The sequence below is a fragment of the Amycolatopsis japonica genome, assembly GCF_000732925.1.
Classification (GTDB): Bacteria; Actinomycetota; Actinomycetes; order Mycobacteriales; family Pseudonocardiaceae; genus Amycolatopsis; species Amycolatopsis japonica.
Genome location: NZ_CP008953.1, coordinates 3,686,412 through 3,741,712, shown reverse-complemented (window position 1 = coordinate 3,741,712; position 55,301 = coordinate 3,686,412). Strand labels below are relative to the sequence as shown.

The 55,301-nt window shown below is 68.1% G+C and carries 56 protein-coding genes and 1 pseudogene (2 of these 57 cut by a window edge); 21 read left to right on the top strand and 36 right to left on the bottom strand.

The genetic code is table 11. The annotated features are described in order from the left end of the window. The 7 genes from AJAP_RS17495 to AJAP_RS17465 form a co-directional block, all read right to left on the bottom strand. Positions 1–1,341, bottom strand: the 5' portion of a protein-coding gene (locus tag AJAP_RS17495; RefSeq protein WP_038512954.1) for an amidohydrolase family protein. It extends 135 nt beyond the left edge of the window; the window shows 1,341 of its 1,476 coding nt (coding positions 1–1,341); its start codon is at positions 1,339–1,341; the stop codon falls past the left edge of the window. Between the two features lie 209 nt (positions 1,342–1,550). Further along, positions 1,551–2,882 carry a GH1 family beta-glucosidase gene (locus AJAP_RS17490; RefSeq protein ID WP_038512951.1) on the bottom strand — a complete coding sequence of 444 codons (1,332 nt, stop codon included), beginning with the start codon at positions 2,880–2,882 and terminating at the stop codon, positions 1,551–1,553. Between the two features lie 32 nt (positions 2,883–2,914). Next, positions 2,915–3,754: a carbohydrate ABC transporter permease gene (locus AJAP_RS17485; RefSeq protein WP_038512949.1), complete on the bottom strand. Its 840-nt coding sequence runs from the start codon at positions 3,752–3,754 to the stop codon at positions 2,915–2,917. Further along, the gene (locus AJAP_RS17480) at positions 3,747–4,703 is read right to left on the bottom strand and encodes a carbohydrate ABC transporter permease (protein ID WP_038512946.1); all 957 of its coding nucleotides are present in this window, start codon (positions 4,701–4,703) and stop codon (positions 3,747–3,749) included. Before AJAP_RS17480 ends, AJAP_RS17485 begins: the two co-directional genes overlap by 8 nt. Continuing rightward, positions 4,703–6,016 carry an ABC transporter substrate-binding protein gene (locus AJAP_RS17475; RefSeq protein ID WP_038512943.1) on the bottom strand — a complete coding sequence of 438 codons (1,314 nt, stop codon included), beginning with the start codon at positions 6,014–6,016 and terminating at the stop codon, positions 4,703–4,705. Before AJAP_RS17475 ends, AJAP_RS17480 begins: the two co-directional genes overlap by 1 nt. 143 nt (positions 6,017–6,159) lie before the next feature. After that, positions 6,160–6,684, bottom strand: coding sequence for a hypothetical protein (locus AJAP_RS17470; RefSeq protein WP_228694969.1), 525 nt, complete (start codon positions 6,682–6,684; stop codon positions 6,160–6,162). Continuing rightward, the gene (locus tag AJAP_RS17465; RefSeq protein WP_038512940.1) at positions 6,681–7,337 is read right to left on the bottom strand and encodes a GntR family transcriptional regulator; all 657 of its coding nucleotides are present in this window, start codon (positions 7,335–7,337) and stop codon (positions 6,681–6,683) included. Before AJAP_RS17465 ends, AJAP_RS17470 begins: the two co-directional genes overlap by 4 nt. Before the next feature lie 102 nt (positions 7,338–7,439). On the opposite strand from AJAP_RS17465, the gene AJAP_RS17460 reads away from it, so the two are divergent. Next, positions 7,440–7,871: a VOC family protein gene (locus tag AJAP_RS17460; protein ID WP_038512937.1), complete on the top strand. Its 432-nt coding sequence runs from the start codon at positions 7,440–7,442 to the stop codon at positions 7,869–7,871. Positions 7,872–8,071: 200 nt separating this feature from the next. Further along, the gene (locus tag AJAP_RS17455; protein WP_037338568.1) at positions 8,072–8,551 is read left to right on the top strand and encodes a cupin domain-containing protein; all 480 of its coding nucleotides are present in this window, start codon (positions 8,072–8,074) and stop codon (positions 8,549–8,551) included. Between the two features lie 3 nt (positions 8,552–8,554). On the opposite strand, the gene AJAP_RS17450 is transcribed toward AJAP_RS17455, so the two are convergent. Continuing rightward, complete coding sequence (locus tag AJAP_RS17450) at positions 8,555–8,962, bottom strand: RidA family protein (protein WP_038512934.1); 408 nt, start codon at positions 8,960–8,962, stop codon at positions 8,555–8,557. 96 nt (positions 8,963–9,058) lie between these two features. On the opposite strand from AJAP_RS17450, the gene AJAP_RS17445 reads away from it, so the two are divergent. Then, the gene (locus tag AJAP_RS17445; RefSeq protein WP_016334585.1) at positions 9,059–9,442 is read left to right on the top strand and encodes a winged helix-turn-helix transcriptional regulator; all 384 of its coding nucleotides are present in this window, start codon (positions 9,059–9,061) and stop codon (positions 9,440–9,442) included. An 80-nt stretch (positions 9,443–9,522) separates the two neighbouring features. After that, positions 9,523–10,122, top strand: coding sequence for a DUF6506 family protein (locus tag AJAP_RS42500; RefSeq protein ID WP_148311525.1), 600 nt, complete (start codon positions 9,523–9,525; stop codon positions 10,120–10,122). Here AJAP_RS42500 and AJAP_RS17435 read toward each other — a convergent pair. Then, positions 10,119–10,613: a MarR family winged helix-turn-helix transcriptional regulator gene (locus AJAP_RS17435; RefSeq protein ID WP_038512931.1), complete on the bottom strand. Its 495-nt coding sequence runs from the start codon at positions 10,611–10,613 to the stop codon at positions 10,119–10,121. The two genes, AJAP_RS42500 and AJAP_RS17435, sit on opposite strands and share 4 nt — an antisense overlap. 21 nt (positions 10,614–10,634) lie before the next feature. Further along, positions 10,635–11,408, bottom strand: coding sequence for a maleylpyruvate isomerase N-terminal domain-containing protein (locus tag AJAP_RS17430; protein WP_084098213.1), 774 nt, complete (start codon positions 11,406–11,408; stop codon positions 10,635–10,637). A gap of 299 nt (positions 11,409–11,707) precedes the next feature. Here AJAP_RS17430 and AJAP_RS17425 point away from each other — a divergent pair, with 299 nt between their 5' ends. Next, entirely contained in the window at positions 11,708–13,156 is a 1,449-nt protein-coding gene (locus AJAP_RS17425; protein ID WP_038512928.1) for a DHA2 family efflux MFS transporter permease subunit, read from the top strand. Positions 13,157–13,165: 9 nt separating this feature from the next. On the opposite strand, the gene AJAP_RS17420 is transcribed toward AJAP_RS17425, so the two are convergent. The 8 genes from AJAP_RS17420 to AJAP_RS17385 all read right to left on the bottom strand — a co-directional run bounded on the left by AJAP_RS17420 (position 13,166) and on the right by AJAP_RS17385 (position 22,934). Further along, a complete protein-coding gene (locus AJAP_RS17420) occupies positions 13,166–14,293 on the bottom strand; it encodes an acyltransferase family protein (RefSeq protein ID WP_038512925.1) in 1,128 nt (375 codons plus the stop codon). A gap of 57 nt (positions 14,294–14,350) precedes the next feature. Then, positions 14,351–15,745, bottom strand: coding sequence for an ATP-binding protein (locus AJAP_RS17415; protein ID WP_038512922.1), 1,395 nt, complete (start codon positions 15,743–15,745; stop codon positions 14,351–14,353). After that, positions 15,738–16,415, bottom strand: coding sequence for a response regulator transcription factor (locus tag AJAP_RS17410; protein ID WP_038512919.1), 678 nt, complete (start codon positions 16,413–16,415; stop codon positions 15,738–15,740). The genes AJAP_RS17415 and AJAP_RS17410 overlap by 8 nt, the downstream gene beginning before the upstream one ends. A gap of 64 nt (positions 16,416–16,479) precedes the next feature. Continuing rightward, complete coding sequence (locus tag AJAP_RS17405; protein ID WP_038512916.1) at positions 16,480–18,243, bottom strand: glycoside hydrolase family 35 protein; 1,764 nt, start codon at positions 18,241–18,243, stop codon at positions 16,480–16,482. Then, complete coding sequence (locus AJAP_RS17400) at positions 18,236–19,780, bottom strand: alpha-N-arabinofuranosidase (RefSeq protein WP_038512913.1); 1,545 nt, start codon at positions 19,778–19,780, stop codon at positions 18,236–18,238. The genes AJAP_RS17405 and AJAP_RS17400 overlap by 8 nt, the downstream gene beginning before the upstream one ends. A 3-nt stretch (positions 19,781–19,783) precedes the next feature. Next, a complete protein-coding gene (locus AJAP_RS17395) occupies positions 19,784–21,118 on the bottom strand; it encodes an ABC transporter substrate-binding protein (RefSeq protein WP_038523288.1) in 1,335 nt (444 codons plus the stop codon). A 23-nt stretch (positions 21,119–21,141) separates the two neighbouring features. Then, complete coding sequence (locus AJAP_RS17390; RefSeq protein WP_038512910.1) at positions 21,142–22,005, bottom strand: carbohydrate ABC transporter permease; 864 nt, start codon at positions 22,003–22,005, stop codon at positions 21,142–21,144. Continuing rightward, positions 22,005–22,934 (bottom strand): carbohydrate ABC transporter permease, encoded by a 930-nt coding sequence (locus AJAP_RS17385; protein WP_084098211.1) that lies wholly within the window; start codon positions 22,932–22,934, stop codon positions 22,005–22,007. Before AJAP_RS17385 ends, AJAP_RS17390 begins: the two co-directional genes overlap by 1 nt. An 89-nt stretch (positions 22,935–23,023) precedes the next feature. On the opposite strand from AJAP_RS17385, the gene AJAP_RS17380 reads away from it, so the two are divergent. Next, complete coding sequence (locus AJAP_RS17380) at positions 23,024–24,034, top strand: LacI family DNA-binding transcriptional regulator (protein WP_051972496.1); 1,011 nt, start codon at positions 23,024–23,026, stop codon at positions 24,032–24,034. Between the two features lie 107 nt (positions 24,035–24,141). Here AJAP_RS17380 and AJAP_RS17375 read toward each other — a convergent pair whose 3' ends face one another. Further along, a complete protein-coding gene (locus AJAP_RS17375) occupies positions 24,142–25,614 on the bottom strand; it encodes an SDR family oxidoreductase (protein WP_038512904.1) in 1,473 nt (490 codons plus the stop codon). 12 nt (positions 25,615–25,626) lie between these two features. Continuing rightward, entirely contained in the window at positions 25,627–26,100 is a 474-nt protein-coding gene (locus AJAP_RS17370; protein WP_038512902.1) for a MarR family winged helix-turn-helix transcriptional regulator, read from the bottom strand. A 100-nt stretch (positions 26,101–26,200) separates the two neighbouring features. Here AJAP_RS17370 and AJAP_RS17365 point away from each other — a divergent pair, with 100 nt between their 5' ends. Further along, positions 26,201–28,231 (top strand): MMPL family transporter, encoded by a 2,031-nt coding sequence (locus tag AJAP_RS17365; protein ID WP_051972495.1) that lies wholly within the window; start codon positions 26,201–26,203, stop codon positions 28,229–28,231. Here the strand turns inward: AJAP_RS17365 and AJAP_RS43010 are convergent. Beyond that, positions 28,119–29,594, bottom strand: a pseudogene (locus tag AJAP_RS43010) (MFS transporter); the annotation flags it as partial. The gene AJAP_RS17365 and the pseudogene AJAP_RS43010 overlap by 113 nt on opposite strands. A 121-nt stretch (positions 29,595–29,715) precedes the next feature. Here AJAP_RS43010 and AJAP_RS17360 point away from each other — a divergent pair. Genes AJAP_RS17360 through AJAP_RS17335 form a run of 6 tightly spaced genes read left to right on the top strand, consistent with a single transcriptional unit; the run spans position 29,716 to position 34,372 of the window. Then, positions 29,716–30,924, top strand: a complete 1,209-nt coding sequence (locus AJAP_RS17360) for a cytochrome P450 (protein WP_038512899.1) — start codon at positions 29,716–29,718, stop codon at positions 30,922–30,924. 5 nt (positions 30,925–30,929) lie between these two features. Further along, the gene (locus tag AJAP_RS17355) at positions 30,930–31,604 is read left to right on the top strand and encodes a TetR/AcrR family transcriptional regulator (protein ID WP_038523281.1); all 675 of its coding nucleotides are present in this window, start codon (positions 30,930–30,932) and stop codon (positions 31,602–31,604) included. Next, positions 31,601–31,795: a ferredoxin gene (locus AJAP_RS17350; protein ID WP_038512896.1), complete on the top strand. Its 195-nt coding sequence runs from the start codon at positions 31,601–31,603 to the stop codon at positions 31,793–31,795. Before AJAP_RS17355 ends, AJAP_RS17350 begins: the two co-directional genes overlap by 4 nt. Further along, on the top strand, positions 31,792–32,961 hold the full coding sequence (locus AJAP_RS17345; RefSeq protein ID WP_148311524.1) for an NAD(P)/FAD-dependent oxidoreductase: 1,170 nt from the start codon (positions 31,792–31,794) through the stop codon (positions 32,959–32,961). Before AJAP_RS17350 ends, AJAP_RS17345 begins: the two co-directional genes overlap by 4 nt. Continuing rightward, the gene (locus AJAP_RS17340) at positions 32,958–34,148 is read left to right on the top strand and encodes a cytochrome P450 (RefSeq protein WP_038512893.1); all 1,191 of its coding nucleotides are present in this window, start codon (positions 32,958–32,960) and stop codon (positions 34,146–34,148) included. Before AJAP_RS17345 ends, AJAP_RS17340 begins: the two co-directional genes overlap by 4 nt. A 2-nt stretch (positions 34,149–34,150) precedes the next feature. After that, the gene (locus AJAP_RS17335) at positions 34,151–34,372 is read left to right on the top strand and encodes a hypothetical protein (RefSeq protein ID WP_038512890.1); all 222 of its coding nucleotides are present in this window, start codon (positions 34,151–34,153) and stop codon (positions 34,370–34,372) included. Here the strand turns inward: AJAP_RS17335 and AJAP_RS17330 are convergent. Beyond that, complete coding sequence (locus AJAP_RS17330; RefSeq protein ID WP_038512888.1) at positions 34,359–35,543, bottom strand: MFS transporter; 1,185 nt, start codon at positions 35,541–35,543, stop codon at positions 34,359–34,361. The genes AJAP_RS17335 and AJAP_RS17330 overlap by 14 nt on opposite strands. Before the next feature lie 66 nt (positions 35,544–35,609). Between AJAP_RS17330 and AJAP_RS17325 the strand changes: the two genes are divergently transcribed. Further along, positions 35,610–36,590, top strand: coding sequence for an ArsR/SmtB family transcription factor (locus AJAP_RS17325; RefSeq protein ID WP_228694968.1), 981 nt, complete (start codon positions 35,610–35,612; stop codon positions 36,588–36,590). Positions 36,591–36,893: 303 nt separating this feature from the next. Here the strand turns inward: AJAP_RS17325 and AJAP_RS17320 are convergent, their stop codons facing one another. Then, positions 36,894–37,196 carry a DUF1905 domain-containing protein gene (locus AJAP_RS17320; RefSeq protein ID WP_038512886.1) on the bottom strand — a complete coding sequence of 101 codons (303 nt, stop codon included), beginning with the start codon at positions 37,194–37,196 and terminating at the stop codon, positions 36,894–36,896. A gap of 69 nt (positions 37,197–37,265) precedes the next feature. Between AJAP_RS17320 and AJAP_RS17315 the strand changes: the two genes are divergently transcribed. Continuing rightward, positions 37,266–37,847, top strand: coding sequence for an AAA family ATPase (locus AJAP_RS17315; protein ID WP_038512884.1), 582 nt, complete (start codon positions 37,266–37,268; stop codon positions 37,845–37,847). On the opposite strand, the gene AJAP_RS17310 is transcribed toward AJAP_RS17315, so the two are convergent. The 4 genes from AJAP_RS17310 to AJAP_RS17295 are packed head-to-tail and all read right to left on the bottom strand — an operon-like array spanning position 37,821 to position 41,251. Further along, a complete protein-coding gene (locus AJAP_RS17310; protein WP_037338600.1) occupies positions 37,821–38,447 on the bottom strand; it encodes a TetR family transcriptional regulator in 627 nt (208 codons plus the stop codon). The genes AJAP_RS17315 and AJAP_RS17310 overlap by 27 nt on opposite strands. A 1-nt stretch (position 38,448) precedes the next feature. Next, on the bottom strand, positions 38,449–39,657 hold the full coding sequence (locus AJAP_RS17305; protein WP_038512880.1) for an NAD(P)/FAD-dependent oxidoreductase: 1,209 nt from the start codon (positions 39,655–39,657) through the stop codon (positions 38,449–38,451). A gap of 2 nt (positions 39,658–39,659) precedes the next feature. Next, the gene (locus AJAP_RS17300; RefSeq protein WP_037338602.1) at positions 39,660–39,854 is read right to left on the bottom strand and encodes a ferredoxin; all 195 of its coding nucleotides are present in this window, start codon (positions 39,852–39,854) and stop codon (positions 39,660–39,662) included. Then, the gene (locus AJAP_RS17295; RefSeq protein WP_038512877.1) at positions 39,851–41,251 is read right to left on the bottom strand and encodes a fatty acid desaturase; all 1,401 of its coding nucleotides are present in this window, start codon (positions 41,249–41,251) and stop codon (positions 39,851–39,853) included. Before AJAP_RS17295 ends, AJAP_RS17300 begins: the two co-directional genes overlap by 4 nt. A gap of 192 nt (positions 41,252–41,443) precedes the next feature. On the opposite strand from AJAP_RS17295, the gene AJAP_RS17290 reads away from it, so the two are divergent. From AJAP_RS17290 to AJAP_RS17280, 3 genes are read left to right on the top strand one after another with little or no spacing between them, the layout of a single operon-like run. Further along, a complete protein-coding gene (locus AJAP_RS17290; protein ID WP_038512875.1) occupies positions 41,444–42,454 on the top strand; it encodes an SdiA-regulated/phytase-like domain-containing protein in 1,011 nt (336 codons plus the stop codon). Between the two features lie 12 nt (positions 42,455–42,466). Continuing rightward, positions 42,467–43,363, top strand: a complete 897-nt coding sequence (locus tag AJAP_RS17285) for a hypothetical protein (RefSeq protein ID WP_038512873.1) — start codon at positions 42,467–42,469, stop codon at positions 43,361–43,363. Then, positions 43,360–43,815: an ester cyclase gene (locus AJAP_RS17280; protein WP_038512871.1), complete on the top strand. Its 456-nt coding sequence runs from the start codon at positions 43,360–43,362 to the stop codon at positions 43,813–43,815. Before AJAP_RS17285 ends, AJAP_RS17280 begins: the two co-directional genes overlap by 4 nt. 55 nt (positions 43,816–43,870) lie before the next feature. Here the strand turns inward: AJAP_RS17280 and katG are convergent, their stop codons facing one another. Together katG and AJAP_RS17270 are read right to left on the bottom strand one after the other, a co-directional pair. Then, positions 43,871–46,105, bottom strand: coding sequence for a catalase/peroxidase HPI (gene katG, locus AJAP_RS17275; RefSeq protein ID WP_038512868.1), 2,235 nt, complete (start codon positions 46,103–46,105; stop codon positions 43,871–43,873). A 32-nt stretch (positions 46,106–46,137) separates the two neighbouring features. Continuing rightward, positions 46,138–46,569: a Fur family transcriptional regulator gene (locus tag AJAP_RS17270; RefSeq protein WP_038523273.1), complete on the bottom strand. Its 432-nt coding sequence runs from the start codon at positions 46,567–46,569 to the stop codon at positions 46,138–46,140. Between the two features lie 618 nt (positions 46,570–47,187). Between AJAP_RS17270 and cmk the strand changes: the two genes are divergently transcribed. Further along, entirely contained in the window at positions 47,188–47,862 is a 675-nt protein-coding gene (gene cmk, locus AJAP_RS17265) for a (d)CMP kinase (protein WP_038512865.1), read from the top strand. A 102-nt stretch (positions 47,863–47,964) separates the two neighbouring features. Continuing rightward, a complete protein-coding gene (locus tag AJAP_RS17260; RefSeq protein ID WP_228694967.1) occupies positions 47,965–48,390 on the top strand; it encodes an HIT family protein in 426 nt (141 codons plus the stop codon). Here AJAP_RS17260 and AJAP_RS42495 read toward each other — a convergent pair. The 6 genes from AJAP_RS42495 to AJAP_RS17230 all read right to left on the bottom strand — a co-directional run bounded on the left by AJAP_RS42495 (position 48,352) and on the right by AJAP_RS17230 (position 53,834). Beyond that, entirely contained in the window at positions 48,352–49,017 is a 666-nt protein-coding gene (locus AJAP_RS42495; RefSeq protein WP_051972494.1) for a class I SAM-dependent methyltransferase, read from the bottom strand. The two genes, AJAP_RS17260 and AJAP_RS42495, sit on opposite strands and share 39 nt — an antisense overlap. Continuing rightward, a complete protein-coding gene (locus AJAP_RS44095) occupies positions 49,008–49,775 on the bottom strand; it encodes a hypothetical protein (RefSeq protein ID WP_038512860.1) in 768 nt (255 codons plus the stop codon). The genes AJAP_RS42495 and AJAP_RS44095 overlap by 10 nt, the downstream gene beginning before the upstream one ends. Further along, on the bottom strand, positions 49,772–50,827 hold the full coding sequence (gene thiL / locus AJAP_RS17245) for a thiamine-phosphate kinase (RefSeq protein ID WP_228694966.1): 1,056 nt from the start codon (positions 50,825–50,827) through the stop codon (positions 49,772–49,774). Before thiL ends, AJAP_RS44095 begins: the two co-directional genes overlap by 4 nt. Further along, the gene (locus tag AJAP_RS43635; RefSeq protein WP_148311523.1) at positions 50,820–51,521 is read right to left on the bottom strand and encodes a hypothetical protein; all 702 of its coding nucleotides are present in this window, start codon (positions 51,519–51,521) and stop codon (positions 50,820–50,822) included. Before AJAP_RS43635 ends, thiL begins: the two co-directional genes overlap by 8 nt. A gap of 288 nt (positions 51,522–51,809) precedes the next feature. Continuing rightward, positions 51,810–53,270 (bottom strand): 4-hydroxyphenylacetate 3-monooxygenase, oxygenase component, encoded by a 1,461-nt coding sequence (gene hpaB, locus AJAP_RS17235; RefSeq protein ID WP_038512851.1) that lies wholly within the window; start codon positions 53,268–53,270, stop codon positions 51,810–51,812. Positions 53,271–53,300: 30 nt separating this feature from the next. Continuing rightward, positions 53,301–53,834 carry a flavin reductase family protein gene (locus AJAP_RS17230; RefSeq protein WP_038512849.1) on the bottom strand — a complete coding sequence of 178 codons (534 nt, stop codon included), beginning with the start codon at positions 53,832–53,834 and terminating at the stop codon, positions 53,301–53,303. A gap of 59 nt (positions 53,835–53,893) precedes the next feature. On the opposite strand from AJAP_RS17230, the gene AJAP_RS17225 reads away from it, so the two are divergent. After that, positions 53,894–54,583, top strand: coding sequence for an IclR family transcriptional regulator (locus tag AJAP_RS17225; RefSeq protein WP_038512846.1), 690 nt, complete (start codon positions 53,894–53,896; stop codon positions 54,581–54,583). Between the two features lie 237 nt (positions 54,584–54,820). On the opposite strand, the gene AJAP_RS17220 is transcribed toward AJAP_RS17225, so the two are convergent. Beyond that, positions 54,821–55,301, bottom strand: partial view of an MFS transporter gene (locus AJAP_RS17220; RefSeq protein WP_051972493.1) — the 3' portion only. The gene runs 893 nt beyond the window's last position; only the last 481 of its 1,374 coding nucleotides appear in the window; its start codon lies beyond the right edge, outside the window; it ends in the stop codon at positions 54,821–54,823.

The following is a 55,301-nucleotide window of genomic DNA, read 5'->3' as shown; positions in this document are numbered from 1 at the left end:
CGCGTCGGTGATGGTTTCCGGGTCGAGGACGACGATGTCGGCGTCGGCTCCGACGTTCAGCCGTCCCTTCGCCACCGCGCCGGGAGCGACCTCGTCGAGCACCCGCGCGGGCAGGTAGGAGCAGCGCCGGAACGCCTCCAGCCACGTCCAGGCCTTGCTCTCCCGCACCATCAGCCGCAACGTCTTGCTGTACGTCCCGGACGTGCGCGGATGCGTCGCCCCGCCGGGCGGCAACGGCCATTCGGTGCTCTCGCTGGTGCCGTTCTTCCAGTACACGGGCAGCGCGTCGCTGGCGACGATGGCGTCCGGGAAGGCGAGCGCCTGGTGCAGCAGGCCGAGGTCGTGCGAGCTGCTCTCGTCGAGGAATTCCAGGATGCACGGCGCGCCTGGATCCTCGGCACGCACCTGGAGCAGACGGCCTTCGTCGGCGATCCGCTCCCCCGACTCCAGCATGATCACGCTGGACGGCGACAGACCTTTCATCTTCAGGCGTTCGGGTGAGAGGAACGCCGCGCCGATCCCCGTACTGCCCGCCCCGTACGGATAGGCCTCGACGGTCACCCGCGACCCGGCCGCGCGCCCGGCTTCGAGCGCCGCGAGCACTCGTTCGATCTGGTGACCGGAGGTGCTGTTCACGTGGCAGTGGTGCATCGCCGCGCCGGTCTCGGCCGCGACGATCGCGATCTCCGCAGAGCCGTCGATGGGCGTCTCCGGATTCACCTCGACCAGCTCACGGACGTGGGTGTAGGTCGGCGCCCCGGCCTCCTTGGCCAGCCGGGCCAGCGCGAGGAACTCACCGGGATCGGTGTCGGGCGCGTAGCCGAGGAGCACACCGACGCCGAGCGCGCCCGCGGCCAGCTCACCGTCCACAAGGGACAGCCACGCGGCGAGCTCCTTCGGTGACGACGTCCTTTGCCAGACGGGGTTTCCGAGGACCGCCAAGCCGCTGTCGATGTTCGCGTCCGGCTCGATCCCGGCGAGCACTTGCGCCCGCGCGGCGCCCCAGGACGCGGAGAACCCGTAGTGCAGCGGCCGTCCCGCCGCGGCCGCCTCGGCATACGCTCGCTCGATCGGCATCAAACCGGCTTCGAGGTCGAGTGCGGTCGTCACCCCGTCCATCGCCTGCAGCCGCTGGCCCGCGATGGTGTGCACGTGGCTGTGCAGGTCGATGAAACCCGGTCCGACGACGAGCCCGCGGACGTCGATCTCCACGTCGCCCGGCTCGGCGGTCAAACCCTCCCCGACGGCGGTGACCACCCCGTCGGATACCAGCACGTCGGCCGTACCGTCGAAGCCCGTCGCCGGATCGATGACACGACCGCCACGCAAGAGTGTCCGCATACTTCGCCTCCTAGGATCGCCTCGTTCATGGCGACCCTAGGAGGTTTCGGCGGACGTCCGTTCGTACCGCGCGACGAATCCGGACCCCTCGGTCCATCCGCCCGCACGAACCGCTTGCCGGCTCAGCCCCGGCGGGTCGGGTGTCATGAAAGGGTCGTTCAGGACGAAACATGTCCTGAACGACCCTTTCATGACATACCGAAACCCCGTCAGCGTTTCCGGTGTTCCGCGATGATCTCCGCGTACCGGTGACCGCTCGCCTTGACCGTGCGGACCTGAGTGTCGTAGTCGACCCGCACGAGCCCGAACCGTTTGCTCAGCCCGCTGTCCCATTCGAAGTTGTCGAGCAGAGACCAGGCGAAGTAGCCCTTCACCGGAGCCCCGGCTTCAGCGGCCCCGGCCACCGCGCCCAGGTGTTCCTCCAGGTAGGCGATGCGGTCGGCGTCGTGGATCGAACCGTCCTCACCGACCTTGTCGTCAAAGGCCGCGCCGCTCTCGGTGACGTAGATGGCGCGAGCGCCGTACTCGTTGGCGAGCCGGTGGATCAGGTCCGCGAGCCCCTGTCCGTGGATCTCCCAGCCCATCGCCGTGGTCGCCGCGCCCTCGACCGGCACCTGCCGGGCACGGGGCGCGGGACCGCCCGGATCGTCCTCGACGATCTGCCGGAAGTAGTAGTTCAGCCCGTGGAAGCCGACCGGCGTCGAGATCACCTCGAGGTCGTTCCCGACCACGGGTGGTTCGACGCCGTAGACCTCGATCATGTCCGCCGGGTAGCCGCGGCCGTTCGACGGGTCGAGCCACCAGCGGTTGACATGCCCGTCCATCCGCTTCGCCGCCTCGACGTCCGCGGCCGAGTCCGACGCGGGCTCGATCCCGCTGAGGTTGACGACCAGGCCGACGTTGGCGGCGCGCGCGGCGTTGGCTGTGATCGCCTGCACGCCGAGGCCGTGCGCGAGCAGGAGATGGTGCGACGCGTCGACGGCCTGTTTGAGGTCTTTGACGCCAGGGGCGAACCGGCCTTCGAGATAGCCGAGCCAAGCCGAGCACAGGGGTTCGTTGACGGTGTTCCAGTCCGCGACCCGGTCTCCCAGCCGAGCCGCGACGACGGCGGCGTAATCGGCGTACGCGTAGGCCGTGTCGCGCTCCGGCCAGCCGCCAGTCAGCGCCGAGGGCAGATCCCAGTGGAACAACGTGGCGAACGGCCGGATCCCGGCCTCGAGCAACGCGTCGACCAGCCGGTCGTAGAAGTCGAGACCGGCCGCGTTGACCGTGCCGCGACCGGTCGGGATCACCCGCGGCCAAGCGACGGAGAAGCGGTAGGCGTCGAGGCCCAGTTGCTTCATGATGGCGAGATCCTCCGGCCAGCGCCGGTAGTGGTCGCACGCGACGTCGGCGGTGTCGCCGTTCAGGACGGCACCCGGGACCCGGACGAAGTCGTCCCAGATGGACGGGAGACGGCCGTCGGCGTCGACGGCGCCTTCCACCTGGTACGCGGCGGTGGCCGCACCCCACAGGAAATCGGCGGGCAGGTGCAGTTTCAAGACGGACCTCTCTGTACGGAGCGACGGGCGGGTCATTTCACGGCACCGGCGGTGAGCCCGGCGACGAGATAACGCTGGAGCAGAAGGAATCCGGCGACGACCGGGACGGAGACGATCAGGGACGCGGCCATGACCTGGTTCCAGTACACCTGGACCTGGGTGGAGTACTCCTGGAGACCGACGGCGAGGGTCCGCGTGCCCGAGTCGGTCATCACAGACGCGAACAGGACCTCGCCCCAGGCCGTCATGAACGAGTAGATCCCCACCGCGACGATGCCCGGCATGGCCGCCGGGACGACCACGCGGATCAGCGCGCCGAACTGCCCGGTGCCGTCGACCATCGCGGCCTCGTCGAGCTCCTTGGGGATCGAGTCGATGTAGCCGGCGAGCATCCAGATGGCGAACGGCAGCGAAAAGGTCAGATACGTGATGATCAGCCCGAGCCGGGAGCCGTACAGGACGATGCCGGTGGTGTTGCCGATGTTGACGAAGATCAGGAACAGCGGCAGCAGGAACAGGATGCCCGGGAACATCTGCGTGGACAGCACGGTCATCTTGAAGAAGTTCTTGCCACGGAAGCGGAACCGGCTCAGCGCGTACGCCGCGAAGATCGCGATCACCACCGAGAGGATCGCCGCCGAACCGGAGATCACCAGGCTGTTCACGAAGTACTCGGCGAGCGGGATGGTCTCCCAGATGTCGAAGAACGGCTGGATGGTCAGCGTCGTCGGGATCCATTCCCAGGTGCCCTGCACGTCCCCGAGCGGCTTCAGCGACGAAGAAACCATCGCGTACAGCGGAATCAGGGTGAACAGGGCGAGGAAGCCGAGGACGAATCGGCGGGCCCACGGGACCCAGCGAGGCTCAGACAACGGCGTTCCTCCTGCGCGCGGTCAGTCCCAAGTAGACGGTACTGACGATCAGCAGGAACAGCAGCAGAAGCACCGACATCGCCGAGCCGAGGCCGAAGTTCCAGGTCACGAAGGAGCTCTGGTAGATGTGGATCGAGATCAGCGACGCCTCCTTCGGCGCGGACGCTCCGAAAAGGACATAAGGCGTGTTGAAATCGTTGAACGTCCACAGGAACAGCACCAGCAGCAGAACCTGGTTGACCGGGCGCAGCATCGGCTGGGTGATCGCCCGGAACTGGCGCCACCAGCTCGCGCCGTCGATGGCGGCCGCCTCGTACAGCTCGCCGGGGACGTTCTGCAGCCCGGCCATCACGATCAGGAACGCGAACGGCCAGTTGCGCCACACCGAGACGACCACCAGCGACCAGAAGCTGTTGTCCCCGATGAGCCAGAAGGAATCGGTGCCCAGCAGGTCGTTCACCAGGCCGGTGTCCTTCTGGAACATGAACGACCAGGTGATCACCGCGGCGTACATCGGCAGCGCGTACGGCACCAGGAACAGCGTCCGGAGCAGACCGCGTCCGCGGAAGTCCTTCTGCATCAGCACGGCCGCCGACGTCCCGAAGAGCCAGCAGAACCCGACCGAAAGGACGGTGTAGAGGATGCTGATCCAGAACGAGCCGAGCAGCGACTTCCCCGCCGCCGCGTTGAAGTCCAGGACGAACTTGTAGTTGTCCAGCCCCGCCGCCGGGGCCGACGAGAAGTCCCGGATGGAGAACTGGGTGAGCTTGAAGAAGCTCATCACGAGCCCGGCGACCATCGGGATGAGGTGGACGAGCAGTTCGAGCAGGATCGCGGGAAGCAGGAGCAGATACGGCAGCGCGACCCGGCGCCGCTTGCGCCGGACACCCTGGGGGCCGGGCGCCCCGGCCGCCTTCACGGCCGGGGCGTCGTCGAGCGCGGTCGGCATCAACTACCGGCCGAGATCTGCTGGTCCGCCTGGTTCAGCTGGTCGCGGATCTTGGCCCCGTCGACCGGCTTGCCCGCCGCGACGTCGGCGAACATCCCCTTCATCGCGGTGCCGATCAGGGTCTCGAACTGCGATTCCTGCGGAACCTGCGGCATCGGCTCGGCCGAATTCGCGAGCACGTTCTGGAACACCTTGACGTCTTCGGTCTGGAACGCCGCGTCGCTGTAGGCGTCCTGGACGGTCGGCAGCGAACCGTAGGTCTTGTTGAGCAGCGCCTGCTCCGGTGCCGAGACCATGAACTTGACGAAATCCAGGGCGGCGTCGGGGTTCTTGGTGTTCTTGAAGACCGACATGTTGATGCCCGCGACGAAACTGGTCACCTTCCGGCCGTTCGGCGGCGCGGTGGCGGGGAGCGGAATCGGCGCGACACCGAGGTTCGCCATGTCCATCCCGATGTTCTTGAACGACCCCGCGGAAGCCTGGTTCATGAACATCGCGGCCTTGCCGTCCGACAGGTCCTTGAGGGATTTGGCGGTGTCGGCGTACTCGGCGTTGGCCGGGTTGACGATCTTGTCCTTCTGCATCAGGTCGACGAACTGCTGCACGGCCGCGACCGACGGATCCGACGCGAGCTGCGGTTTGCCCTCGGCGGTGAAGAACTGCGCACCCTGCTGAGCGCCGAGGATCGCCGCGTGGTGACTGTTCTCCGTGACCTGGCCGGCTTGCAGCGACAGCCCCCACTGGCCCTTGTCGGGTTTGGTGAGCTTCTTGCCGTCTTCGACGAGCTCTTCCCAGGTGGCCGGCGGCTTGGTGATGCCGGCCTCGGCGAAGAGTTTCTTGTTGTAGTACAGGCCGTACGCCTGGCCGTAGAGCGGTACGCCGACCGGTGGCTGCCCGCTCGCCCCGGTGGCCGCCAGCGACGGGCCGAGGAACCGCGACTTCCCGCCGACCTTCTCCAGCGCGGCGTCGTCGAACGGCAGGAACGCCCCGGTCGCCTGCAACGAGGCAGACCAGGTGTTGCCGATGTTGAGCACGTCCGGCCCCTTGCCGGACGTGGTGGCCGCGAGGATCCGGTTGAGCAGATCCGTCCACGGGACGACCTCGAGCTTGACCTTGATCCCGGAGGCCTTCTCGAACTTGTCCAGTTCGGGCTGCAGGACGGCCTTGTCGTTGTCGAGACTGGTGCCCTGGTTGGACGCCCAGTACACGAGCTCTTTGGGAGCACTGGACGACGTGTCGCCGCCGCCGCACGCCGTCGTGGCGGCGGCCGCCAGCGCCAGGACGAGCGCGGGAGCGATCTTTCCGATTCGCATCGATGGTCCTCGGGGTGAGTGGCCAAGCCGCGTCCGGAGCCTGTGACCCGGGACACGCCTTATTTCAGGGCTTGAGTTAAGCCGTGGCCCACCTTGGCGTCAAGACCCAGGGCACCATTTCGTCCACCTCGCCGCCGTATCGGTCACCAGGGGGTTCCGCCCAGGGTCGCGGGACCGTGATCGACGGTGATCACCTTCTCCATACGATAGGCGTCCAGATCGTTGTGAAGCCAGGACTCCCCCGGCCGGGCACGGTGGAACCGGAACGTCCCGTTCGTACTGTTGGCGCCGACGACGCACCGGACGGGGACCGGCGCAGCCTTGGCGATCTCGAGCGCGAACCCGAGGCCGTGACGCAACATCAGGATCTGATCCGCTTCGGAGATCACCGGTTCGCCGTCGGGCAGGCTTCCCGCTTCGATCGGCAGGTGGTCTTCGAGATGGAAGCTGCTGACGAAGCACTCCCAGCCGGTCAGGTCGGCCTGCCTTCCCGGCGGCCGTCCCGCCCAAGCGGGGATGCCTCCGAGCGTGACCACTTCACCGGCAAGCTCGACCCCGTCGGCGATCATCTCCCGCAGCCCCGGCGCCAACCGGTCGAGCGGTAACGCATCCGCCGGGCCGAGTGCGGCGGCGGCCAGGTCGTTGAACCGGATATTGAGCACGGTCACTTACCGGTCAGCACGTCGAAGGCTTCCCCGCGGTGGACGGCGAAAAGTTCGAGCGCCTTCTCGCCATCACGGGCACGAAGCGCCGACGCCAGCCGACGATGCTCGGCCGGAATGCTCGTGAGGTAGCCGTCGGAGCTCACGCCGATCCGGGTCAGCAGGAACAGGTACACCTGGGAGCGGATCGCCTGCCACGCCTCGACGAGCCGCCGATGCCCGGACGCGGCATAGACCGCGTCGTGGAAGTCGATGTCGCAGCGGACCATCTCGTGCTCGTCACGCGCCCGGTCCATCCGGTCGACGACCTCGTCGATCGCGGCCAGATCCGCCTCCGGCGCGTTCGCGACCACGAGCCGGACGGCGAGCTGTTCCAGCGCCGAACGCAGGCTGTCGAGTTCCGCGACGTCCACATCGGACAGCGTCGTGACGATCGCGCCGCGATGCCATTCACTGCGGACCAGGCCCTCGCGCTCCAGTTTCAGCAACGCCTCGCGCACGGGACCGCGGCTGACGCCGAGCGCCGCCGAAAGCTCGACCTCGCGCAGCTGCGCGCCGGGCGGATAGGCGCCGCCGAAGATGGCGTCCCTGACCCTGTCGGCCACCTCGTCCGCCAGCCCGCGACGACGCGCCGGCACCACCCTGCCGGGTTCGCTCATCCTCATCCTTCCGCCGGAACGGCCGATCGTAGCGACCTCGCACTTTGTCCTAATGTTAACATTGCGACAAGTGCTTCGCCCCGCCGGAAAGGATCCCTCGAAATGACCGTCCTCGACTCCCCCATCCCGCGCTTCCACCTCGCCATGCCCGTCGACGACCTGGCCGCCGCGCGCACCTTCTACGGCGAAGTCCTCGGCCTCGAGCAGGGCCGCAGCTCCGACACGTGGATCGACTGGAACCTCCACGGCCACCAGTTCGTCACGCACCTCGCCCCGGAACGGCCGCAGCGGATCCACAACCCGGTCGACGGTCATGACGTGCCCGTCCCCCACTTCGGGCTGATCCTGACCGTGCCGGAGTTCAAGAAGCTCGCGGACCGGCTGCGCGCCACGGACACCTCGTTCGTCATCGAGCCCTACGTCCGCTTCGAGGGCCAGACCGGGGAGCAGTGGACGATGTTCCTGCTGGACCCGGCGGGCAACGCGCTGGAGTTCAAGGCTTTCGCCGACGACTCGCAGGTCTTCGCCGCCTGACCTAGGGGCGCGCAAGTCCGTGAAGGCCTCCTTGAGGGACCCAGAGTCCCTCAAGGAGGCCTTCACGGACAGTCCGCCGCATCGATAACTTCCGCATTATCGATCAGTGCGGGTTTCCGCGTTGATCACCTTCCGCCCCCGGGAGAGGCTGGGTTCTGTCAGCGAGCCTGCTGAACACGAAGAACCAAGGAGACGCCACCATGTTCGACCCCATCCTCCTCCGGGCCGCCGACGCCGAGATCGTCAGCGACGCGCCGGGCAGCGAGATCACGCTGCTGGCCGACTCGGACACCACCGACGGGGGCTTCACCGCGAACCGCGCGACCCTGAAGGACGGCGTCTTCGGCACCCCGGCCCACTTCCACACCCGCGCGACCGAGTTCTTCTTCGTGCTCGAAGGGAAACTCCAGGTCCTCGTCGAGGAAACCTTGCACACCCTGGAAAAGGGCGACTTCCTCGCCGTGCCGCCCAGGGTGCCGCACGCGTTCGGACCCGCCGCCGGATCGGACGCGGACGTCCTGGTCACCTTCACGCCGGGCATGGCCCGCTTCGACTACTACCGGCTCCTTGACCGGGTCGCGCGCGGCGAAGCGGACCCCTCGGAGATCGCCGCGTCCTCGAAGCAGTACGACAACCACTACGTCGACAGCCCCATCTGGCGCGCCGCGCGCGGTCAGTGAGCGTCAGTCGATGACCGCGGTCGCCTCGACCTCGACGAGGTGCTCGGGCACGTCGAGTGCCGCGACACCGATCAGCGTTCCCGGCGGGACCGGGGTGCCGCCCAGTTTCGCGGCGGCCCGGTCCACGCCTTCGAGGAACAGCGCGAGTTTGTCCGGCGTCCAGTCGACGACGTAGACGGTTATCTTCGCGACGTCGTCGAAGGTGGCGCCGGCCCCGGCGAGCGCGGTGCCGATGTTCAGGTAGCACTGCTCGACCTGGGCGGCGAGGTCCCCTTCGCCGACAAGGGCCCCGTCGGCGTCCCAGGAGACCTGCCCCGCGATGAAGACCAGCTTCGACCCGGTCGCGATCGACACCTGCCGGTAGGCGGGGATCTCCGGCAGTCCCGCGGGATTCACCAGGGTGATGCTCATCCGTACTCCCTCGTAGGTCACTTGTGGTTACCCAGGAACTGTAGGAGAGTGTGCGACGACCTGGAAGAACGCACTTTTTCGTGACTGGGGAACCTCATGGTGACCAAGCAGCTCAACGGTTCGGACGACGCCGATCTCCTGCGGGCGGACTCACTGGCGCGCGAGATCTTCTCCGACGTCGCCAACAAGTGGGCGCTCCTGATCATCGAAACGGTCGGCGACCGCACGCGGCGGTTCACCGAGTTACGCGACGACATCGAGGGCATCAGCCACAAGATGCTGACCCAGAACCTGCGCATGCTGGAGCGCAACGGCCTCCTTGAGCGAACCGTGCATCCGACGGTGCCGCCGCGCGTCGACTACACCCTCACCGAGGCGGGCCACGGTCTGCGCGCGACGGTCGACGGGATGTGCGACTGGACCCACCGGTTCCTCGGCCACATCGAGAACTCGCGGCGCCGGTTCGACGCTCCCGCCTGAGCTTTCCGGAATACACGGCGATCCCGCCCGGTTAACCTTGGTATCAAGTAGTTCAATACCAAGCTAACTGGGTGGGTGTCATGAGCGAGAACATCGATCTGTTCCTCTTTCTCGAGCCGGGTTCCGACCCCGGAACCGACCGGGTGACACAAGACCTCGGTGATGCGGAGGCCCTGCTCGTCTGGGTTCCGGACGGCGCCGCCGCCGCGAAGGTCGCGGCCGAGGCGGTGACCGACGGCGCCCGGCTCATGGAGCTGTACCGCGGTTTCGACCTCGCTTCGGCCGCTCAGGTCATCGAGGCCGTCGGCGGCCGGGCCGCGGTCGGCGTCGCGGGGTACGGGGCACCGGCTCCGCGGCCGATCCGCGATTCCGCCACCGTCTTCGTCGGGCATCCGAGCGCCGATCCGGCGAAACACCGCCTGGTCCGCGAGCACGCGGGCGGCGGCAGGACGACAGTGGTCTCGGTGCCGGACTCCCCCACCGCGGTCCGGATCGCCCTCGAGCTGGCCGACGCCGGGACCGAGGCGATCGAGATCTGCGGTGGCACCTCACTGACCATCGCCCGCGACGTCGCGGCGGCCGTCGGCGACCGGGTGCCGGTGAGCCTCGTGGCCTGGCCGGTCGACTCGATCGAGCGCGCGGCCGCGTACAAGGCGGAGTTCGAGGCGGAAAACGTCTAGCCCGCTTCGGCGTGCAGGAGGAGCTTCTTCAGCAGCGTGGCCAGCGTCCGCCGTTGCGCCGGGCTGAGCGGCGACAGGATGTCTTCGTCGGCGACGAGGACGGCGTCCAGTGCCTTCGCCGCGAGGTCGGCCCCGGCCTTGGTGAGCCGGATCCGGACCGCGCGGCGATCCTCGGGATCGGAGTGGCGCTTCACCAGGCCACTCCGCTCCAGCCGGTCGAGCCGCGCGGTCATCGCGCCGGAGGTGATCAGCGCGGTCTCCGCCAGATCCCGCGGATGCGTCCCGCCGGGATCGTCGCGGCGCCGGAGGGTGTTCAGGACGTCGAAGTCGGCATAGCTGAGACCGAACGGCCGAAGTGCCTCGACGACGGCCGCCTGGCCGTGCCCGGCGGTCCGGAACAACCGGCCGACCACCTGCAGGGCGCTGACGTCGAGCGCGCCGTCGCTGGCGGCCCACTCGTCGACCATGCGGTCGATGGAATCCTTCGGCACCGCGAAAGCCTAACCGTGCGCTCAGGGCAGCCGCACGACACGCAGGAAAGCGGGCAGCAGCCACGGTCGCGGACCACCGACGACGACCTTGCCCGTCAGCGCGGAACGCACCTTGCCGACCCGGTGGAACAGCATCAGGTTCAGCGACGGCGGATCGAACGAGATCCGCGCGTCGACCGGGCCTCCGGGCTCCTCGACGCTCACCCGTCCCCGATGCAGCACCAGCACGACAGGCGACGTGTACGCCGACCGGAACGCCACGGCGATCCGTCGTTCTCGCGGCGGCTCGTCGGTGTCGAGGAGATGCCCGATGTCATGGCTCAGCACGCCGACCAGGAAGAGATCGAAGAACAAAGCCGCGTCGGACGGCGGAATCGTCCACGGCAGCTTCAGCACCCTGGCGATGTCCCAGCCGTGGATCTGCAGTTCGTTGACCAGATGGGCGAGCACACCGGCCAGCGGCACCTTCGAATCCCCGAGCCAGTCCAGCGAGGTCGCCGGGTCGGCGTCCTCGGTCACGCGCAGTACTTCTTCGATGTCCGCGAGCAATCCGGTCACCAGCACGCCGAGGTCGCGTTCGGGAAACTCCCGCAGCACCAAGCCGTTCAAAACGGAAACCGTGTCCACAGTGGTCTTTTCGACCTGGCTCTGACCGCGGGCGTCCAGCACCGGGGCGCCGTCCGGGCGCACCAGCGCCGTGTACATCTTCGCGATCATCGCGACGTGGGCGACCGTTTCGGCCACCGTCCACTCCGCGGTGACCATCGCGGCCGGATCCCGGACGCGCCCCACCATTTCCGCGAATCGCGCACCCGTCACCCGATAGGCTCGCCGCACCGAATGCCATCGTTCCGCCGTGATCGCTCTGGTCACAGGCCGATTTTATCGTGCCACCACGGAAAATCCGTTCCGCCGACGTGCGGTCCGAGGCCGCCCGAACGGGCAGTGACCGTACTCACTACGGAAATTCACGTGACAGGCACGGACCGGCACAGGCAGACTGAAGGACGAATTCACCCTCGCCTTCGCTGTCACCGTTGCCGTCGTCGAAGGCGGCCCACGCGGACCCGCGCCCTTCCAGGAGCCCTTCACTGATGACCGAGACCCTGCCCGAAACCACCCACGACCAGGAACGGGCACCGGCGAAAGCCGGGCTCCTGATCGGGGTCCTGGTCCTGTCCGCGTTCGTGATGATCCTCAACGAGACCATCCTGAGCGTCGCGCTGCGTGACCTGACCGTCGACCTCAAGGTCCCGACCACCACCGTCCAGTGGCTGACCAGCGGCTTCCTGCTGACCATGGCGGTCGTCATCCCGACCACCGGGTTCCTGCTCGAACGGTTCACCCCGCGCCAGGTCTTCCTCGCCTCGCTGACCCTGTTCAGCACCGGCACCCTGGTCAGCGCGCTGGCCCCGGGCTTCGCGCTCCTGCTGACCGGCCGGGTCATCCAGGCCTGCGGTACCGCGGTGATGCTGCCGCTGCTGATGACCACGGTGATGCGCCTGGTCCCGGTGGAGAAACGCGGCGCCACGATGGGCACGATCACCATCGTCATCGCGGTCGCCCCGGCGATCGGCCCGACCATCGGCGGTGCCGTGCTCTCCTCGCTCGGCTGGCGCTGGATGTTCTGGATCGTGCTGCCGCTCGCGCTCGCCGCACTGGTGGTCGGCATGCTGCAGCTGCGGCTCGGGAGCGACACCCGCAAGGTTCCGCTGGACGTGCTGTCGGTGATCCTGTCCGCCGTCGGTTTCGGTGGCGTGCTGTACGGCCTGTCCGTGTCCGGCGAGTCCGCGGGCGGGCACCAGCCGGTGCCGCCGTGGGTGCCGATCGTCGTCGGGGCCGCGGCGCTCGCGGTGTTCACCTGGCGCCAGCTGCGCCTGCAGAAGGAAGATCGCGCGCTGCTGGACCTGCGCCCGTTCACCCACCGCAGTTTCGTCGTCTCGCTGGTGCTGACGGCGCTGCTGTTCATGTGCCTGCTCGGCGCCGCGGCGATCCTGCTTCCGCTGTACCTGCAGACCGTCCTGCGCACCAGCACGTTCGTCAGCGGGCTCGCGGTGCTCCCCGGCGGTCTGGTCCTCGGGTTGCTCGGCCGCCCGGTCGGCGCGTTGTACGACCGCCTCGGCCCCCGGCCCCTGGTCATCCCCGGCGCAGCCGCGATGGCGGTCTCGCTGTGGCTGTTCGCGCTGCTCGGCCCGGAATCACCGCTGATCGCGGCCATCGCCATCCACGTCCTCCTGATGGGCGGGCTCGGCCTGATGATGACCCCGCTGATGACCGAGTCTCTCGGGTCGCTGCCCGAGCACCTCTATTCACACGGCAGCGCGATCCTCGCCACCCTGCAGCAGCTCGCCGGCGCGCTCGGCACCGCCATGTTCATCGCGGTGGCCACGGCGAGCACGACCACGGCCGGGGCGACCAGCCCCGACTCGGCGGGTATCCGCACCACGTTCATGGTCGCCGGTTGCATCGGGCTGGCCGCGTTCGCCGGTTCGCTGTTCGTCAAGAAGAGCGCCGGCGGCACCCCGGCCGCCGCTCACCACTGATCCACCGCTTCACCGTGCGCCCGCCGTGGCCTCCACCGGAGGTTCGGCGGGCGCACGTCGTTCGAGCACCTTCCGGCCGTAGGCGATGGCGGGCTGTTCGACCCAGCGGCGCAGCGCGCAGGCGAACACCAGCGCGACACCGGTGGTCGCGGCGGCCTTGGCGAGTCCGCTGGGCAGCAACCACCCCGTGACCCCGGCGGCGCCGGTCTGGGCGAGGTAGAGCGCGTACGAACGATCTCCGACGAACGTCAACGGCCTGCTCGAGAGCAGGGCCCGCACGGGGCCCGGCGAGACGACGGCGACGAGCAGCAGCGCCGAGCCCGCAGCGTAGACCGGGACGACGAACTGCCAATGCCCGCCGAGCGCCTTCGCCAGCGGACCGACGGAGAACTGCAGCACGACGAACCCGCAGCCGATCACCGTGGCGACGGCCGGGCTGGTCAAGGGCCGGACCAGGGCGAACCCGCGCGGATGGTGGAGCGTCATCGCCAAGAGACAGCCGACGACCAGCGAGCAGTAGTGCACCGAAAGGCTCGCCCAGGTGTGCGACGGTGCCAGCGGCAGCGCGAACAGCACCACCCCGAGAACGGCCGACGCGCCCAGCAGCAGACGCAACGCGGTCTTCCCGCTTCTCGCGAACGACGTCAGCACCAGCAGCGCCGGCCACACCAGGTAGAACTTCTCCTCCACTCCCAGCGACCACGAGGTCGGATACGGCGTGTTGAAGTCGACGAGTTCGTTGCCGAAGACGAGGTAGTACGGCATGGCGTCGGCGAGCCTGCTGCTCTGGTACGTCCCGGCGATCGTCACCGCGACCGTGGTCAGCGCCAGGAGCAGGAAGTACACCGGCATGATCCGGAAGATCCGGCGCAGGTAGAACCCGCGCAGCGAGATCCGGCCGTCACGGTCCTCCTCGCGCAGGGCCAGTGTCGTGATGAGGAAACCGGACAGCACGAAGAACAACTGCACGGCGATCCAGCCCTGGAGGCGGTCCACGACGGGACCTCCGTAGTGGAAGAACACGACGGCCACGGCGGCGAGCGCGCGCACGCCCGTGAGGCCGGGGAACCACGACGAGGCCAGGTAGTCGGCGTGGCCGAGGGGCCGCCACCACGAACGGAGCGAAGGAGCGAACATGGCCCGAAGATTCGGGCCCGGACGCTGAACCGAAGCTTAAGGAAGCTGAAGACGTCTTCAGCTTCGCGTTTCCGCCACCGGCAGGCGGACGACGAGACGGGCGCCGCCGTCGTACTCGGCGACCTCGACGGTGCCGCCGTGCGTGTGGGCGATCTCGGCCACGATCGCCAGCCCGAGACCCGCGCCGCCTTCGTCACGCGCACGTCCGTCGTCCAGCCGCACGAACCGGTCGAAAACCCGCTCGCGGTCGGCGGCGGGAATGCCGGGTCCGTCGTCGGTCACCGTCACCACGGCGAATTCGTCCACAATGGACGTGCGTACCTCGACCCCGGTCCTGGCATGGCGTTGCGCGTTGTCCACCAGATTCCGCAGCAGCCGCTCCAGCCTGCCGCGGTCGCCGAGGACCGTCGGATCCTCCTCGATCACGGCGCGGACTCCCTGCCGCCCGGACAGGCAGGATTCGACCACTTCGGACAGTCGCACCGGGGCGGACCGGTCCGGCTCGGCGTTGTCCAGCTTGCCGAGCAGGACGAGGTCTCCGACGAGGTCCTGCAGCCGCGTGATGTCGAGGAGCGCGTTACGGCAGGCGTCGCGCCAGTCCAGCCGGTCCTGATGGGCGAGCAGCACCTCCAGCTGAGTCCGCAGGGACGCCAGCGGAGTACGCAGTTCGTGCGACGCGTCCGAGGTGAACCGGCTCTGCCTGCTGACCGCGGTTTCCAGGCGCGCGAGCATCGTGTTCATCGTTTCGGCGAGCTTCGCGATCTCGTCGGCGCTGTCCGGCGCCGGGACCCGGCGGGAGAGGTCGTGCGCGCCGATCTCCGCGACCTCCGAGCGGATCGCCTCGACGGGACGCAGCGACCGCCGGACCGCGAACCACGCGATCGCCCCGATCAACAGGGCGATCACCGGCACCCCCGCCAGCAGCGTCACGCGCACCGAATCGAGCGCCGCCTGTCCGGACTCGTCGATGATGGAGGCACCGTAGACCCGGTACTTGCTGTCGCCGCTCACGGTGGCCGCCACGTGCAGCCGGAGTCCGTTCCGCTCCGGATCGTCCCCGAGCTCACGCGCGCAGCCGACGGATTCCCTGTCGGCGAGATCGACGGCGCCGGGCTTGAGGTTCTGGACACTGTCGCCGTACTCGAAGTCTCCGTTCGGGACGATCGTCCCGAACCGCAGGCCGGGGCAGGACGCGACCCGCTCACCGGTCTGGGTGGTCACCTCGTAGATCGAAGCCCGCACGAGGAGCCGCAGGTCGGCCGGGGCGGCGCCGGTGTTGAGTACCTGGACGACGGCGGCCGCGCGCTCCCTCGCCACCTGCGCGGCGCCGCTGCCCAGCCGGTTCTGGGCATCGAGCACCAGCCACGCCGAAACGACCGACAGGGCGATGATCGACGCCAGGAAAGCGGTCAGCGCGACCCGGAAGCGGGTCGACCGCCACGCCTTAGGCACCGGAGCCGACCACGTGGTAGCCGGCACCGCGCACCGTCCGGATGGTCTCCGCGCCGAACGGCAGGTCGATCTTCCGCCGCAACGCGCTCACGTGGACCTCCACCAGGTTCGCGGTCGCCGACGCCGCGAAATCCCAGAGGTTCTCCAACAGCTCAGCCTTGGTGACCACCTCGCCCTGCCGTTTCATCAGATACGCCAGCAGGGCGAATTCCTTGGTGGTCAACGGGATCTCGGCGCCGCCGCGACGGCAGGTGTGGCTCGCCTGGTCCAGTTCGAGGTCGCCGAGCCGCAGTGTGCCCGGCCGGGTCGCTCCCCCGCGCCGGATCAGCGCCCGCAGCCGGGAGAGCAGCACGCCGTAGGAGAACGGCTTCGGGAGGAAGTCGTCGGCGCCGGTGTCGAGCGCCTCGATCTCGTCGTCCTCGCCGTCCTTCGCGGTCAGCATGAGGATCGGGGTGGTGTCGCCCCGTTCGCGCAACCTCCGGCACACGCGGTACCCGTTCAGCCCCGGCAGCATGATGTCGAGGATCATCGCGGCGTACGGATGTTCGGCGGCGTACCAGAGCGCGTCGCGGCCGTTGTGCGCGACGTCCACGGCGTAGCCCTCGGCGCTCAATCCCGCCCGGAGCGACTCGGCCAGGCGTCGCTCGTCCTCCACGAGCAAGATCCTCATCCGCTCACGATCCCACACGACCCGGCCACACCGCGCATGCGTCGCGGGCGGTCCCTCGCGAGGCTCAAGCCTCCGTATGCCCCAGCAGCGGCCGGGGCACGAACCTCGCCTCGGGTTCGAGCATCGTGTCCAGCTCCAGCACGACGACATCGTTGCGCCCCGCACGGACCGCCGGCCGCGGCACGTACAGCGTCCTTTGTGGACCGCGCCGCCAGTAACGGCCGAGCAGGAACCCGTTGATCCAGACCAACCCCTTGCCCCAGTGTCCGGTGTCCAGGAAGAGGTCGGCGGGCTCGTCGAGATCGAAGCCGCCCCGCACGGCCACCGGGCCGGAGAGCGGCCCCGACGGGCGCTCGGCCGCGGAGACCTCCGGCAGGAGATCCGGCAGCGCGGGCACGTCGACGGGGACGACCTCCCAGCCCGTCAGGGGTTCACCGTGCACACGCGCGCCGCCGATGATCCCCTTGGCCTCGCCGATCCGCTCCCCGTAGTTCACCCTTCCCAGGTCTTCTACCAGCACCAAGAGCTCGCCGCGGGCCCGCGGCAACCGGATCGCGCGATCGCGATGTTCGCGGAGCAGGGTGCCGAGGCGGTCCCCGTCGAAGAACACCGTCGCCCGATCCCGCACCTCGCCGAAGGTGAGCACACCAGGCGCCCCGACGTCGACCGTCGTCCGCAGGAACGCCAGGCGCGGGGCCGGGGTCAGTTCGTCGAAGGTGGGCAGGTTCTCGTGCTCCTGCGCGGTCCCCCAGCGGCGTGGCGAGTCGAGCAGCCACGCGGGATCTCCCAGGACCGCGACCGGTGTCGGGGCCGGCCGCGCTTCGGGCGGGACACTGTCGGGAACCTTGTGATACCGCGCGATCACCTCTCGGAAGGCGTGGTACTTCGGCGTCGGGTCGCCCGCTTCGTCCAGCGGGGCGTCGTAGTCGTAAGAGGTGACCAGTGGTTGGTAGACGCCCTTGTCGTTGGCCCCGTTGGTGAGCCCGAAGTTGGTGCCGCCGTGGAACATGTAGAGGTTGACCGAGGCACCGGCCGCGAGCAGCGCGTCGAGATCCGCCGCCGAGCCTTCGACGGAGGTGGTGTGGTGGTGCGCGCCCCAATGGTCGAACCAGCCGTTCCAGAACTCGCTGCACATCAGCGGCCCCGTCGGCTGATGTTCGCGCAGGGTCTTCAGCCGCGCCGTGCTCTGCGAACCGAACGACGCCGTCCGGTGGAGCACCCCGTCGAGACCACCGTTCGCCAGCATCTCGTGGGTCGGCTGGTCCACCGTGGTCAGCGGGACGGTGATCCCGGCGGCTCGGGTGTAGTGGGTCAATGCGGCCAGATACCGCTTGTCGGAACCGAAGGCGCCGTACTCGTTCTCCACCTGCACGAGCAGCACCGGTCCGCCCCGGTCGATCTGATGCGGCGCCACCACTCGGTACACGTCGTCCAGATAACCGCGGACGGCGGCGAGGTAGCGCGGTTCGAACTCACGGACGCGGAGTTCGGGATCCCGCAGCAGCCAGGTCGGCAGGCCGCCGTTGTCCCATTCCGCGCAGATGTACGGACCGGGACGGACGATCGCGTACATCCCGGCCTCGGCGATCAGCCGGAGGAACCGGTCGAGATCGAGACCACCGGAGACATCGAACTCGCCCGGTTCCGGCGAGTGCGCGTTCCAGGCGACGTAGGTCTCGATGGTGTTGAGCCCCATCCGTCGGGCCTTGTCGATGCGATCGGCCCAGAGGTCCGGATGCACCCGGAAGTAGTGCAGTGCCCCGGAAATGATCTGGAACGGTTTCCCGTCGAGCAGGAAGTCGGTGTCCCCGATGACGAACTCAGGCATCCCGGACCACCTCCGCGGTCAGCCGGAGCGCGGTCCAGGAGAGGGGTGGCAGCGTGACGGTGATGATGGTTCCTTCCGGATCGTGCGCGGCGGTCGCGCCGGGCAACGGGACGGGCCGGACCGGCTCCGCGTCGGCGGAATTCGTGCGATGACGGTCGTGCCCGTCCGGGACCGCGACCGTCCAGGTGTCCGCGAGCGCGAGTCGCGCGCCGCGGATACGCAGCCGCACGCCGGTCGCGGACTCGGTCGCACGATTGGTCAGGAACACGGCACAGCGGCCGTCTTCGTCGAAGGTCGCCGCCGCGTCGACGACGTCCACGCGGCCGTGAAGTCCTGTGTGGACGGTGTCACCCGTAACGGTGAGCCGGAGGCTGTTCCCCGCCGCCAGCGCCGAGGTGAGGCTGAACGGGTGGAACGTCGACTGCCGCCACGCCCGGCCACCGGGTTCGGTGCGGATCGGTGCGATGACGTTCACGAGCTGCGCCTGGTTGGCCATCGTGACGCGGTCGACGTTGCGCAGCAGAGAGCCGAGAAGCGAGCCGACGACGACCGCGTCTGTGACGGTGTAGTCGTCTTCGATGATCCGCGGATGTTCACGCCAGCCGCCGTCGATCAGTTCCCGCTGCTCGACGTCGTTCCAGCGTCGCTGATCCCAGACGTTCCACTCGTCGACGCTGATGCCGATCTTCTTGTCCAGCCCGGCCTTCGCCAGGACGTCGTCGATGATCCCGCCGGTGGTCCTGATGTAGTCGTCCAGGGCGGCGGCGCTGGCGAGGTAACTGGCGACGTCTCCCTCGTGTTCTTGGTAGTAGGCGTGCAGCGAGAGGTGATCCACGAGCCCCGCGGTGTGCTCCAGCACGGTCCTCTCCCATTCGCCGAAGGTCGGCATCTCGCGGTTCGAGCTCCCCGCGGCCACGAGCTCGACGCCGGGGTCGACCATCCGCATGAGCCGCGCTGTCTCGGCGGCCAGACGGCCGTACTCGTCGGCGGTCTTGTGCCCGACCTGCCACGGTCCGTCCATCTCGTTGCCGAGGCACCACAGGCGGAAGCCGAACGGACGGTCGGCGCCGTTCGCGCGCCGCCGCTCGCTCAGTTCCGTGCCGCCGGGGTGGTTGCAGTACTCGAGGACGTCGGCGGCCTCCTGGATCCCGCGGGTGCCGAGGTTGACCGCGTACATCACCTCGACCTCGGCGGCTTCCGCCCACGCCGCGAACTCGTGCAGCCCGAAGCGGTTCGACTCGATGCTGTGCCACGCCGGATCCAGCCGCACAGGCCGGCTGTCCACCGGCCCGACGCCGTCCTCCCAGCGGTACGCGGAAACGAAGTTCCCGCCGGGATAGCGGACGACGGACGGACCCAGCTCACGGATCAGCCCGAGGACGTCGCCGCGGAAACCCCGACCGTCCGAAGTGGAGTGACCGGGTTCGAAGATCCCGGTGTGCACGGACCTGCCCATGTGCTCGACGAAGGTGCCGAACAGCCGTCGCGGTACCGGTCCGATCACATCGGAAACGTCGGCTTCGATCTCGATGCCCACGCCTCACCCCGCGCTGACGGTGAAGCCCTGCTGGTTGCCGTAGTCGACGATCGCCTGTTGCCAGGCGTTCAAGCCGGCGTCGAGCGAGGTGCCGCCGAGGTAGGCCTTGCCGACGGTGTCGCTGAAGACGCTGTTGGCGTAGGTCTGGTACGGCAGGTAGCTCCAGCCCTTCGCGACGTTCTTCGACGCGTCGTTGAGCACCTGGTTGATCTTCTGGCCGCCGAAGTAGGGATCGGCCTGGTCGAGGAAGGCGGGCGAGTTCAGGTCGGCCGTCGTCGCCGGGAAACCGCCGCTGGCGATGAACGGCTTGACCCCGTTGCCGTGGTTGAGCCACCGGACGAACGCCGCCGCCAGCGCCGGGTTGCCGCTCTGCTTCAGCACCGACTGCGTGCTGCCACCGTTCTCCGCGGTGACCGGCTGCCCGTCGTAGGTCGGCATCGGCGCCACCGCCCATTTGCCCGCGCCGCCGGGGACCGAGGATTTGAAGTTGCCCGGCATCCAGGCGCCCGTGACCAGCGAGGCGATGGTGCCGTCACCGAGTGCGCGGAACCAGTCGTCGGACCACTCCTTGATCGGGGCGAGAAGTTTGCCTTCGACCAGCTGGTTCCAGGTGGCGGTCCATTTCTTGGTGCCCGGGTCGGCCAGGTCGACCTTGACGTTCCGGCCGTCGGCGGCGAACGGTTTCCCGCCCGCCTGCCAGATCATGCTGGTGGCGAAGCCGGGGTCGCCGGTGTCGGAGGTGAGGTACTTGCCGGGGTCGGCCGTGTGCAGTTTCTTGGCCGCGGCGACGTACTCGTCCCAGGTCTTCGGCACGGCGATGCCATGGGCGTCGAAGACTTCTTTGTTGTAGAACAGCGCCATCGGGCCGGAGTCCTGCGGCAGGCCGTATAGGCCGTTATTCACCCGGACACTGGACCAGGTCGAGGGCGCGTAGTCCTTTTCGAAGGCCCCGAAGCCGTACTGGTCGAGATTCGCCAGCGACTCGGTGAGCGCGAACTGCGGCAACGCGTAGTACTCGATCTGCGCGACGTCCGGCGCCCCGGAGCCCGCCTTGATCGCGTTCTGCAGTTTGGTGTACTGCTCCTTGTTGGTACCGGCGTTGACGTAGTTGACCTTGACGTTCGGGAATTCCTTCTCGAACGCGGCCACCTGGTCCTTCGCGGACGGCGTCCAGCTCCAGTACGTGATCGTGCCGCCCGCCTTGAGCGCGGCGTCGACCGAGTCCTGCGACCCTGCGGCCGGGCCGTCCGTGCCGGACGAACAGCCGACGGCCAGTGCCGCGGCCAAGGCGACGGCGACGGCGACGGCTGCCTTGACGCGTCTGTGGATTCGCGACATCGAAGGTCCTTTCGGGACGGTGATCATTGCTTGACGCTGCCCGCGCTCAGGCCGGACTGCCAGTAGCGCTGCATGAGCAGGAAGGCGATGACGAGCGGGACGATGGTGAGCAGCGAACCGGTCAGCACCAGGTGGTACACCGGCTGGGCGCCTGCTCCGGAGGCCTGCGCGCTCCACTGGTTGAGCCCGACGGTGAGCGGATACCACTTCGGCTCGCTGAGCATGATCAGCGGCAGGAAGTAGTTGTTCCAAGTGGACACCACAGTGAACAGGGCCACCGTGACGATCCCCGGCGCCAGCTGGCGCAGCGTCACGGTGAGGAAGATCCGGATCTCCCCCGCGCCGTCGATCCGCGCCGCCTCCAGCAGTTCGTCGGGAATCGCGTCGGCGGCGTACACCCAGATCAGGTACAGGCCGAACGGGCTGATGAGCGACGGGATGATGATCGCGAGCGGCGTGTTGGTGAGGCCGAGTTCGCTGAACATCAGGAACGTCGGCACCGCGAGCGCCGTACCGGGGACCGCGACCGCGCCGAGCACGACCGCGAACACCGCACGGCGGCCGGGAAAGCGGTATTTCGCCAGACCGTATCCCGCCGCGGTGGCCAGGACGGTCGCTCCCCCGGCGCCCGCCACGACGTAGAGCAGCGTGTTGCCCAGCCAGCGCAGGAAGATCCCGTTGTCGTAGGTGAAGGTCTCGCCGATGTTGTCGAACAACGCGAACGGCCCGCCGAACGCCAGACCCGACGTGGTGAACAGGGTGGGCTGCGTCTTGGTCGCGTTGATCACCAGCCACACCAGCGGCACGAGTGTGTAGATCAGGTACAACGCCATGACAGCGGTGAGTACACGGGACTTCCGTGGCCTCGTCACCGAGAACGTCGCCATCACATCCCCTTCCGGGAGCCGCGCAGCTGCACGACGTAGGCGATGATCGCGGTGATGACGCCCATCACGATCGCCACGGTGGCGGAGTAGTTGTACTGCTGCGCGCCGAAGGAAAGGTTGTAGGCGTACATGTTCGGCGTGTAGAAGGTGCCGATCACGTTGGGCGCCAGGGTGCGCATGATGTTCGGCTCGTTGAACAGCTGGAAACTGCCGATGATCGAGAAGATCGTCGCGATGACGATCGCCCCGCGCAGCGCGGGCAGCTTCACGCTCAGGATGGTGCGGAACGCGCCGGCGCCGTCGATCGCCGCGGCCTCGAACTGTTCCTTGGGGATCACTTTCAGCGCGGAATAGAAGATGAGCATGTTGTACCCGGCGAACTCCCAGGTGACGACGTTGCCGATGGAGGCGAGCATCCAGTTGTCCGACAACGGTTTCACCACGTCGCGGCCGAGCAGGTGGTTCAGGTCGGCGGCCAGTCCGAAGTGGTCGCCGTAGAGGAAGCCCCACATCAGCGCGGCGACCACGGCCGGCACGGCGTACGGCAGGAAGATCACGACCCGGAAGAAACCGGCGGCGTGCAGCCGGGCGCTGTCGATCGCCAGCGCCGCGATCAGCGCGAGCACCAGCATGATCGGCACCTGAACGGCGAGGAACACCAGCACCCGCTGGAAGGCGTCCCAGAACTTCGGGTCGGCGAGCACCTGCGCGTAGTTGTCCACTCCGACGAAGGTCGTGCCGCCGAAGAAGGCCTGTTCGCGGAACAGGCTCAGGACGAACGCGTAGCCGATCGGGGCCAGGAACGTCAGCGCGAACACCAGCATGAACGGGGCGACGAAGAGCCAGCCACGCCAGTCGCGGCGAGTGCGGCGCGCGGTGGCCGCACGGCGGGGTGGCGCCGGCGTGGGCGCGACCGCTGTGGACGTCATCGTCCCTCCGGATTCTGGCGAGAATGGCGCGGCTCGCGAGATGTTTACGTCAACATCAGACCGGCGGAGGCTATCGTGTTGACGTGAACATGTCCAGGAGCGGCCGCGGGCCGTCGATGGCCGACGTCGCCAGGGAAGCCGGAGTGTCCGGCCAGACCGTCTCCCGGGTCGCGAACGGCAGGTCGAACGTCGACGAGGCGACGCGCGAACGCGTGCTCGCCGCCATGCGCCGGGTGGGCTACCGGCCCAACAGTGCCGCCCGCGCGCTGCGCAACGGCCGTTTCCGCAGTATCGGCGTGATCATCTCCGCGCTCTCGACGTTCGGCAACAGCCGGACCCTCGACGCCGTCGCGTCCGCGGCCGCCGGCGAAGGCTTCTCGATCATCCTCATGCCGGTGACCAGGCCGTCCCAAGGCGAGGTGTCGGGGGCCTTCAGCAGGCTGGACGAACAGGCCGTCGACGGCGTCATCATCCTGATCGAGCAGCACGAACTGGACCAAAGCGAGATCGAACTCCCCCACGGGCTCCCGGTCGTCGTCATCGACGCGGGCGGACGGCGCGACCATCCGGTGGTCGATTTCGACCAGGCCTCCGGCGCCACCGCCGCGACCAGGCATCTGCTCGACCTCGGCCACGAGACCGTCTGGCACGTGGCCGGACCGCCCGAGTCCTACGCGGCCGAACGCCGCCGGAAGTCGTGGCAGGAGACGCTGGAAGACGCGGGACGGGAAGTGCCGCCGCCGCTCACCGGCGACTGGTCGTCGCGGTCCGGCTACGAACACGGCGTCCGGCTGGCCGGCGATCCCACGGTCACCGCCGTGTTCGCCGCCAACGACCAGATGGCGCTCGGTCTGCTGCGAGCGCTCCACGAAAAAGGCCGGTCCGTTCCGGGCGACGTGAGCGTCGTCGGCTTCGACGACATGGACGAGGCCGCCCATTTCTGGCCGCCGCTCACGACGGTCCGGCAGTCGTTCGACGAGGTCGGCAAGCGGGCCGTCGCGGCCCTTCTGGCCGGGATGTCCGAGGCGGGGGCGGCGGAGGCGATCAGCGTCCCGACCGAACTCGTCGTGCGCTCGAGTACCGCCTCACCGGCCCACTGAAGGGGAGCCGAGCCCGAGGTGAAGGCTCCCTTCATCGCATTAGACGCGGCGAAGGGAGCCTTCAGCCCACCCAGCGGCCACGACGCCGCACCGGTTCGAAGTCTCCGTCAGCTCCCGGATACACCGGCCGCCTTCTGCGCCGCACCGGTGATGTTGCGGACCATGCCACCGAAGACGACGCCGTGGAACGGCGCGATCCCCTTCCAGTACGCGTGCCCGGCCAGCCCATGCGGCTCGAACACCGCGCGCTGCCGGTAGATCGTCCGACCGTCCTCATCGGACTCGACGCCGAGTTCGAGCCAAGCGCGGCCCGGCAGCTTCATCTCCGCCCGCAACCGCAGCAACCGCGGCCGGTCGAGGTATTCGACGCGCCACCAGTCCAGCGCCTCGCCGAGATGCAGCCGTCGCGGATCCCGCCTGCCGCGCCGCAACCCGACGCCGCCGACGAGCCGGTCGGCCCAGCCGCGCACCGACCAGGCCAGCGGGAACGAGTACCACCCGTGTTCCCCGCCGATGGACTCGATGACGTCCCACAGCGCCTCCGGCGAGGCGTCCGTCCGCTGCTCACGCTTGTCCTCGTACACGGTCCCGCCCGCCCAGTCCGGATCGCTCGGCAGCGGATCCGAGGGCGCCGCGTCGCCCGACGCGTCCGACCAGCGGGTCGGCACGTCGGCGTTGCGGATCCGGGACAGCGCCAGTTCGACGGCGCGCTCGTAGTGGGTCAGCCCCGCTTCCGGGTCGGGGATGTGCTCGGCGATCGCGTGGTCGTGACAGACGACCTCGTGCACCAGCGACTCGATCAGCGGCACCGCGATCGCCTTCGGCACGGGCGTGACCAGGTTGACCCATTGCGCGGACAGCCACGGGGTCAGCACCGGCACGGGGACGACGGCTCGTCTCGGCAAGCCCGCCACGACGGCGTAGCGGCGCATCATGTCCAAGTAGGTCAGCACGTCGGGCCCGCCGATGTCGAAGGCACCGTTCACTTCGGACGGCAGTTCGGCCGCGTGCACGAGGTAGTGCAGCACGTCCCGGATCGCGATCGGCTGGATGCGGTTGCGCACCCAGCGCGGCGTGACCATCGCCGGAAGCCGCTCCGTCAGGTAGCGCAGCATCTCGAAACTCGCCGAGCCGGAGCCGATGATCACCGCGGCCTGCAGGACGATCGCGGGCACCCCGGAGTCCAGCAGGACCCGGCCGACTTCGGCGCGTGACGCGAGATGCGGCGACAACTCTTCGTCGTCCGGCACGATGCCGCCCAGGTACACCAGGCGCCGCGCGCCCGCCGCCTTGGCCGCCTCGGCGACCGTCTTCGCCCCCTCGCGGTCGACGTCGACGAAGTCCTTGCGTGCCAACGAATGCACGAGGTAGTAGACGACCTCGCAGCCGGTCAGCGCCGTCTCGATCGAGGCCGGATCCGTGACGTCGCCGCGTTCGACGTCGACCCGGTCACGCCACGGCTCCTCGGCGACCTTCTCCGGCGAACGGGCCACCACGCGGACCTCGTGACCCGCTTCGAGCAGTTGCGGCACCAGCCGCCCGCCGACATATCCCGTCGCCCCGAGCACCACACATCGCATGCTCCCGAGTGTTCACGGTGCCAGCCGGCCCCGCACTTCGACGGTCGCGGCGATACTGCTCCGGAGGAAGCGGGCGACCGTCCGCCGCTCGTCCTCCCCCATCTCCCGCCAGGCTTCGGCGTAGCGCCGGCCGAGGGGCAGGAAGAACTCGGCACCGATCTCCCGCGCCTTCTCGTGCATCCGCAACTCGACCTTGCGCCGGTCGGTCGCGCTCCGGTCCCGATGGAGGTGCCCGGCCCGCTCCAGCCGGTCCAGCACCGCCGTCGTCGCCGACGCGCTCAGGTGCAACGCGCTCGCGAGCGTGCTCGGGCTCATCGGGGCGCCCATCCTGGCGGCGTCCATGATCACCGCGAGCGCGTTGAGGTCGGTCCGGTGCAGGCCGTGCTTCTCTCCGAACAGCTCCGCGAACCGGTCCGACTCGACGGTCAGCTGCCGCAGCAGGAGTACGAGCAGGTCGTCCGTGACCTGTTCGGCGTCCTCAGCCATGTCGGGTAGCTCCCCTCACATTGCCCCGCCCGGGTGACCACTCTAGTATTTCGATGGTCGAACTATTCACTTGTCGAAGTAGCACTGGAGCCATCCGTCCATGATCTCGGAAGTCGAACGCCCCGCCCGCACGCGGTCACGTCTGCGGTGGCTGCTCCCGGCCCTGGTGGCGGTCGCCTGGCTGATCTTCGGCGGCTTCAGCGGGCCGTACGCGGGCAAGCTCAGCCAGGTCACGGAGAACGACAGCAGCAGTTTCCTGCCCGCGTCGGCCGAAGCGACCGAAGTGGGCGAACTCCAGAAGCAGTTCTCCAGCGCCGCCGTCATCCCGGCGATCGTCGTCGCCGAGCGGCCGTCGGGCCTCACCGAGACCGACAAGCGGTTCCTCGCCGACCGGACGTCGAACGCCCGGCTCGTCCCGGCCCCGCAGAGCAACGCGGGCGCGCAGGTGGTCGTGCTCCTGGACGCCACGACCGACCCCGGCGACGGCGTCGAGGCGCTGCGGGAGTCGCTCGCCCGTGACACCCCGGACGGGTTGAAAGTGCTCGTGACCGGCCCCGCCGCGCAGGTCGCCGACCTCAAGGAGGCGTTCGGCGGGATCGACGGGCTGCTGCTCCTGGTCGCGGGCGCGGTGGTCGCGCTCATTCTGGTCATCGTCTACCGGAGCCCGCTCCTCCCCCTGCTCGTGCTGCTGTCGGCGGTGTTCGCGCTGGGCACGGCGAGTCTCGCGGTGTACCTGCTCGCGGATCACGACGTGCTGGCGCTGAACGGGCAGAGCCAAGGGATCCTGTTCATCCTCGTCTTCGGCGCCGCCACCGACTACGCGCTCCTGATGATCTCGCGCTACCGCGAAGAACTCCGGACGACCGACGACGCCCGCAGCGCGCTCCGTACGGCTTGGCGGTCGACCATCGAGCCGATCGCGGCCTCCGCCGGGACCGTGATCCTGGGCGTGCTGTGCCTGCTGTTCAGCGATCTCAACTCCAACAAGGGACTCGGCCCGGTCGCCGCCATCGGCATCGGCGCCGCCTTCCTCACGACCATCACGTTCCTGCCCGCCGTCCTGGCCTTGTGCGGGCGCAACGCCTTCTGGCCCTTCCGTCCGGCGGTGGTCCCACCCCGCGACGAGACCGGCGGGCTTTGGGCGCGCGTCTCCGGCCTGGTTTCCCGCGCACCGCGGACGATCTGGATCGTCACGACCGTCGTCCTGCTCGCGGGCGGCGCGTTCCTCCCTCAGCTCAAGGCTTCCGGCACCGCGCAGTCCGACGTCTTCCTCACGCCGGTCGATTCCGTCGCGGGGCAGGAAGTCCTCTCGCGCTACTTCCCCGGTGGCTCCGGCTCGCCCACGGTCATCATCACTCCCGCCGGGCAAGCCCAGGCCGTCACCGCGCTGGCGCGGGTCCCCGGCGTTTCGGATGTCCGCCAAAGCACCGAAGCGGGCGGGCTCGCGAAGATCGACGCCGTGCTCGCCGATCCCCCGGACTCCGACGCGGCCGTCGCGACGGTGCAACGGATCCGCGACGCCGTGCACACCGTCGACGGCACCAAGGTCGGCGGGCCCACGGCCACGCTGCTCGACACGCGGGAGACCTCCGAGCACGACCGGATGGTGATCATCCCGATCGTCCTGGTCGTGATCTTCCTCGTGCTCGCGCTGCTGCTGAGGTCACTGCTGGCACCGCTGCTGCTGATCGGCACGGTGGTGCTGTCGTTCGCCGCGACGATGGGAGTCTCGGCGCTGGTGTTCAACCACGTCTTCGACTTCCCCGGAGCGGACCCCGTCGTCCCGCTGTTCGGCTTCGTCTTCCTTGTCGCACTGGGGATCGACTACAACATCTTCCTGATGACCAGGGTCCGCGAAGAGGCGGGCAAGATCGGCACGAGGGAAGGGACGCTGCGCGGTCTGCGCGTCACCGGCGGCGTGATCACGTCCGCGGGTGTCGTACTCGCCGCGACCTTCGCCGCCCTCGCCGTCCTGCCCATTCTCTTCTTGGCACAGCTGGCTTTCATCGTCGCGTTCGGCGTCCTGCTCGATACGCTCCTGGTGCGTTCGCTGCTGGTACCGGCGCTGGCGGTGGACGTCGGACGGAAGATCTGGTGGCCGTCGAAACTGGCGAAGACCGGCCGGGAATGAAGGCGGCGATCGCCAGTGCGACGAGCGCGGTCGCCGACCCGAGTCCCATGATCAGCCGGAATCCGCCCTGGGACGGCACCTGCACCGGTCCGAAGGAGACGGTCAGCTGCGACAAGATCACGCCCGCGACCGCGCTGGAGATCGACGTGCCGATCGCGCGCATCAGGGTGTTGAGGCTGTTCGCGGCCGCCGTTTCCGATACCGGGACGGCGCCCATGATGAGCGCCGGCATCGCGCCGTAGGCGAGCCCGATGCCGGCGCCGATCGTGGCCGACACCAGCACGAGATGCCACACGCTCGCCATCAGGACGGTCCCCAGGCCATAACCGGCGGCGACGACGAGCGCGCCCAGCATCAGCGTCACCTTGGGGCCGCGGGCCTTCGTGATCCGCGCGGACAGGGGGGCGGTCAGCATCATCACCACGCCGGACGGCACCAGCACCAGCCCCGTGACCAGCATGGTCTGCCCGAGCCCGTAGCCGGTCTCCGCCGGGAGCTGGAGGATCTGCGGCAGCACCAGCGACTGCGCGAACATGGCGAACGCGAACACGATCGACGTCAGGTTCGTCAGCAGGACCTGCCGCCGGACGGTCGTCCGCAGATCCACCAGCGGCCGGGCCGTCCGCAGTTCCCAAGCACCCCAGAGCAGCAGGACCAGCGCGGCGGCCGCGAACAGACCCAGCGTCCGCCCGCTCGCCCAGCCCCACCGCGCCCCTTGGGAGATCGCCAGCAGGAGACAGACGAGGGCGGCCGAAAGACCCACCGCGCCGACGAGATCGAACCGGCCGCCGGTGCGGACGTTCGATTCGGGGACGAACGCCAGTACGAGACCGGTCACGACGACACCGAGCCCGGCCGCCGTCCAGAACAGCAGATGCCAGTCGGCGTTCTCGGCGAGCAACGCGGCCGCGGGCAGGCCGAGCGCGCCGCCGACGCCGAGTGAGGCGCTCATCGTCGCCGTCGCCGAAGCGAGCCTCTCGGTCGGGAGTTCGTCGCGCATGATGCTGATCCCGAGCGGGATCACCCCGGCCGCGAAACCCTGCAGAACCCGGCCGACCACCATCGGCGCCAGCGTGTCGCTGAGCCCGGCGACGATCGAACCGGCGATCAGCATGCCGAGGCTGAGCAGCAGCATCCGCCGCTTCCCGTACATGTCGCCGAGCCTGCCGACGACCGGCGTCGCGACGGCGCTCGCCAGCAACGTCGCCGTGATCACCCAGACCGCGTCGGCGGGCGACGCGTCCAGCAGTTCCGGCAGCTTCGGGATCAGGGGGATGACCAGGGTCTGCATCAGCGAGACCACGATCCCGCCCAGCGCTAACACCACCACGACCACTTGAGGGCGTGGCACGGGCTGAGTCATTCAAGGCCTCCGGAGGGGATGGGGGAGCGAACGACTCCAACTTAAGTCAGTTGATTGACTTATGCCAACAACCCGGGCACTGTGTGAATCACCGAACCCCGCCACGCTGAAGGAGCCTTCGATGACGGAGCGTCTGCCGAGCTTCCCGTTTCCGACCGAGGCGGCCCTGGCACCGCCCGCCGAATGGGCCGAGTTCCGCGCTAAGTGCCCGGTCGCCAAGGTCACCCTCGCGAGTGGCGACGAGGCGACGCTGATCACCCGCTACGCGGACGTCAAAAGCGTCCTTTCCGACCCCCGGTTCACCCGGCCGACTCCCGCGGACAAGGCGGCGCGGGTCGCGGACACCGAATCGGGCGGGGTCTTCAACAGCGAGATGGCGGGCGTGATCCCGCAGCACGGCGAGGCGCATCTGAAATGGCGCCGGATGCTCGGGAAGTGGTTCACCGCCAAGCGGATGAACGCGCTGAGGCCCCGGATGGAGGCGATGGCCGTCCAGCTGATCGACGAAATGGTCGCGAAGGGCGAGCCCGCGGACCTCAAGGCGAGCCTGGCGTTTCCGCTCCCCGTATGGGTCATCTGCGACATGCTCGGCGTCCCGGACACCGACCGGGAACGCTTCGCCCACTGGTCCGACGTCATGCTCAGCATGACCCGCTACACGCAGGCCGAATTCGACGTCGCGCAGGCGGAATTCGGCCGGTACATGGGCGGGCACATCGCGGCGAAGCGAGCCGAGCCCGGCGAGGACATCCTCAGCGCGCTCATCACCGACACCGATGTCGACGGGGAGCGCTGGTCCGACGCGCTGCTCGTCGCGACCGGCATCGGGTTGCTCATCGCCGGGCACGAGACCACCGCGAACATGATCGCGAAGATGGTGGCGATGCTGCTGGAGGACCGGAGCCGCTGGGAAGCGCTGCTCGCGGACCGGTCGCTGATCCGCACCGCCGTCGAGGAATCCCTGCGCATGGACGCCAACGCGGGCATCGGCATGTCCCGCTACCTCACCGAAGATTTCGAGGTCGGCGGCACGACCTTGCCGGCGGGCACCACCGCGATGTGCAGCATGGCCGCGGCGAACCGGGACGAGAGCGCGTTCGAAGCCGCCGCCGACATGGCGCTCGACCGGAGCCCGAACCCGCATCTGGCGTTCGGTGCCGGCGCGCACGCGTGCCTGGGGCAGCCGCTCGCCAGGACCGAACTCCAGGTCGTCCTCGGTGTCCTGCTGGACAAACTGCCCACGCTGGAACTCGCCGTCGAGGCGGCGGACCTGCGCAAGGTCGAAGGGCTCGCCGTCGGCGGACTGCGGGAACTGCCCGTGCGATGGTGATGCCCATGACGAGTGAGATCACCGGTGCCCGCGCCGAACGGGCGCACGCGACGCGGGAACTGATCCTGACCGCGGCGGAGCGGCTGTTCGCCGAACACGGCGTGTTCGCGGTGTCCAACCGCCAGGTCAGCGAAGCGGCGGGACAGGGCAACAACACCGCGGTCGGCTACCACTTCGGCACCAAGGCCGATCTGGTGCGCGCGATCGCCCGGCGGCATTCGGGGCCGATCGAGGAGATCCGCCGCCGGATGCTCGCCGACGTCGGCGACGGCACGGATCTGCGGGAATGGATCGGCTGCCTGGTCACCCCCGTGGCCGAGCATCTGGCCACGCTCGGGAGTCCCACCTGGTTCGCGCGATTCGGCGCGCAGGTGATGACCGACCCCGCGCTCCGCCCGATCATGGTCGAGGAATCGCTGACCTCGCCGTCGCTGGTGCGGATCGTCGAAGGACTCCACCGCTGTCTGCCCGATCTACCGGCCGACGTCCGCGCCGAACGCGGCGACATGGCCCGCCAGCTGCTGGTCCACATGGTCGCCGAACGCGAACGCGCACTCGCCGAGGGCACCCCCACTCCCCGGTCCACCTGGCAGGACGCCGCGACCGGGCTCATCGACGCACTCGCCGGGATCTGGCTCGCACCGGTCACTCCCGGCCCGGACGAAGGAAAAGGACCATGAAGATCACCGTCGACCAGGACAAATGCTGCGGCGCCGGAACCTGCGTGCTGCTCGCCCCCGACGTCTTCGACCAGCGGGAGGAGGACGGCATCGTGCTCCTGCTCCAGGAAACGCCCGGCCCGGACACGCACGACATCGTCCGCGAAGCCGCCGACGTCTGTCCCGGCGCCGCCATCACGGTGAGCGAGTGACCCTGCTCGTGGTCGGCGCCTCCGTCGCCGGCCTCGCCACCGTCGAGGCCTTGCGCCGCAAGGGCTATACGGACCGGATCACGGTGCTGGGCGCCGAGCCGCATCTCCCCTACGACCGGCCCCCACTGTCCAAACAGGTCCTTTCCGGACAGTGGGAACCCGCTCGAACCCAGCTTCGCACCGTCGAACGCTTGTCCACATTGGACGCCGATTTCCTGCTCGGCGACGCGGCCGTCGCGCTCGACGTCCGGGAGCGGACCGTCCGCACGGCCTCGGGGCGCGAACTGACCGCCGACGAGATCGTGCTCGCCACGGGACTGCGACCGCGCACTTTCCCCGGCCAGAGCGATCTCAGCGGTGTTCACGTTCTCCGCACCCTCGATGACGCGCTGGCCTTGCGGGCGGACCTGCTGTCCTGTTCACGGGCGGTCGTCGTCGGCGACGGCGTCCTCGGTACCGAGATCGCCGCCTGCGTCGCGGGGATGGACGTCCCGGTCACCCTGGCGGGTCCCCAGCCGGCGCCCCTGGCCGCGCAATTCGGCCCGGCCGTCTCCGGTCTGCTGGCGGAGCTGCATACCTCCCGCGGCGTGACCCTGCGCCTCGGCGCGGCGGTCACCGGGCTGGATTCGCGTGATGGGCACGTCACCGGCGTACGACTGGAAACCGGCGACGTACTCCCCGCGGACGTCGTCGTGGTGGCGTTCGGCGCCGCACCGGCGACGGACTGGCTCGAAGGCAGCGGGCTGGCACTGGCGAACGGCGTCGTCTGCGATTCCCGATGCCGTGCGGCGGAAGGGATCTACGCCGTGGGCGACGTGGCCCGCTGGCATCACGAAGCGCTCGACGTGACCTTGCGGCTGGAGAACCGGACCAACGCCACCGAGCAGGCGGCCCACGTGGCGACGGTCATCCTCGGCGAAGACCGGCCCTACCTGCCGATCCCCTACTTCTGGACCGACCAGTTCGACACCAAGATCCACGTCCACGGCACCCTCTTCGCGGACGCGGAAGTATCCCTTGTGGAGGGATCTCCTGCCGAACGCCGGTTCGTCGCCGAATACCGGCGAAACGGCGTGGTGACCGGTGTCCTCGGCTGGAACATGCCCAAACAAGCCCGCCTGCGCCGCCCGGACCTCACCGGTGTTCTCGTTGGAGGAAAGCCTTGACCACCACACCGTCCTTTCCCGCCGCCAGGGCGGCGGGCTGCCCGTTCGACCCGCCACCCGTCATCCGGTCGCTGCAGGAGGAAACCCCGCTCGCGCGGGTCCGGTTGTGGGACGACAGCACGCCGTGGCTCGCGACCCGGTACGCCGACCAGCGGAAACTGCTCTCGGATCCCCGCGTCAGCGCCGACATCACCCGGCCCGGCTATCCGAGCCCGACACCACTGCGAGGTGGCTCCATCAGTTTCATCCTGATGGACGACCCCGAACACGCCCGGCTGCGCCGGATGGTGACCGCGCCCTTCACCATCAAACGCGTGGAGGCCATGCGGCCAGGCGTGCAGAAGATCGTGGACGACCTGATCGACGAGATGCTGGCCGGTCCGAATCCCGCAGACCTCGTGAAGGCGTTCGCGCTTCCCGTGCCCTCGCTGGTGATCTGCCAGTTGCTGGGTGTCCACTACGCGGATCACGAGTTCTTCCAGGACAACAGCAACGTCCTCATCAACCGTGAGACCGGCCCCGAGGCGAAGGCCGCCGCGGGTGCCGCGCTGGGCGAGTACCTCGACACGCTGATCGGCGAGAAACTCGAAAACCCCGGCAAAGACCTCCTGTCGGGTCTTACCGAACGCATCCGTGCGGGTGAGCTGACCCGGCAGGAGGCGGCGCAGATGGGCGTTCTCATGCTGATCGCCGGGCACGAGACGACGGCCAACATGATCGCGCTGGGCACGCTGGCGTTGCTCGAACACCCGGACCAGCTCGCCCTCCTCCGCGAGACCGACGACCCGAAGCTGATCGCCTCCGCCGTCGAAGAACTGCTGCGCTACCTGCACATCACGCACAACGGACGCCGCCGGGTCGCGCTTGAGGACATCGAGATCGCCGGCGAGGTCATCCGGGCGGGTGAAGGCATCATCCTGGCGAACGACATCGGCAACCGCGATCCCGACGTCTTCCCCGACCCCGACCGGCTCGACCTCCGCCGCGACTCCCGCCGTCACGTGGCTTTCGGTTTCGGCGTGCACCAGTGCCTCGGCCAGCCGCTCGCGCGCATGGAACTTCAGGTCGTCTACGGCACGCTGTACCGGCGTATCCCCACACTGCGGCTCGCGACCGACCTGTCGGAGATCGACTTCAAGCACGACGGTTCCGTCTATGGGGTGTACGCCTTGCCCGTAACCTGGTGACCATGAGCGCTGACCGGGACGCCATCGACGAACGGATCCAGGCCGCCGCCGAAAGCGGCGACCTGGCCGAACTCCGGCGGCTGGCCGACGGCGGCAGCAGCGACGCGGCGGACCAGCTGATCGAAACGGCGACCGAACTGGGCGCCCTGGACGAGCTGCGGCGGCTGGCCGCGGCGGGGAACCAGGACGCCGCGGATCAGCTGGCGGAGCTCACTGAGGAGTAGCGCCCCGCATCGCCGGGATGATCACCGGAAGCGCGGCCAAGAGCGCGAGGCCGCGCACGACGCCCGCGACGGGATAGGGAACGCGAAGCCCGAACCTGTGCGCGAGCAGCCCGCCGGTCAGCGCGCCGAGCGGCATCAGTCCCCAGCCGAGCAGCCGGTACACGCTGTTGACCCGGCCGAGCAGAGCCGACGGCACCTCCTGGTGCCGGACGCCGACGGTGACGACGTTCCAAATGGTCGTCACGAAACTGCTCACCGCCCAGAACCCGCCGAGTACGGCGACGTTCGGGCTGAACCCCATCCCGAGGAAGACGACGGCGTTCACGGCGAGCGAGACGAGCAGCGCGCGGAGGTCGCCGAGCCAGGCGACCAGCCGGGTGGTCACCAGCCCACCCACGACACCTCCGATCGCCGCACCGGCGAGCAGGAGACCGAACACCCCCGCGCCGAGATGCAGCACGTCGGTCACGAACAGGACGAGCGTCGCGTTCCCGAGCTGACCGCAGAAGGTGTTGATGCCCAACAGCACCGCAAGAGTGCGAAGCAAGCGGTGCCTCATCAGCCACCGGACGCCATCGAGGACCTTCGCGCTTTCCGCCTGGCCACCTCGTCTGGGCAGCTTCGCCAGCAGTACCGCGGCGAGGACGAACGACGCGGCGTCGACGGCGAACGGCAACGTCCAGGCGAGGGCGAAGAAGAGACTCCCGAGAGGCGGGCCCAGGAACTGCCTGCCCACGATCATCGCCACCTGCTGTCTGCCGTTCGCTTGGTGCAGTAGGCCTTTCGGGACGAGATCCGGAACCGCCGTTTGCGCCGCGTTGTCATAGAAGACATCGCACGCCCCGAGCGCGAACGCGAGCAGGACGAGCACAGGCACGGTGACGGCTCCTGCCGCGACGAGCGCGGTGAGCACCCCGACGATCAGGGCTTGGAGTGTCTGCGTTCGCCACATGAGGGTCGTTAGGTCGACTTTGTCGACGACGGAGCCGGCGGTGAGCGACAGCAGAAGCCACGGCAGGTACGTCGCGGCGGAGACCAGGGCGACGTCTCTGGCGTCGTGGCTCACCGTCACCGCCAGCAGGGGCAGCGCCGCAGCGAAGACGCCGTTGCCGAGGCTGTCGATCCCGGTGGCCCACCAAAGCCGCCGGTAGGCGCGGGATAGGTCGGGCATGGTCGGATCGTGGCGGCGTCCGGTGTTCCGGAGACACCATTTAGCTCATGCCTACATACTCGGGCGATGCCGATGACCATCGAGCTGGGCGTCTCCGAACTGGCCGCGACCCGGTTCGCGATCTCGCCGCTGTCCGAGACCGTGGCCTGTCTGCAGCAACTTGCCGGGATCGACCGGAACACGGTCAATCTCTCTTGGCTTCGTTGGGCGCGCGAAGAACTCGGTCGCGAGCCACTCGACCTTTCGCGTACCTGGCCGTTGGTCGTGACCGGCAGACTCGGCTGGCCGGAGTTCCTCGTCCCCGCCCCACGAAACTCCGGGGATTCCCTCGAAAACGACCTCGACGCGCTGCAACGAACCCCTGAAGACCGGGTGAGGGCGAGCCTCGACCGGATCTTCGGCGAAAAACGTCCTCCCGCCATCGCGGCCTTCGCCGATGATCCGGTGTCCGGTCTGCGGGACGTCGCCGAGGAACTTCGGGTCGCCCACGCCCGCCTTGTCGCCCCGCATTGGCCACGGATCCGGGCGGTCCTGGACGCCGATGTCGGCTATCACGCCCGGGCTTTGACCGCGGGTGGGGCCGAGCGGTTGTTCGCGGATCTGCATCCGGATCTCCGCTGGCACGACGACCGGGTGATCCTGGCCGGCGAGCGGTGGCGCGATCAGCATCGTGTCGTCACGCGAGGGCTGGGAGGTCTCGTGCTGATACCGGTCGTCCTCGGGTCACCGTATGTCCTGGTCAAGGAGAACTCCTCGACCCAGACCACGATCCGCTATCCGGCGCGGGGAACCGGCACCCTGTGGGCTGCCGGGACACGCTCAGCCCGGTCCAGCTCCGTACGGCTACTGGGCCGGACGCGAGCCACCCTCCTGACCGCGTTGTCCTCCCCCGCGACCACGACCGACCTCGCGCGTGCTTTGGGCGTGACACCGAGCGCCGTCTCCCAGCACCTCAAGGTCCTGCGGGACAGCGGACTCGTCACGCGTGAACGCTCCGGCCGCGGCGTCCTCTACCTGACGACGCCGCTCGGTGAACGCCTCCTCTGACGGTCAGAGGTCCAAGGTCCCCGGTAAAGCCGCCATCCGCTGGTCAAGCGGTGACGGAGGGGCTCGTCCCAGCGGCCTCGCGCCCTCGCGACTGTCCATAGGGGACAATTCCGAGGCGATCGTGCCCGATGTGAGCGTTTTGCGAGTGGGTCGTGAGTGTTTTGCGTCGTTCTAACGACCAAATAGTGTCCTTTGTGGACAATGGCCGGTCAAGCCTCCTGACATCTGCCCCGTTCGGAGATCCAGTCCGAATCGTCAGGAGTGGCCTTGACCAGCGCTTGTGCGAATTTGCCGGCGCCCTGGTCAGAGATCGATCAGCTCGACGGTCACTTTCGCCCTATCACCTTCCTCGATCCCTTCGGCCTTGCGAACCGCTTTCTTGACCGGCAACACGTAGGCACCCTGTTTGGAGTCCGGGAAGATCGACGTCTTCCATTTGCTGCCGCCGATACCGACCTGGACCCGGACCGCTCCGAACCCGCGGCGCGGCCCGTCGGCGATCTCACGGATCTCCTCGGAGATGTCCTGGGGCAGGCTGACGAAGGTCCAGGTCTCCCCACGGCGGGCGTCCCAGACCCAGAGCTCGGCATCGAACACGACGATCATCGGTGGAGCGTCGCACACGGCACCGACAATTCCCCGCGCCTCGACTCGTGAGCCCGCTACCGTGGCCACGTGGACTTCGTCGTGCTCTTCGGACCACCCGCCGTCGGCAAGATGACCGTCGGCGAGGAGTTGTGCAAGCTCACCGGGTTCAAGCTGTTCCACAACCACATGACCGTCGAGCCGGTGCTCGGCATCTTCCCGTTCGGCTCGCCGCCGTTCGGCAGGCTCGTCAACGAGTTCCGCCGCCGTGTCATCGAGGAGGCGGCCGACGCCGCGCTGCCCGGCCTCGTCTTCACCTACGTGTGGGGTCTCGATCTCCCCGAGGACACCGACCTCATCGCCTCGTACGTCGACATCGTCCGGTCGCGCGGCGGCAGGCCGCGGTTCGTCGAGCTGTACGCGGATCTCGACGAACGCCTCGAGCGGAACACCACCGAGCTCCGCCTCGACCGCAAGCCCAGCAAGCGCGACCTCGACTTCTCCCGCGCCAATCTGCTCGAACTCGACCGCGACTACGTCATGAACACCGACGACACGCGGCGCACCCACGCCCAGGACCTGATCGAGCGGCACGATCACGTGCGCATCGACAACACCCGGTCGACCCCGGCGGAGACCGCGGCCCTAATTCTCCGAGAGATGCCGCAATGAGCGGGTCGTCGTCGCGCCGAGCACACGCGAAGCCATCCACGCCAGGGCGTCGGCCGTGCGTGCCGGGGTGTCCGACGGCTGCATGATGTGACTCAGCACGGTCCGGACCACGACGTCGATCGCCACGTCCAGCTGCGCGGCGTCCAGTGGCGGCCCGTAGGCGCGGACACGGCCGCGCAACATGACGGTCGCTTCGCTCAGCAGGCTCCCGGCCCGCACCGTCAGCAACGGCAGCAGTTCGGTGTCGGCGCCGTGCGTGGCCGAGACGATGGCACGCAGCAGGAGATTGTCGTCGGCGAGTTCGAGGACGCCGCGGACGGCGTCGTGGATCGCCTCGACGAGGTCTTCGGGGTGCCGCTCGAAGGCATCCCGGACCACCGAAAGGAACCGGGCGAGTTCGTGCGAGATCATCGCTTCGGCGAGCTGGGTCTTCGAGCCGAGTTCGTTGTAGACGGTCTGGCGGCTGACGCCGACGATCTCCGCGAGTTTGCTCATCGTCACCGAGGACCAGCCGGAACGCACGGTCAGCTCGATCGCCGACGCGACGATCGGTTGACGGTACGGACCTCCCGTAACCGGTGCCTCACTCATGATCGTCATTCTAAGCCGCCATTCTCGCAGCGAACGCCAGCGCCTCAGGCCACGGCGCCCGCCCGGCGATGTGCCGACGGTACTTCATGATCTCCCGCGGCCGGTCGACGGTCAGCGCCCCGACGATCCGGTCCCCGCGCCGGTACAGCGCGGTGAAACCACCGGACTCCGGGACGGCGGCCACCACCTCGTCCGCACGCGGGGTGCCGACGAACTGGATCCGATGGTCGTACCAGTCCGACCAGAAGTACGGCACCGGCGACAACGCCTTCGCCGCCTCCGGGGCGAGCGCGTGACGAGCGGCCGCGGCACCCTGCTCCGCGGCGTTCGTCCAGTGCTCCAGCCGCATCGACTCGCCGTCGAACAACGGATTCGCCGCATGTGCGACATCCCCGGCGGCGTACACGCCGGGCACTCCGGTCGCGAGCGTGGCGTCGCACACCACGCCGCCATCGCGCTCGTGCAGCGGTACCCCGCTTCCGGCCAGCCAGCCGGTGGCCGGGACGACGCCGATGCCGGCGACCACCAGTTCAGCGGGCAGCACTTCGCCGGTCGAGAGCCGCACGCCGGTCACCGCGCCGCCGTCGGACTCCAGGCCGGTGACCGTGGTGGACAACCGCAGTTCCGTACCCGCCTCCCGGTGCAGCGAGGCGCACACCGCGCCGGCCTCGGCGCCGACGGACCGGACGAGCGGGACGTCGAGCGTCTCGACGATCGTCGACGGCAGCCCGCGCTTCCGAGCAGCGGCCGCGACCTCCGAGCCGATGAAGCCCGCGCCGATCACTACTGTCCGTGCCCCGGCGTCGAGCGCCGCACGGACCGCCAGCGCGTCCTCCGCGGTCCTCAACGTGTGGACTCCGGCGATCCCCTCGCTCCCGGGCAGCCGCCGCGCGGTGGCGCCAGTCGCGATCACCAACGCTTCGTAGGGAACCGTCGTCCCCGCCACCGAGACCTCGCGGGCGGCGGTGTCGAGCCCGTCCGCGGGCGCGCCGAGCATCAGCTCGACACCGAACTCGTCGCGCAACGCGTCCTCGCCGTGGAACGGCTCGACCTCGCCGGATCCTTCCGCGTCGAGGAACGCCTTCGACAGCGGCAGCCGGTCGTACGGCGGGTGGTCTTCCGCGCCGATCAGCACGATCCGCCCTCGGTATCCGTCCCGGCGCGCCGCCTCCACCGCGCGCAAGCCGGCCAGCGACGCGCCCACGACGACCAGTGCCATGATCAGTCCCGCAGCTTCAGGGCGAGGACCGGGCAGGCGTCGACGGCGGCCGACAGGTCCTGGCGGTGTTCCTCACCGGGCTGTTCGTCGAGCACCACGACAGTGCCGTCGTCGCCCACTTCGAAGAAGTCGGGTGCCATCGCCTCGCACATGCCCAGCCCGTCGCATTTCGCGCGGTCCGCCTCGATCTTCATCATGCTCCGACCCTTCCCGGTGCCACGAAATCGACCTTCTCCCGCACGCCGCAGTCCGGACAGCACCACGAATCCGGGATCGCCGACCACGGGGTCCCGGCGGGGAAACCCTCCCGCGGGTCGCCGAGTTTCTCGTCGTACACATAGCCGCAGCCAGGGCACATCCCGCCTTCGGTCGCGTCGCCGTGCGTGTCGGCGGCGTGCCGCGACGGCGCGGTGACGCGCGTTCCGTACCGCGCCAGCACCTTGGCCCGCTTCGACGGCTGGATGTTGGCGCGGGAGATGTCGCCGTCGAAATGCGCGAGCACCCGCGGATCCATCACGCGCCGCCAGACCGGCGGCACCAGCGCCAGCACGATCATCCCGGCGTAGCCCGTCGGGAGCACCGGCGATTCCGCGAAATCGCGCAGTGTCTGGTAGCGGCGGGTCGGGTTGGCGTGGTGATCGCTGTGCCGTTGCAGGTGGTAGAGCAGCACGTTGGTGGCGATGTTGTTGGAGTTCCAGCTGTGGCTGGGGTCCACGCGTTCGTACCGCCGGCGGTTCGGCGGGCCGACCATCTGCCGGCGCATGCCGTAGTGCTCCATGTAGTTCACGACCTCCAGCAGCGAGAACCCGACCACCGCCTGGATCACCAGGTACGGCAGGATCCCCGGCCCCAGCCACACGGCCATCGCCGCCCACAGCACCGCCGACATCAGCCAGGCGTTGAGCACGTCGTTGCCGATCCGGAACGGATGCCGGTCGCGCCGGGCGTAGCGCTTGCGCTCCAGCCCCCACGCGGACTTCAGCGAACCGAACACGGTGCGTGGCCAGAACCGGTAGAAACTCTCCCCCACCCTGCTGCTGGCCGGGTCCTCGGGAGTGGCCACCCGGACGTGGTGGCCACGGTTGTGCTCGATGTAGAAGTGGCCGTAGAAGCTCTGCGCCAGCGCGATCTTCGAAAGCCAGCGCTCGTGGCTCTCCTTCTTGTGCCCGAGTTCGTGCGCGGTGTTGATGCCGATCCCGCCGATGCAGCCGATCGAGATCGCCAGGCCGATCTTGTCCGCGACGGACAGGTCACCGCGGGCGATCAGCCAGAACGCGACGATGAAGCCCGCGTACTGGATGGGAAGGAAAGCGAAGGTGATCCAGCGGTAGTAGCGATCCCGCTCCAGCCGTTCGATCACGTCGTCGGGCGGATTGCTGCGGTCCAGCCCGGCCACCAGGTCGATCAGCGGCACGATCACCAGGATCACGATCGGCCCGATCCAGAACCACACCCCCCAGCCGGTGGCCGCGTGCAGGCCGATGGCCAGGAACGCGAGCGAAGGCACCACCAGGCCGATCAGCCACAGATATCGCTTGCCGTCGGTCCAGCGTTCGGTCGAGCCCGCCGGGATCGTGCCCGTCATCTCGCTCATCGCACCCTCCTCCATTGGCTGGGTTTACAAAACCATAGGTGATGTACACCCCGTTTGACAAGAGGCCACCTTTTGTAAACCCAGCGTTGCTTCATTTCGTGAGAATCTGGCGATATCTTGTATTCGTAAGGAAACTTACTTAACTTGTGACGACACGCCGCGACCCACTTCGTCCGCCCCGAAGGAGCGCGAATGCCCCGATCATCACGCCGGATCCGACCCGCCGCCGTGGCCACCGTCGCCGCGGCACTGCTGGTCCTGCCCGCCGCCACCGCGACCGCGTCCACGACGGCGAACAGCCCGTGGCCGGGCGGATCGGCCGTCACGAACGCCGACGGGACGAACGTCCTCGGCGGCAACATGAGCGGCCTGTCGTTCGGCGGCCCGGACGTCCTCTGGGCGGTCAAGAACGGCCCCGGCACGCTGTACCGCCTCGTGCGCAACGGCTCGAAATGGCAGCCGGACACCGCCAACGGCTGGTCGTCGGGCAAGCAGTTGCGCTACCGCAGCGGCAAGGGCGACCCGGACGCCGAAGCCGTCGTGGCCACCCCGGACGGCGTGGTCGCGGCCACCGAACGCGACGGCGACAACAGCAAGACGAGCGCGCTCAAGGTGCTCCGGTACGACGTCTCCGGCACGGCCAAGACCCTCAGCGCCAAGGCCGAATGGGATCTGACGGCGGACCTGCCGAAGGTGTCGGCCAACGACGGTCTCGAAGCCGTCTCGTGGATCCCGGACAGCGCCCTCACCGCCAAGGGGTTCGTCGACCAGCGCACGAAGGCGCCGTACAACCCGGGCAGCTACCCCGGCCACGGGACCGGCCTCTACCTGGTCGGCCTCGAGAGCAACGGGATGATCTACGCCTACGCGCTCGACCAGGCCGGCGGCAAGTACACCCGCGTCGCGAGCTTCGCGAGCGGGCTCGACTCGATCATGGAACTCGAGTACGAGGCTTCCACCGGCAAGCTGTGGGCGGTCTGCGACGACAACTGCGGCGGCGACTCGGCGACGCTCGCCGTCGACGGGCAGGGCGCGTTCGCCGTCACGGCCACGTACGACCGGCCGAGCGGAATGCCGGACTACAACAACGAAGGTTTCGCGATTTCGGCCACGTGTGCCTCCGGAACCAAGCAGGTGGTCTGGGCCGACGACGGGAACGAAAGCGGCCACGCGCTCCGCGCCGGCACCCTCTCCTGCGGCTGAGTGGGGCGCGATATGAAACTCGCCTCCCTCGCGATTCTGCCTGCCCTGGTCTTTCCCCTGCTCCTGCCGTCCGCCGCGCTCGCGGCCGACGGCTGGGAATCCATCGGCACCGGTATGACCTCCGGCGCCAGCGGGATCGCCGTCCTCGACCGGGACGACGACCGGATCGACGCTCTTGTTCTGCGGGACAACAAGAAACCCGGCCAGAACCGGGTGGTCCGGGTCCGGCTCGATCGCGGCAAAGTGTCCAAGGTGGACTCGATCGACTGGCCGGGCGAGCTCCCGGTCGACCTGGAAGCGGCCGAAGCGGTGCCGGGAAAGACCGGTGAGTTCATCGCTTTGGCCAGCGACGGCAAGGGCTTCCACTTCAAACTGAAGGACCGGAACCTGAAAGTGCTCGGCACTTTCCAGGTACCGAAAGGCGATCCGGAAGACAATTACGAGGGTTTCGCGCTGAAGAAGGTGAACGACCGCTTGTTCGCGGTCTGGGCGGATCGCGGTCAGGACACCCGGCCCGCCACGCTCTACTCCGCGGAGTTCTCGGTCTCGAAGCTGTCCTTCAAGAAGCCGAAGTCCATCCCGTTCCGGGTCCCGTACCCGGCCGCGGACGTCCGGCACACGTCGGACGTCGAGATCACCGCGGACGACCGCGTCCTGGTCTCGGCCGCCTCCGACCCGGGTGACGAGGGACCGTTCGATTCGGCCGTCTACGCGGCGGGCGTGCTCCGCGCCGACGGTTCGATCGCGCTCTCCCCCGCTCCGGTGCGGATCGGCGACTTCCCCGGCCACAAGATCGAGGCCATGACCTGCCTTTCGCGCTCGTGCGGCAGCCTGCTTTACGGCACCGACGACGAGGCGGCGGGCGGTAGGCTCCGGATCGCGACCAGGAACGACCCGGAGGACCAGTGATCAGCGAAGACCTGCGCGAGCGCCGCCACAAGATCATCGAAGAGCACATGGACACCGAGGTGGCCCACGAGTTCGACCGAACGCTGAGCACCTTCAACGGTCATCCGCACTACGAGATCATGGCGACCGGGCAGATCTTCGACGGCGACGATGAGGTCATGGCGTACTACCGCATGACCCGGACGGCCTTTCCGGATCAGCGGCACGACAACGTCCGGTACCACTTCGCCGACGAGTCGGTCATCGTCGAGTTCGACCTGCTCGGCACCAACCTCGGCGAGTTCTACGGCCGCCCGCCGACCGGCAAGGCGTTCCGGGTGCCGATCATCGCGGTGTTCTTCTTCGACGAGGACCGGATCACCAACGAGCGCATCTACTTCGACGCCGCCAGCCTGATCACCCAGGCCGGGCACGCCGAACTGCTGACCCTGCTGGCGTCCGGCGACGTCTAGAAAAGAGTCCGGGCCCGCCGCGGAAGCGGCGGGCCCGGACTCTTTCAGACCTTGATCACGCCACGTCGTAGCGGTCGAGGTTCATGACCTTGTCCCACGCCGCCACGAAGTCGCGGACGAACTTCTCCTTGGCGTCGTCGCTGGCGTAGACCTCAGCCACCGCGCGAAGCTCGGAGTTCGACCCGAACACAAGGTCGGCCCGGGTGCCGGTCCACTTGACCTCGCCGGTCGCCGGGTCGCGGCCTTCGAAGACCTCCGCGTCGGCGGACGTGGCCGTCCACTGCACGCCCATGTCGAGCAGGTTCGCGAAGAAGTCGTTGGTCAGCGCCCCCGGCTTCTCGGTGAACACGCCGTGCTGGGACTGCTGGGCGTTGGCGCCGAGGACACGCAGACCGCCGACGAGGACGGTCATCTCGGGCGCGCTCAGGTTCAGCAGGTTCGCGCGGTCGATGAGCAGGTACTCCGTCGGGAGACGGTGGCCCTTGCCCCGGTAGTTGCGGAACCCGTCCACGGTCGGCTCCAGCGGCGCGAACGACTCGACGTCGGTCTGCTCCGCCGTCGCGTCGGTGCGGCCCGGCGTGAACGGCACGGTGACCTCGTGCCCGGCGTCCTTGGCGGCCTGCTCGACGGCGGCGACGCCACCCAGCACGATCAGGTCGGCGAGCGAGACCTTCTTGCCGCCGGTCTGGGCGCCGTTGAACGCCTCCTGGACCCCTTCGAGGGTCCGCAGCACTTGCGACAGCGTCTGCGGGTCGTTGACCTCCCAGTCACGCTGCGGCTCGAGGCGGATGCGGGCACCGTTCGCGCCACCGCGCTTGTCGCTGCCACGGAAGGTCGAAGCCGACGCCCACGCGGTGGACACCAGCTGCGAGACCGACAGGCCCGAAGCGAGCAGCTTCTCCTTGAGGGAGGCGATGTCCGCGTCGTCGATCAGCTCGTGGTCGAGGGCGGGCACCGGGTCCTGCCAGATCAGCGTCTCCTGCGGCACCAGCGGGCCGAGGTAGCGCTGGATCGGGCCCATGTCGCGGTGGGTCAGCTTGAACCAGGCGCGGGCGAAGGCGTCCGCGAACTGGTCCGGGTTCTCGTAGAACCGGCGTGAGATCTGCTCGTAGACCGGGTCGAAACGCAGCGCCAGGTCGGTGGTGAGCATGCCGGGCGCGCGGTTGAGCTTGCCGTCCTCGGGGTCCGGCACGGTGTTCTTCGCCTTGCCGTCCTTCGGCGTCCACTGGTGGGCGCCCGCCGGGCTCTTGGTCAGCTCCCACTCGTACTCGAAGAGGTTGTGGAAGAACCAGTTGCTCCACTGGGTCGGGGTCGGCGTCCAGGTGACCTCCAGGCCACTGGTGATCGCGTCGCGTCCCTTGCCACTGCCGAAGCTGTTCTTCCAGCCGAGGCCCTGCTCCTCGATGGAAGCGCCCTCGGGCTCGGCCCCGACGTACTTGTCCGGGTCGGCCGCGCCGTGGGTCTTGCCGAAGCTGTGGCCGCCGGCGATCAGCGCGACGGTCTCCTCGTCGTTCATCGCCATCCGGCCGAAGGTCTCGCGGATGTCGCGGGCCGCGGCCAGCGGGTCCGGGTTGCCGTTCGGGCCTTCCGGGTTCACGTAGATGAGACCCATCTGCACGGCGGCCAGCGGACCCTCGAGCTGGCGGTCACCGCTGTAGCGCTCGTCGCCGAGCCAGGTGCGCTCAGGACCCCAGTACACGTCCTCGTCCGGCTCCCAGACGTCGGCGCGACCACCGGCGAAACCGAAGGTCTTGAAGCCCATGGTCTCCAGCGCGCGGTTGCCGGTGAAGATCATCAGGTCGGCCCACGAGATCTTGCGGCCGTACTTCTTCTTGACCGGCCAGAGCAGGCGGCGGGCCTTGTCGAGGTTGCCGTTGTCCGGCCAGCTGTTGAGCGGGGCGAAGCGCTGCATGCCCGCGCCCGCGCCACCGCGGCCGTCCTCGATCCGGTAGGTGCCGGCGCTGTGCCACGCCATGCGGATCATGAAGCCGCCGTAGTGGCCGAAGTCCGCGGGCCACCAGTCCTGCGAAGTCGTGAGGACGGCGTCGACGTCCTTGGCGAGTTCACCGAGGTCGAGGGTCTTGAACTCGGCGGCGTAGTCGAACCCGGCGTCCATGGGGTCCGAAGCGGCGGAGTGCTTCCGGAGGATCTTCAGGTTGAGCTGGTTCGGCCACCAGTCACGGTTGCCCGCGCCTTCGGTGGGGTGGTTGCGGCGGCCCGACGAGACGGGGCAGCCGCCCGCGCTCTCTTCGTTCATTTCGCCGATGACGGCGTCCGGGCTGTCAGACACGGGAATCCTTCCGGGAATCAGAACTGCAGGGCTCAGGAACGGGGTTCGATCGCACAGTCGGGACACAGGCCCCAGTAGATGACCTCGGCCTCTTCGATCAGGAAGCCTTGGTCGTTCGACGCGGTCAAACAGGGTGCGGGGCCGACGGCGCAGTCGACGTCGGCGATGGCGCCGCAGGATCGGCACACGACGTGATGGTGGTTGTCCCCGACCCGGGACTCGTAGCGTGCCACGGACCCCGACGGCTGGATCCGCCGTACGAGACCCGCGGCGGTCAGTGCCCGCAACACGTCGTAAATGGCCTGGTGAGAGACCTCGCCGAGCTCCGTACGCACGGCACCGATGATCGAGTCGGTGTCGGCATGAGGATGGTCGCGTACCGCTGTCAGCACGGCCACCCTGGGACGCGTCACGCGCAGGGAGGCCCCGCGCAGCATCCGCTCGAACTCCGGGGTCGTGGGCACGGCCGCAGTCTGGCCCATTTTCTGGAATGAATCAAGTTCGCAGGATCCCGGGCGTGTCACCCCTCGCGTGCTCGCCCACCGCACACGCGTGTCCCGGGCCGGACCTCGCGTGCTCGGAGCCGGAACTCGCGTGATCCGGGACGGATCTCACTCCGGCGCGAGTTCGGGAAGGGCGGTCACCGTTGACGACGTCGGCTCCGTGACTTTCGTTACGGATTCTCGTCAAGAATTTCGCCCTTCGTCAACAATCGGATGAAAACGCGCTGTGAAGAGCCGCGCGATAACCACCTGCCCACCCAAAGGTGCGAAATTCGGATGAAACTTGCACACACGAAAGGGAATCTCCACCGCCACAGCAGGTTTTCCGCGTACTCCAAACACAAACCGGTGCCCCCGCGATACCCTGGACGAGTGAGAGGCCGCGCCGGAGCGTTGCCGAAGCGGCCGCGCTCACGTCCCTCCGAGTGACGCAATCCCTTGCCAGCGCATGATTCTCGAAGTCTCCGCAGCTACAGGGCCACTCGCACGGCCGTCCACGGCACGCTTCCCCCGTGGTAGCGTCTGCGCCCTGTTCCCCACAGTCCGGCTCCACTCATCGTTCACCAGCAAGGGAAAACCATGCCCGAACAAGGTCTCGGCACCGTCGTGGCGGTGGACGGCCCGGCGGCGGCGGGCAAGACCACCACCTGTCTGGCACTGTCGAAATCGTTCGATCTACGCTACCTCGAAAGCGGCAGGACTTACCGCATTATCGCTTTCGAGGCCCTGCAACGTGATATTCCTGTCGAAAACGCCACGAAAGTCACCGGACTCTGCGACGAATTGATCACGGCGAGCCGATCCGTGAGCCTGCTGACCTCCGACCGTTACGCCCAGGACAAACTGCGCGCGGCCCGGGTCAACGTCGCCGTTTCGACCGTCGCCAAGATCGCGGAGGTCCGCCAGCGGGTCACCAGCCTCATCAGGCTTTGGGCCGGCGCGCAGCCACGATGCGTCATCGAAGGCCGGGACATCGGCACCACCATCTTTCCCGCCGCGACCGTGAAGTTCTACCTGACCGCCAAGCCCGAAGTGCGGGCGATGCGGCGAGTACGGCAAGAGCGGGCGGCATCCTACGAACACGTTCTCGACGACGTGGTCCGCCGCGACGAGGCCGATATGTCCCGGACGACGTCGCCGTTGGTCCCCGCCGAGGACGCCATCAGAATCGACACCACCGAGCTCACCGTCGAGCAGGTACTACGGCTGATGACCTCGGCGTGTCGCGACAGAGGCTTAGAGATCAACCGTTAGTGCGAGTACGCTTCTGCTTTGTCTGCGACGAAGCTAAGTTGACCATGGGTATGACTTCAAGTGATCGATCAATGACGAGGAGTATCGGTTATGAGACCGGCGATGGCGAAGGAAAACGAAGCCGAACCGGTGAACGCCGATTGCCTCTTTTGTCATTTCGATGACTCCTCGGTGAATGACGTACTGTTCAAAGGAAACGAGATCTATGTGCGGTGGGACAACTTCCCGGCCGCCAAGGGGCATGTCGAGGTCGTCCCGAAAAGACACGTGGAGTCCTACTTCTCGCTCACGGCGAGCGAGCACGCCGAAGTCTATGCGCTGATCAAGCGGGCATGGCGCCGGATCCAGGACCAGTTCCAGCCGGACGGCTACACCATCGGCGTGAACGAAGGGCAAGCGGCGGGCCGGACGATCGACCACCTGCACATCCACCTGATCCCACGGTACGAGGGCGATGTGGCGGATCCGCGGGGCGGTATCCGTCACGTACTACCGGGAACCAACCCCGACGAATGGCTCGGCCGATAGCCTTTTCCTCGCCTCGACCACGAACCAGCTGCCGCGTCCGCTCGGCCACACTTGGGCCGAGACGAACCCGACGGCCGCCAATTCCTCCAGCACGGCTTCGGGGCTGCGCAACGAAAACCACCTCGGGGACGGCATTCGGACGCTTCGCGCCCATCCTTCGCCGTTGCCTTCCTTGAGGCTGATCGCCGTGACACCGCCGGGCGCGAGCACTCGATGGATTTCGGAGAAGACGTGCGGATGTGTCTCACTCGGCAAATGCACGACGCTGGCACAGGCCCAGACGCCGTCGAACACTCCAGCGGCCAGCGGTAAGGCCATGAGATCGCAGAGCACCGCGCCGGCCACCGCACAACGACATCGGGTGTACCGGAGCAACTCCTCGCTGAGGTCGGCCGCCACCACGGTCGCGCCGCGCCCGATCAGGTATTCGGCGTCGCGGCCCCCACCACAGCCGAGGTCCAGCACCGAGCTTCCGGGCAGGGTGACGAAGAATCGGTCCAGTTCGTGGTCGAGGCCGGGAAACAGGTCGAGCGTGCGGGTGGACCGGACGTACACCTCGGCACACTCGTCGTAGGCTCGTCGAGTATTCGACACCAAGCCGCGCAGGTTCGTGTCGTTCAGGTGCATTCGAAGTCCTCGCGACCGATGGCCATCCCCAGATTGGTCATCTCCTCCAGCAGTTCCCGCCGGTCGAGCACCTCGTAGCCGCGGCCGGCGTCGACACTCACGCAGCCGACGAACTTGTTGCGCCCGCTTCTGATCGGCGTGACGAACAGCGCGGTGCGATGTTTGAGGGCCTGGAACTCCTCCCATTTCAGATTCATGACCGATTCCTTACCGAAGTGCGCCACGTGATCGTCGAACTTCGCCTCGTCGGTGAGCCGATCCGCCAACGGTGCGACGTCGAATGTCACTTCACGATCGTGCTGCCAGCAGAGTCCCACCGCGCCGATGCCCCGCACCGGGGCGAAACTCCGCGTCGCCGGAAAGGATGACATCCGATAGGAGGAAAGTCTTTTCAGCACACCGTGGATCGGATGCCTCAGCGTGCGCGTCTTCCGCCACACGTGGAGTGCCAGGTCGCCGGTGTCGAGTGGAGGGTCGATCTTCGCGCTGATCTCGAGCAATCTGCCGAACGTGGACAGTACGCGTCGGCGCATCATGACGTTCCGGTCCACGAAGGCCCGTCGTTGCCAGCTTTCGAACGGTGCGAAGGCGCCGAACACCCCTGCCGTCACGAGTGCGACCAACAGCAGGTACGAGCGGTCGTTCAGGAGATCGTCCCAGAAGGCCTTCGCCGGTACGTTGTACGCCTTACCCGCCAGGAAGAGCGTCGCCGACAGCAGAATCGCCTTGTCCGCGAACTTGGCCGCCTTCCGGCTCATGCCTTTCCGTCACGCTGGTGCCGCCATGCCTCGCCCGGCAGGTCCGCCCGCTCACCGTCGTATCCGGTCATGACCACCTCGGTCCGTTCGGTGACCACGCCGATCCGGTGGAAACTCACCGCTTCGGCGAGGTCGTCCACCCTCGCGGACGGCACGGTGAAGACGAGTTCGAAGTCGACCGAGTCGCCCATGACCAGGCTCAACGGCTCGACACCCACGTGAGCGGCCACCGCGGCCACCGCCTTGGGAACGGGGATGGACCGCTCGTCGACCTCGATCCCGACCCCGCTCGACTCGGCGATGCTCAGCAAAGCGGCCTTCAGTCCGTCCGAGGTGTCCAGACAGCTCGTGACCATCCCGCTGGCGCCGAGCGCGAGTCCCTCGTCCACTCTGGCCACCGGTCGCTTCCATGCGGAAAGCAGCGACGGCACCAGGCTGTCGATGACCAGGTCCGGGACACCGGAACGCAGATACGCCATCGCCGCTCCGGCGGGTCCGGTCGGCGCCGTGAGGCAGACGACGTCGCCGGGTTTCGCGCCGGACCGCAGCAGCGCCCGGCCCGCCGGACACACCCCCAGCGCCGACGCCGAGAGGATCAGGCGTTCCGCGCCGCCGATGTCGCCACCCACGTTGAGGCAGCCGAACGCGGCGCACGCGTCCCGGATGCCGCGCATGACGAGACCGAACAACGCGTCGTCCATTCCGGCCGGATACCGCACGACGGAAAGCAGCCCGATCGGCTTCGCGCCCATCGCCGCGATGTCGCTCAGATTCGCGGCGACCAAGTAGTACCCCAGGTCGTATTCGTCCAGATGTCCCATCTCGTAGAGCCTGAACTTGGGGCCGCGCACGTAATCGGTCCCCACCACGAGGTCGTGCTCCCCGGCCAGCCGGAAGACCGCGCAGTCGTCTTGGGCGTCGGCACCCGCGGTCAGTTCCACCCGGCCGCCGTCCGGGGACGAAACCGGGACGAACTCGCGCGCCTGCCCGGCGAACAACGGCACGATCGTCGTGGCCAGTCTGGTCGGTTCGTCCGAGAATTTCTCACTCACCACAGGACAGCTCCACCTCGTCGCCACTGAGTTTCCCGGGCCAGTAATCCACCATTCGCACGGTCTCGCGAAGATCCCTTTTCCGCATCACCACCGCGTAGTCCCATTCCGGATCCTCGATCGCCAGCACGGCGCCGACGATCGAGCGGAGATACTGCCTTTTCTGCGCGCCGGTCGGCAGGTATACCCGCACTTTCTCCCGGTACACGCGAAGAAAATAGGCGGAAGACGGCCACGGTGCGAGCGCGAGTTCACCGAGTGAATCCAGATCCCGGTAGAACAGGCCGTCTCCGATCAGGAGATCGTCCACGGCGTCACCGTCGACGGGGAGAAAGTGCAGATGCGCGTGCGTGATGCACGCGTGGCTCTCCTGTCCGGCGCTCGAACCGTGTTCGAGGATCAGTGGCTCGCCGAAGGTCTCGCGGTACAGCGGCATGAAGTCGTCGACGAGGCCGCACACCTCGTCCTGGTGACGGGAAAGCACCTGCGCGAACGACAAGTGATGGTTCGACGGCAGGAGCAGGAGATGCCCGAGTACGAGCGGCGACATATCGGCCAGCAGCGTCAAGTTTTCTGTTGAATGTATTAGCCGGGACGGTGGGTCTCCCTCGTAGAAACGGGCGAAGGAAGTGTCATCCGAACCCGAAAGCTCTTCGCAGAAGTCCGCGCCCGCGCACTGCATGGTTTCGATCATGTCTCCCCCGCCGCCTCGCTTCGTCCTGGCCTTCGCCGAGCAGAGCACCTGGATTTTTGCGCACGGTCATGGCGGACTTGAACGGCCAATGCGGAGATTAACTCGAACGTCGTAACCGGCTCACGGATTCGTGATGACGGGAATTTGGACAAAAGCAGGACACATCATGGTCGATACATACTCGTCTGCCGCACGACGTGAAAAAGCGTCCGTCACCCGATGGATGACGGACGCTTTCCGACTGTCGCTATCCGTTCGAATTCACGGCGATTTCGGCGAAATCCGCACTCACCGGCCTTCGCGTGCCAAGAGTTCCCGGACCCGTTCCTGCAGTGCCTCCCTCGGGTACGCGTTCACCTGCGCTCCGGCCATCCGCACCGGGTCGCCGAAGAAGAAGTGCTCGTACAGCGATTCCCGTCCGGCGAAGCTCGAGACCGACGCGTCGAACGCCAGCTTGAACAGCCGCGCGCGGTCCTTGGCAGGCAGGGTGGCCGACTGGAGGTAGGTGTCGATGTCGGGACGGCCCTCCGCTTCGAAGTCCGCCTCGCCCGGCAGCGCCATGAGGCCTGAGGCGGAGAACTTGCGGATGATCTCGGTCAGCCGCGGCGAGACCTTCGTGGGGTACCAGTTCCGGGCGGCGTTCAGGACTTCCCACTTGGGCAGGAAGACGCCGTCCTCGCTGAGTTTCCCGTCGGCCTCCGCCGCACGCAGCACGGCCTTCTCGATCTCGACGTAGGAGATCAGCTCCGAGAGGTCCTGCTGGATGTGCTGGAAGCCGCCGATGCCGATCGCGGCGGCGATCTCACTGGCGAGCCCGAGGTAGAACTCAGTCTTGGCCAGTGTGCGCGTGACGACCTGGTGGGTCATGAGCGCGCCGGCGCCGGTCTCGGAGTACCAGGCGTTGCACAGTTCCGGATGCCCCAGCAGGAAGACCCGCTCGTTCGGGACGAAGACGTCGTCGAACACCACGACCGCGTCCATCTCCTCGAACCGGGAGGCGAGCGGCTCGTCGAAATGCGAGCGGCCGTGGTCGAGCCCGGCGCGGCAGAAGTACTTCAGCCCCGGCGCGTCGTTCGGGACGGCGAAAGCGTAGGAATACGGGGCGTCCTCAGGGGTTCCGCGCAGGACGGTCGAAGGGAAGACCAGGAGTTCGTCGGCGATCGGTGCGATCGTGGCGAGCATCCGGGCACCGCGGACGACGATGCCGTCTTCCCGTTCCTCGACCACCTTCGCCGACAGGTTGCCACCGCCCTGCTGGCTGCCCGAAACCGAACGGTTGACCTGCGGCGGGATCAAGGTGTGCGTCGCCAGCAAGTCGTTCTCGCGCGCCATCTCGTAGTACTTCTCGATGCGCTCGCCGTAGACGGGGTCGGCCTGCGAGAAGAACTTCTTCGCCGTCGAGAGGGCGGTGAGCGACGAGTTCATGTAGTCGCCGGTGCGGCCCAGGAAACCGTTGGAGTATTCGGCCCATACGGAGAAGGCGGCGCGGCGGCGCTTGAGGTCTTCCTCGCCGCGCGGCACCAGGAACGACATGCCGACCCGCTCCCCCGTGGTCGGCGATTCGTAGGTCAGGACGTCACGGTGCGCCGGATCGTGCTGGAGGTCGAACAGCTTCGCGTAGGTCAGCGCGTTGTTGCGGAACGCCGGATGCTCGGCGACCTTGGCGGTCACCTTCTCGCCGTCGACGTACAGCTCCGGTGTCATCGCGTTGAGCTTGTCGAGGTACTGCTGTCCGGTACGGGCTCCCATGTCGTGCTCCTTCTCGGGTGGACGTCGTTGTCAGAACAGGGATTCGTGACCTTGCGCGGATTCGTGGATCGTCGAGAACCGCCCGTCGACGAAGCCGAGCGCGTCACCGGAGCGGTAGTCGAACTCCCGCACCTCACCGAGGAACAGGGTGTGGTCACCGCCGTCGTAGGTGGCCCACGGCGTGCAGTCGAACCAGCTCAGGACGCCGCCGAGCCTCGGCGCGTGCCCGCCCTCGACCCACGTCGGCGCGCCTTCCGGAGTCGGACGGCCGGCGAAGTTCATCGCGAGCGCCTCCTGCTCGGCGCCGAGGACGTTGACCGCGAACGGGCGGTCCTTGAGCAGATCGTGGCTCTTCACGGTGCGCTGGATCGAGACGAGGACGAGCGGCGGATCCATCGAGACCGCGGTGAAGGAGTTCACCGTCAGACCGTGCCGTTTCGTCGCGGCGTCGAAGGTCACCACCGCGACACCCGTCGCGAACCGGCCAAGGCAGCCTCGGAAGAACTGCGCGGGCGGCCGGTAAAGGCTCGAACCCGGCGGAAAACTGGTTTCGCGTGACATCATCGTCGATTCCTGTTCTATAATCGAACAGCCAGTTCAACTATCGAAATGGATCGTATACGATGGTTTCGGACTCCCGCAAGACCGCGAGCACGTCCCAGACGCTCAGCCGCGGCATCCGCGTCCTCGAAGTGCTTGCCGACGCCCAAGAACCGCTCAGCGTCGACCGGATCGCCGAACGACTGGAGGTGCACCGGTCGATCGCGTACCGGCTCATCCGCACCCTCGAAGAGCACGGGCTTCTCACGCGGGAACCCGCCGGGAAATACGAACTCGGCGCGCGCTTGGCCGCGCTGGCGGCGGGAATCAAACACGATCTGCAGGCCGCGGCGCTGCCCGAGCTGACCGCGGTCGCGAACGAACTCGGCATGACGTGTTTCGTGGCGGTGATGGACCGCGAGGAATGCGTGACCCTGGTCAGTGTGGAACCCCGGCACGCCATCGCGTCCGTCGCGCAGCGCCCGGGGTCCAGGCATCCGTTCACCGCGGGCGCCCCCGGCCGCGCGATCCTTTCCCAGCTTCCGGAAGAGGACCGGCCGGCGGATGTCCGGGAGGTCGCCGACCGCGGCTACGCGGACAGCCACGGCGAGGTGATCGAGAACCTCAGCTCGGTGGCCGTGCCGCTCCCCCTGCGCGGGCACGCCCCGGCGGCGCTCGCGGTCGTCTATCTGTCCAGCACACGAACCCCCGCCGAGCTCGCGGAGCGGCTCAAGGCGGCGGCGAAGGCCGTCCGTGACGCTCTCGGCGGGTGAGCGTCACGGACGGCGGGATCACTTGGCGAAGCGAAGCGTGCCGACGGTGGGCTGAAGGCTCCCTTCGCCCCGTCTAATGCGGTGAAGGGAGCCTTCATCCCTGGTCACGCTCGTGTCGTCCACCCAGTCACGCGTGTCGTCCGCCGGCTCACCCATGTCGTCCGGTCAATCACGCGACACCGCCGATGCTGAACCCTCGTGACCACCCGCACCGACCAGGCCACGTTCGGCTTGGCCTCACTTGGAGAAGCGGAGCGGGCTGACCGCCTGCTCGGCTTCGTGGTCGGGCCCGAGCGGGATCCCCGACCGGTCACGCAGCAACAACGTGGCGATGAGACCGACGACGGTCATCCCGGCCAGATAGACGGCGACGGACACCGAAGTACCGGTCGCGTCGACCAGTGCGGTGGCGATCGTCGGCGCGAACGCGCCACCGAGGATCGCGCCCAGCGCGTACGAGATCGAAACACCGGAGAACCGGATCGACGCGGGGAACAGCTCCGCGTAGAACGCCGCCTGCTGACCATAAGTGAACCCGAGCCCGACGCTGAGGATGATCAACCCCAGGGCCAGCAGCACGATGTTCCCGGTGTCCACCAAGGGGAAGAGCACCGCGATACCGGCGAGCTGCGCGATCCAGCCGACGACGTAGGTGCGGCGCCTGCCGATGCGGTCGGAGACCGCGCCCGCCGCCCACGTCGAGATCAGCCAGGTCGCC

What these genes read in the sequence shown, in the direction of transcription:
- AJAP_RS17475 (WP_038512943.1), bottom strand. Translation starts at nt 6,016, where the DNA reads ATGCGAATCGGAAAGATCGCTCCCGCGCTCGTCCTGGCGCTGGCGGCC.
- AJAP_RS17320 (WP_038512886.1), bottom strand. Translation starts at nt 37,196, where the DNA reads ATGATCGTCGTGTTCGATGCCGAGCTCTGGGTCTGGGACGCCCGCCGT.
- AJAP_RS17365 (WP_051972495.1), top strand. Translation starts at nt 26,201, where the DNA reads ATGATCTCGGAAGTCGAACGCCCCGCCCGCACGCGGTCACGTCTGCGG.
- AJAP_RS17285 (WP_038512873.1), top strand. Translation starts at nt 42,467, where the DNA reads ATGAAACTCGCCTCCCTCGCGATTCTGCCTGCCCTGGTCTTTCCCCTG.
- AJAP_RS43635 (WP_148311523.1), bottom strand. Translation starts at nt 51,521, where the DNA reads ATGATCGAAACCATGCAGTGCGCGGGCGCGGACTTCTGCGAAGAGCTT.
- AJAP_RS17360 (WP_038512899.1), top strand. Translation starts at nt 29,716, where the DNA reads ATGACGGAGCGTCTGCCGAGCTTCCCGTTTCCGACCGAGGCGGCCCTG.
- AJAP_RS17370 (WP_038512902.1), bottom strand. Translation starts at nt 26,100, where the DNA reads ATGGCTGAGGACGCCGAACAGGTCACGGACGACCTGCTCGTACTCCTG.
- AJAP_RS17425 (WP_038512928.1), top strand. Translation starts at nt 11,708, where the DNA reads ATGACCGAGACCCTGCCCGAAACCACCCACGACCAGGAACGGGCACCG.
- AJAP_RS17390 (WP_038512910.1), bottom strand. Translation starts at nt 22,005, where the DNA reads ATGGCGACGTTCTCGGTGACGAGGCCACGGAAGTCCCGTGTACTCACC.
- AJAP_RS17225 (WP_038512846.1), top strand. Translation starts at nt 53,894, where the DNA reads ATGGTTTCGGACTCCCGCAAGACCGCGAGCACGTCCCAGACGCTCAGC.
- AJAP_RS17430 (WP_084098213.1), bottom strand. Translation starts at nt 11,408, where the DNA reads ATGGTGGGGCGCGTCCGGGATCCGGCCGCGATGGTCACCGCGGAGTGG.
- AJAP_RS17405 (WP_038512916.1), bottom strand. Translation starts at nt 18,243, where the DNA reads ATGCCTGAGTTCGTCATCGGGGACACCGACTTCCTGCTCGACGGGAAA.
- AJAP_RS17455 (WP_037338568.1), top strand. Translation starts at nt 8,072, where the DNA reads ATGTTCGACCCCATCCTCCTCCGGGCCGCCGACGCCGAGATCGTCAGC.
- AJAP_RS42495 (WP_051972494.1), bottom strand. Translation starts at nt 49,017, where the DNA reads ATGCACCTGAACGACACGAACCTGCGCGGCTTGGTGTCGAATACTCGA.
- AJAP_RS17465 (WP_038512940.1), bottom strand. Translation starts at nt 7,337, where the DNA reads ATGAGCGAACCCGGCAGGGTGGTGCCGGCGCGTCGTCGCGGGCTGGCG.
- hpaB (WP_038512851.1), bottom strand. Translation starts at nt 53,270, where the DNA reads ATGGGAGCCCGTACCGGACAGCAGTACCTCGACAAGCTCAACGCGATG.
- AJAP_RS17305 (WP_038512880.1), bottom strand. Translation starts at nt 39,657, where the DNA reads ATGGCACTGGTCGTCGTGGGCGCGTCGCTGGCCGGCTTGCGCGCGGTG.
- AJAP_RS17355 (WP_038523281.1), top strand. Translation starts at nt 30,930, where the DNA reads ATGACGAGTGAGATCACCGGTGCCCGCGCCGAACGGGCGCACGCGACG.
- AJAP_RS17350 (WP_038512896.1), top strand. Translation starts at nt 31,601, where the DNA reads ATGAAGATCACCGTCGACCAGGACAAATGCTGCGGCGCCGGAACCTGC.
- AJAP_RS17290 (WP_038512875.1), top strand. Translation starts at nt 41,444, where the DNA reads ATGCCCCGATCATCACGCCGGATCCGACCCGCCGCCGTGGCCACCGTC.
- AJAP_RS17445 (WP_016334585.1), top strand. Translation starts at nt 9,059, where the DNA reads ATGGTGACCAAGCAGCTCAACGGTTCGGACGACGCCGATCTCCTGCGG.
- AJAP_RS44095 (WP_038512860.1), bottom strand. Translation starts at nt 49,775, where the DNA reads ATGAGCCGGAAGGCGGCCAAGTTCGCGGACAAGGCGATTCTGCTGTCG.
- AJAP_RS17395 (WP_038523288.1), bottom strand. Translation starts at nt 21,118, where the DNA reads ATGTCGCGAATCCACAGACGCGTCAAGGCAGCCGTCGCCGTCGCCGTC.
- AJAP_RS17460 (WP_038512937.1), top strand. Translation starts at nt 7,440, where the DNA reads ATGACCGTCCTCGACTCCCCCATCCCGCGCTTCCACCTCGCCATGCCC.
- AJAP_RS17330 (WP_038512888.1), bottom strand. Translation starts at nt 35,543, where the DNA reads ATGCCCGACCTATCCCGCGCCTACCGGCGGCTTTGGTGGGCCACCGGG.
- AJAP_RS17260 (WP_228694967.1), top strand. Translation starts at nt 47,965, where the DNA reads ATGGCGAAGGAAAACGAAGCCGAACCGGTGAACGCCGATTGCCTCTTT.
- AJAP_RS17310 (WP_037338600.1), bottom strand. Translation starts at nt 38,447, where the DNA reads ATGACGATCATGAGTGAGGCACCGGTTACGGGAGGTCCGTACCGTCAA.
- AJAP_RS17230 (WP_038512849.1), bottom strand. Translation starts at nt 53,834, where the DNA reads ATGATGTCACGCGAAACCAGTTTTCCGCCGGGTTCGAGCCTTTACCGG.
- AJAP_RS17335 (WP_038512890.1), top strand. Translation starts at nt 34,151, where the DNA reads ATGAGCGCTGACCGGGACGCCATCGACGAACGGATCCAGGCCGCCGCC.
- AJAP_RS17480 (WP_038512946.1), bottom strand. Translation starts at nt 4,703, where the DNA reads ATGCCGACCGCGCTCGACGACGCCCCGGCCGTGAAGGCGGCCGGGGCG.
- AJAP_RS17420 (WP_038512925.1), bottom strand. Translation starts at nt 14,293, where the DNA reads ATGTTCGCTCCTTCGCTCCGTTCGTGGTGGCGGCCCCTCGGCCACGCC.
- AJAP_RS17375 (WP_038512904.1), bottom strand. Translation starts at nt 25,614, where the DNA reads ATGCGATGTGTGGTGCTCGGGGCGACGGGATATGTCGGCGGGCGGCTG.
- AJAP_RS17380 (WP_051972496.1), top strand. Translation starts at nt 23,024, where the DNA reads ATGTCCAGGAGCGGCCGCGGGCCGTCGATGGCCGACGTCGCCAGGGAA.
- AJAP_RS17295 (WP_038512877.1), bottom strand. Translation starts at nt 41,251, where the DNA reads ATGAGCGAGATGACGGGCACGATCCCGGCGGGCTCGACCGAACGCTGG.
- AJAP_RS17450 (WP_038512934.1), bottom strand. Translation starts at nt 8,962, where the DNA reads ATGAGCATCACCCTGGTGAATCCCGCGGGACTGCCGGAGATCCCCGCC.
- AJAP_RS17410 (WP_038512919.1), bottom strand. Translation starts at nt 16,415, where the DNA reads ATGAGGATCTTGCTCGTGGAGGACGAGCGACGCCTGGCCGAGTCGCTC.
- AJAP_RS17325 (WP_228694968.1), top strand. Translation starts at nt 35,610, where the DNA reads ATGCCGATGACCATCGAGCTGGGCGTCTCCGAACTGGCCGCGACCCGG.
- AJAP_RS42500 (WP_148311525.1), top strand. Translation starts at nt 9,523, where the DNA reads ATGAGCGAGAACATCGATCTGTTCCTCTTTCTCGAGCCGGGTTCCGAC.
- AJAP_RS17300 (WP_037338602.1), bottom strand. Translation starts at nt 39,854, where the DNA reads ATGATGAAGATCGAGGCGGACCGCGCGAAATGCGACGGGCTGGGCATG.
- AJAP_RS17385 (WP_084098211.1), bottom strand. Translation starts at nt 22,934, where the DNA reads ATGACGTCCACAGCGGTCGCGCCCACGCCGGCGCCACCCCGCCGTGCG.
- cmk (WP_038512865.1), top strand. Translation starts at nt 47,188, where the DNA reads ATGCCCGAACAAGGTCTCGGCACCGTCGTGGCGGTGGACGGCCCGGCG.